This is a genomic window from Acidaminobacter sp. JC074, assembly GCF_022496765.1.
Classification (GTDB): Bacteria; Bacillota; Clostridia; order Peptostreptococcales; family Acidaminobacteraceae; genus JABXKX01.
This window is the reverse complement of the sequence record NZ_VANV01000001.1, coordinates 173,015-230,685: the sequence shown is the minus strand read 5'-3', so window position 1 is coordinate 230,685 and position 57,671 is coordinate 173,015. Positions and strand designations below refer to the sequence as shown.

The 57,671-nt window shown below is 35.6% G+C and carries 51 protein-coding genes (2 of these 51 running past the window's edge); 43 read left to right on the top strand and 8 right to left on the bottom strand.

From position 1 onward, the window contains the following. The 3 genes from EZV73_RS01110 to EZV73_RS01100 form a co-directional block, all read left to right on the top strand. On the top strand, positions 1–155 hold the 3' portion of the coding sequence (locus tag EZV73_RS01110; protein WP_240837485.1) for a (2Fe-2S)-binding protein. It extends 307 nt beyond the left edge of the window; 155 of the gene's 462 nt are visible here — the last part of the coding sequence; its start codon lies beyond the left edge, outside the window; its stop codon occupies positions 153–155. A 9-nt stretch (positions 156–164) separates the two neighbouring features. Further along, the gene (locus EZV73_RS01105; protein ID WP_240837483.1) at positions 165–1,013 is read left to right on the top strand and encodes a xanthine dehydrogenase family protein subunit M; all 849 of its coding nucleotides are present in this window, start codon (positions 165–167) and stop codon (positions 1,011–1,013) included. Positions 1,014–1,105: 92 nt separating this feature from the next. Beyond that, entirely contained in the window at positions 1,106–1,504 is a 399-nt protein-coding gene (locus EZV73_RS01100) for a hypothetical protein (protein WP_240837481.1), read from the top strand. Between the two features lie 37 nt (positions 1,505–1,541). Here EZV73_RS01100 and EZV73_RS01095 read toward each other — a convergent pair whose 3' ends face one another. Next, positions 1,542–2,111, bottom strand: a complete 570-nt coding sequence (locus tag EZV73_RS01095) for a TetR/AcrR family transcriptional regulator (protein ID WP_240837479.1) — start codon at positions 2,109–2,111, stop codon at positions 1,542–1,544. A gap of 210 nt (positions 2,112–2,321) precedes the next feature. On the opposite strand from EZV73_RS01095, the gene EZV73_RS01090 reads away from it, so the two are divergent. The 7 genes from EZV73_RS01090 (at position 2,322) to EZV73_RS01060 (ending at position 11,422) form a co-directional block, all read left to right on the top strand. Further along, on the top strand, positions 2,322–3,143 hold the full coding sequence (locus EZV73_RS01090) for an SDR family oxidoreductase (RefSeq protein ID WP_240837477.1): 822 nt from the start codon (positions 2,322–2,324) through the stop codon (positions 3,141–3,143). 22 nt (positions 3,144–3,165) lie between these two features. Continuing rightward, positions 3,166–4,047, top strand: a complete 882-nt coding sequence (locus EZV73_RS01085; RefSeq protein ID WP_240837475.1) for an SDR family NAD(P)-dependent oxidoreductase — start codon at positions 3,166–3,168, stop codon at positions 4,045–4,047. A gap of 194 nt (positions 4,048–4,241) precedes the next feature. Then, positions 4,242–4,598 (top strand): winged helix-turn-helix domain-containing protein, encoded by a 357-nt coding sequence (locus tag EZV73_RS01080; protein WP_240837473.1) that lies wholly within the window; start codon positions 4,242–4,244, stop codon positions 4,596–4,598. Continuing rightward, on the top strand, positions 4,595–7,606 hold the full coding sequence (locus tag EZV73_RS01075) for an AAA family ATPase (RefSeq protein ID WP_240837471.1): 3,012 nt from the start codon (positions 4,595–4,597) through the stop codon (positions 7,604–7,606). The genes EZV73_RS01080 and EZV73_RS01075 overlap by 4 nt, the downstream gene beginning before the upstream one ends. Positions 7,607–7,698: 92 nt before the next feature. Then, positions 7,699–9,300 (top strand): BCCT family transporter, encoded by a 1,602-nt coding sequence (locus EZV73_RS01070; RefSeq protein WP_240837469.1) that lies wholly within the window; start codon positions 7,699–7,701, stop codon positions 9,298–9,300. A gap of 47 nt (positions 9,301–9,347) precedes the next feature. After that, positions 9,348–10,841: a histidine ammonia-lyase gene (gene hutH / locus EZV73_RS01065; RefSeq protein WP_240837467.1), complete on the top strand. Its 1,494-nt coding sequence runs from the start codon at positions 9,348–9,350 to the stop codon at positions 10,839–10,841. Next, positions 10,841–11,422, top strand: a complete 582-nt coding sequence (locus EZV73_RS01060) for an NTP transferase domain-containing protein (RefSeq protein WP_240837465.1) — start codon at positions 10,841–10,843, stop codon at positions 11,420–11,422. The genes hutH and EZV73_RS01060 overlap by 1 nt, the downstream gene beginning before the upstream one ends. A 46-nt stretch (positions 11,423–11,468) precedes the next feature. Here the strand turns inward: EZV73_RS01060 and EZV73_RS01055 are convergent, their stop codons facing one another. Next, a complete protein-coding gene (locus EZV73_RS01055; RefSeq protein WP_240837463.1) occupies positions 11,469–11,987 on the bottom strand; it encodes a hypothetical protein in 519 nt (172 codons plus the stop codon). A 145-nt stretch (positions 11,988–12,132) separates the two neighbouring features. Here EZV73_RS01055 and EZV73_RS01050 point away from each other — a divergent pair, with 145 nt between their 5' ends. The 8 genes from EZV73_RS01050 (at position 12,133) to EZV73_RS01015 (ending at position 21,027) form a co-directional block, all read left to right on the top strand. Beyond that, on the top strand, positions 12,133–12,423 hold the full coding sequence (locus tag EZV73_RS01050) for a hypothetical protein (RefSeq protein ID WP_240837460.1): 291 nt from the start codon (positions 12,133–12,135) through the stop codon (positions 12,421–12,423). A 1-nt stretch (position 12,424) separates the two neighbouring features. Further along, positions 12,425–12,967 carry a metalloregulator ArsR/SmtB family transcription factor gene (locus EZV73_RS01045; protein WP_240837459.1) on the top strand — a complete coding sequence of 181 codons (543 nt, stop codon included), beginning with the start codon at positions 12,425–12,427 and terminating at the stop codon, positions 12,965–12,967. Continuing rightward, positions 12,954–13,646, top strand: a complete 693-nt coding sequence (locus EZV73_RS01040) for a nucleotidyltransferase family protein (protein WP_240837458.1) — start codon at positions 12,954–12,956, stop codon at positions 13,644–13,646. Before EZV73_RS01045 ends, EZV73_RS01040 begins: the two co-directional genes overlap by 14 nt. After that, a complete protein-coding gene (locus tag EZV73_RS01035; RefSeq protein WP_240837457.1) occupies positions 13,643–14,119 on the top strand; it encodes a GNAT family N-acetyltransferase in 477 nt (158 codons plus the stop codon). Before EZV73_RS01040 ends, EZV73_RS01035 begins: the two co-directional genes overlap by 4 nt. A gap of 70 nt (positions 14,120–14,189) precedes the next feature. Continuing rightward, on the top strand, positions 14,190–15,209 hold the full coding sequence (locus tag EZV73_RS01030; RefSeq protein WP_240837456.1) for a DUF362 domain-containing protein: 1,020 nt from the start codon (positions 14,190–14,192) through the stop codon (positions 15,207–15,209). Further along, positions 15,206–15,718: a GNAT family N-acetyltransferase gene (locus EZV73_RS01025; RefSeq protein WP_240837455.1), complete on the top strand. Its 513-nt coding sequence runs from the start codon at positions 15,206–15,208 to the stop codon at positions 15,716–15,718. The genes EZV73_RS01030 and EZV73_RS01025 overlap by 4 nt, the downstream gene beginning before the upstream one ends. Positions 15,719–15,792: 74 nt before the next feature. Next, on the top strand, positions 15,793–17,862 hold the full coding sequence (locus tag EZV73_RS01020) for a transporter substrate-binding domain-containing protein (RefSeq protein ID WP_240837454.1): 2,070 nt from the start codon (positions 15,793–15,795) through the stop codon (positions 17,860–17,862). 9 nt (positions 17,863–17,871) lie between these two features. Beyond that, positions 17,872–21,027, top strand: a complete 3,156-nt coding sequence (locus EZV73_RS01015; RefSeq protein WP_240837453.1) for an S-layer homology domain-containing protein — start codon at positions 17,872–17,874, stop codon at positions 21,025–21,027. A 39-nt stretch (positions 21,028–21,066) separates the two neighbouring features. Here the strand turns inward: EZV73_RS01015 and EZV73_RS01010 are convergent, their stop codons facing one another. Next, complete coding sequence (locus EZV73_RS01010) at positions 21,067–21,717, bottom strand: TetR/AcrR family transcriptional regulator (RefSeq protein ID WP_240837452.1); 651 nt, start codon at positions 21,715–21,717, stop codon at positions 21,067–21,069. Between the two features lie 185 nt (positions 21,718–21,902). Between EZV73_RS01010 and EZV73_RS01005 the strand changes: the two genes are divergently transcribed. The 14 genes from EZV73_RS01005 (at position 21,903) to EZV73_RS00940 (ending at position 39,351) form a co-directional block, all read left to right on the top strand. Next, on the top strand, positions 21,903–23,228 hold the full coding sequence (locus EZV73_RS01005) for a glycine/sarcosine/betaine reductase component B subunit (protein ID WP_240837450.1): 1,326 nt from the start codon (positions 21,903–21,905) through the stop codon (positions 23,226–23,228). Between the two features lie 9 nt (positions 23,229–23,237). Beyond that, on the top strand, positions 23,238–24,545 hold the full coding sequence (gene grdH, locus EZV73_RS01000) for a betaine reductase selenoprotein B (protein WP_240837449.1): 1,308 nt from the start codon (positions 23,238–23,240) through the stop codon (positions 24,543–24,545). Positions 24,546–24,634: 89 nt separating this feature from the next. Further along, positions 24,635–25,105 (top strand): glycine/sarcosine/betaine reductase complex selenoprotein A, encoded by a 471-nt coding sequence (grdA, locus tag EZV73_RS00995; protein WP_240837447.1) that lies wholly within the window; start codon positions 24,635–24,637, stop codon positions 25,103–25,105. A 17-nt stretch (positions 25,106–25,122) separates the two neighbouring features. Further along, positions 25,123–26,613: a BCCT family transporter gene (locus EZV73_RS00990; RefSeq protein WP_240837445.1), complete on the top strand. Its 1,491-nt coding sequence runs from the start codon at positions 25,123–25,125 to the stop codon at positions 26,611–26,613. A 107-nt stretch (positions 26,614–26,720) separates the two neighbouring features. Continuing rightward, positions 26,721–27,209 (top strand): NUDIX domain-containing protein, encoded by a 489-nt coding sequence (locus tag EZV73_RS00985; RefSeq protein WP_240837443.1) that lies wholly within the window; start codon positions 26,721–26,723, stop codon positions 27,207–27,209. A 97-nt stretch (positions 27,210–27,306) separates the two neighbouring features. Then, positions 27,307–27,639, top strand: coding sequence for a PadR family transcriptional regulator (locus tag EZV73_RS00980; RefSeq protein WP_240837441.1), 333 nt, complete (start codon positions 27,307–27,309; stop codon positions 27,637–27,639). After that, complete coding sequence (locus EZV73_RS00975) at positions 27,632–28,474, top strand: DUF1048 domain-containing protein (protein ID WP_240837439.1); 843 nt, start codon at positions 27,632–27,634, stop codon at positions 28,472–28,474. Before EZV73_RS00980 ends, EZV73_RS00975 begins: the two co-directional genes overlap by 8 nt. 244 nt (positions 28,475–28,718) lie before the next feature. Then, the gene (locus EZV73_RS00970) at positions 28,719–29,765 is read left to right on the top strand and encodes a helix-turn-helix transcriptional regulator (RefSeq protein ID WP_240837437.1); all 1,047 of its coding nucleotides are present in this window, start codon (positions 28,719–28,721) and stop codon (positions 29,763–29,765) included. A 10-nt stretch (positions 29,766–29,775) separates the two neighbouring features. Next, a complete protein-coding gene (locus EZV73_RS00965; RefSeq protein WP_240837436.1) occupies positions 29,776–31,074 on the top strand; it encodes an MFS transporter in 1,299 nt (432 codons plus the stop codon). Positions 31,075–31,447: 373 nt separating this feature from the next. Beyond that, the gene (locus EZV73_RS00960; protein WP_240837435.1) at positions 31,448–32,722 is read left to right on the top strand and encodes an ATP-binding protein; all 1,275 of its coding nucleotides are present in this window, start codon (positions 31,448–31,450) and stop codon (positions 32,720–32,722) included. A gap of 404 nt (positions 32,723–33,126) precedes the next feature. Further along, positions 33,127–35,469 carry an ABC transporter permease subunit gene (locus EZV73_RS00955; protein ID WP_240837434.1) on the top strand — a complete coding sequence of 781 codons (2,343 nt, stop codon included), beginning with the start codon at positions 33,127–33,129 and terminating at the stop codon, positions 35,467–35,469. Next, positions 35,456–37,633: an ABC transporter permease gene (locus EZV73_RS00950; RefSeq protein ID WP_240837433.1), complete on the top strand. Its 2,178-nt coding sequence runs from the start codon at positions 35,456–35,458 to the stop codon at positions 37,631–37,633. The genes EZV73_RS00955 and EZV73_RS00950 overlap by 14 nt, the downstream gene beginning before the upstream one ends. Beyond that, the gene (locus EZV73_RS00945; protein WP_240837432.1) at positions 37,633–38,562 is read left to right on the top strand and encodes an ABC transporter ATP-binding protein; all 930 of its coding nucleotides are present in this window, start codon (positions 37,633–37,635) and stop codon (positions 38,560–38,562) included. The genes EZV73_RS00950 and EZV73_RS00945 overlap by 1 nt, the downstream gene beginning before the upstream one ends. 9 nt (positions 38,563–38,571) lie before the next feature. Continuing rightward, entirely contained in the window at positions 38,572–39,351 is a 780-nt protein-coding gene (locus EZV73_RS00940) for an ABC transporter ATP-binding protein (protein WP_240837431.1), read from the top strand. On the opposite strand, the gene EZV73_RS00935 is transcribed toward EZV73_RS00940, so the two are convergent. Further along, the gene (locus EZV73_RS00935; RefSeq protein ID WP_240837429.1) at positions 39,342–40,361 is read right to left on the bottom strand and encodes a tetratricopeptide repeat protein; all 1,020 of its coding nucleotides are present in this window, start codon (positions 40,359–40,361) and stop codon (positions 39,342–39,344) included. The genes EZV73_RS00940 and EZV73_RS00935 overlap by 10 nt on opposite strands. A 181-nt stretch (positions 40,362–40,542) precedes the next feature. Here EZV73_RS00935 and EZV73_RS00930 point away from each other — a divergent pair, with 181 nt between their 5' ends. After that, entirely contained in the window at positions 40,543–40,926 is a 384-nt protein-coding gene (locus tag EZV73_RS00930) for a hypothetical protein (RefSeq protein ID WP_240837427.1), read from the top strand. 8 nt (positions 40,927–40,934) lie between these two features. On the opposite strand, the gene EZV73_RS00925 is transcribed toward EZV73_RS00930, so the two are convergent. After that, positions 40,935–41,675, bottom strand: coding sequence for an inositol monophosphatase (locus tag EZV73_RS00925; RefSeq protein WP_240837425.1), 741 nt, complete (start codon positions 41,673–41,675; stop codon positions 40,935–40,937). Between the two features lie 78 nt (positions 41,676–41,753). Between EZV73_RS00925 and EZV73_RS00920 the strand changes: the two genes are divergently transcribed. The 4 genes from EZV73_RS00920 to EZV73_RS00905 all read left to right on the top strand — a co-directional run bounded on the left by EZV73_RS00920 (position 41,754) and on the right by EZV73_RS00905 (position 45,071). Further along, positions 41,754–42,251: a cupin domain-containing protein gene (locus EZV73_RS00920; protein ID WP_240837423.1), complete on the top strand. Its 498-nt coding sequence runs from the start codon at positions 41,754–41,756 to the stop codon at positions 42,249–42,251. 4 nt (positions 42,252–42,255) lie between these two features. Further along, complete coding sequence (locus EZV73_RS00915) at positions 42,256–43,383, top strand: GGDEF domain-containing protein (RefSeq protein WP_240837421.1); 1,128 nt, start codon at positions 42,256–42,258, stop codon at positions 43,381–43,383. 75 nt (positions 43,384–43,458) lie between these two features. Next, positions 43,459–44,727: a DUF1576 domain-containing protein gene (locus tag EZV73_RS00910; RefSeq protein ID WP_240837418.1), complete on the top strand. Its 1,269-nt coding sequence runs from the start codon at positions 43,459–43,461 to the stop codon at positions 44,725–44,727. Positions 44,728–44,729: 2 nt separating this feature from the next. Continuing rightward, complete coding sequence (locus EZV73_RS00905; protein WP_240837417.1) at positions 44,730–45,071, top strand: hypothetical protein; 342 nt, start codon at positions 44,730–44,732, stop codon at positions 45,069–45,071. A gap of 60 nt (positions 45,072–45,131) precedes the next feature. Here the strand turns inward: EZV73_RS00905 and EZV73_RS00900 are convergent, their stop codons facing one another. Continuing rightward, positions 45,132–45,737, bottom strand: a complete 606-nt coding sequence (locus tag EZV73_RS00900) for a TetR/AcrR family transcriptional regulator (protein WP_240837415.1) — start codon at positions 45,735–45,737, stop codon at positions 45,132–45,134. A 127-nt stretch (positions 45,738–45,864) separates the two neighbouring features. On the opposite strand from EZV73_RS00900, the gene EZV73_RS00895 reads away from it, so the two are divergent. The 5 genes from EZV73_RS00895 to EZV73_RS00875 all read left to right on the top strand — a co-directional run bounded on the left by EZV73_RS00895 (position 45,865) and on the right by EZV73_RS00875 (position 55,182). Further along, positions 45,865–47,343, top strand: coding sequence for a sulfatase-like hydrolase/transferase (locus EZV73_RS00895; RefSeq protein WP_240837412.1), 1,479 nt, complete (start codon positions 45,865–45,867; stop codon positions 47,341–47,343). Beyond that, positions 47,344–48,450, top strand: coding sequence for an anaerobic sulfatase maturase (locus EZV73_RS00890; RefSeq protein WP_240837410.1), 1,107 nt, complete (start codon positions 47,344–47,346; stop codon positions 48,448–48,450). It abuts the gene before it with no gap. Positions 48,451–48,598: 148 nt separating this feature from the next. Beyond that, positions 48,599–51,169, top strand: coding sequence for an ATP-dependent chaperone ClpB (clpB, locus tag EZV73_RS00885; RefSeq protein WP_240837408.1), 2,571 nt, complete (start codon positions 48,599–48,601; stop codon positions 51,167–51,169). A gap of 111 nt (positions 51,170–51,280) precedes the next feature. Further along, positions 51,281–52,996 (top strand): transporter substrate-binding domain-containing protein, encoded by a 1,716-nt coding sequence (locus EZV73_RS00880; protein WP_240837406.1) that lies wholly within the window; start codon positions 51,281–51,283, stop codon positions 52,994–52,996. A gap of 128 nt (positions 52,997–53,124) precedes the next feature. Continuing rightward, positions 53,125–55,182: a methyl-accepting chemotaxis protein gene (locus EZV73_RS00875; RefSeq protein ID WP_240837405.1), complete on the top strand. Its 2,058-nt coding sequence runs from the start codon at positions 53,125–53,127 to the stop codon at positions 55,180–55,182. Positions 55,183–55,222: 40 nt separating this feature from the next. Here EZV73_RS00875 and EZV73_RS00870 read toward each other — a convergent pair whose 3' ends face one another. Together EZV73_RS00870 and EZV73_RS00865 are read right to left on the bottom strand one after the other, a co-directional pair. Further along, complete coding sequence (locus EZV73_RS00870; protein ID WP_240837402.1) at positions 55,223–56,551, bottom strand: MATE family efflux transporter; 1,329 nt, start codon at positions 56,549–56,551, stop codon at positions 55,223–55,225. Further along, positions 56,544–56,981 (bottom strand): MarR family winged helix-turn-helix transcriptional regulator, encoded by a 438-nt coding sequence (locus tag EZV73_RS00865; protein ID WP_240837400.1) that lies wholly within the window; start codon positions 56,979–56,981, stop codon positions 56,544–56,546. The genes EZV73_RS00870 and EZV73_RS00865 overlap by 8 nt, the downstream gene beginning before the upstream one ends. Positions 56,982–57,113: 132 nt before the next feature. Between EZV73_RS00865 and EZV73_RS00860 the strand changes: the two genes are divergently transcribed. Next, a protein-coding gene (locus tag EZV73_RS00860; RefSeq protein WP_240837398.1) for an AraC family transcriptional regulator crosses the window boundary here: on the top strand, positions 57,114–57,671 show its 5' portion. The gene runs 279 nt beyond the window's last position; the window shows 558 of its 837 coding nt (coding positions 1–558); it begins with the start codon at positions 57,114–57,116; its stop codon lies off the right edge, out of view.

The following is a 57,671-nucleotide window of genomic DNA, read 5'->3' as shown; positions in this document are numbered from 1 at the left end:
CGGGGATGGTTATGTCTACAAAGGCCATTCTTATGCAGAATAAAACTCCTGACCTTTTAGCTATAAAAAAAGGACTTGAAGGCAACTTATGTCGTTGCACTGGCTACAATAAAATAGAAGATGCAGTCTTAAAGATTGCAGAAAAATTATCTTAAGGAGGGCATATGAGTATAAAAATGTATGCGCCTAAAAACTATGACAGTCTGCTTGAGACATTAAGACTAAAGACTGAAAATACAATGTTTATTGCAGGTGGAACAGATATCATTGTTGGTATCAATGAAGGCAAATATAAGCCAGATGCCATCATTGATGTTTCTCACTTAAGTGATTATAAGTACATCAGGTTACTTGAAGATAAAATTGAGATTGGTGCTTTAACAACTTTTTCAGATTTACAGTATAGTCAAGTTATATTAGATCATGTAAGAGCTCTATCAGTTGCTGCGTCCATGGTTGGATCACCTCAAATCAGAAATGCGGGCACCTTAGGTGGTAACATTGCCAATGCATCTGCTGCAGCAGATACATCAACGGTAATGATTGGCTTGGATGCTGATGTGAAGGTGTTAAACTCTAAGGGGCAGGTAAGAAGCTTAAAGGTAGATGATCTGGTTATCAGACCCAATACAACCAGCTTAGAAGTGGATGAAATGATCATTGGTTTTGTCATTGATATCCCTAAACATATGCATTCAGGTTTTGCAAAGGTAGGTTCTAGAACAGGCGTAACCATATCTAAAATGAATGCATGTATCTTTGTCCAAGAAGAAAATGAATGTGTTAAAGACATTAGGATTGCTTTAGGAGCAGTTGGTTTAAAACCTTTTAGACATAAGGATGAAAAATCTTTAGTTGGTACACCGATTAAAGACTTACAAGATGCTCTACAAGAAAAGTTTACTCAAGCTGTAGATGATTCTATTAGAACAAGGAAGTCTTGGTCATATAAGAGAGTTGCCATAACTGGACTGGCTGTGGATGTTTATGAGAACTATATAAGAAATAAGTAAGGCCTTGATTTTATCAAGGTTTTCTTTTGTTTTAGCAAGCGGTATTTCTGGTATAAATGTATTAGGATGTAATAAATATAAAAGGAGATGCTATGTTTTTACACGAACTATCAAATGATGCTAAACAATCTTTTTACAAGCTGGCTTATACAGTTATGAACTCAGACAACAAAGCAACCAAAGAGGAGTTAAAAATCTTAAAGCTCTATGAAAAAGAAATGGCTTTGACCATTGACTTTGATTTAGACAACACCATTGAAGAAGAGCTGAAGGTTATCAATACTTTAGAATCATCAGATAAGAAGAAAATTTATTTTGAACTGATGACACTGGCTTATTCAGATCATGATTATGCTAAAGAAGAAAAAGACCTTCTAACTATGATTGGTAATCATATCAATGTAGGGCCTGGTGATCAGGAGACCTTAAGACAGTGTGCTGAGAATCTTACAAAGACATATAAGACACTGAGTGTTACCTTTAACAAATAGAATCCCTAAGTAGGGATTCTATTTTAAGTTACATAAGTTATAGTGATAGGTTCAGTAAAGAACGCCAGTATTTTCTATAAGCAAAATCTAAGAAGCCTTCTAAATCATCTATGTCTGTGTTCTTTATATAATCTAAAACACCATCAATGTTACTGTTACAATCATAAATTAAATAATCAGGGTCCATTCTGATTATTATGCTTTCATCCATGGCTTTGACAATTTGCTTTTTAAATGGTCGATATTGTGATGCTAAATGTTCATAGTTTTCACTGGATATAACATAAGGTGAATTGGTGAACATTTCGACAAAACTTACTTCGTTTGGATGTTCCAAGGCATCATTTAGTTTAGAGCTCCAGTATTGAGAAACAACGGTTCTGATGTCTTTGTCATAATCGATTTCTGAGAAATAGTTTTCAGTCATCTTATTTTTAATTTTGTAGTATAGCTCTAGAACAATTTGCTCTTTTGATGAAAAATGATGATAAACACCACCATTAGACACACCTGATTCATCTACAATATTTTTAATGGATGTACCATGAAATCCATATTCAACAAATAACTTTAAAGCTGCTTTTAAAATCTTATCTTTATTCTTCATATTTGCCTCCTAGAAGAGTATCTGCTCTTATAATTTAACATTTATATAGTATGCAGTCAATTTTAAACCCCAAAAAAAGAGTTGACAATCTGTTTTGAGGCGTGTTATTATCAAAATACAGAGCGGAAAATCTGTTTTATGGCAGCAAATGGGTTGTTTTAACATGTGAATAATAGAAAAAAAGAGTGAACCGTCAGTTTGGAGGAGAAGATGAAAAAAACTATATTTGTTACAGGAGCATCAAGTGGATTAGGAAAAGCAGTTGTAGAGCATTTTTCTAGCATAGGTTGGCAAGTTGTTGCTGCTATGAGGAATACTCAAAAAGGCATGGCTTATGATAAAAACAGGGATATTTTGGTTGTTGAACTAGATGTAACTAAGTCTACTCAAGCAAAAGAGGCAGTCGCTAGGGCAATCGAACATTTCAATCAAATAGATGTCTTGTTCAATTCAGCTGGTTATGGTGGTGTTTTTATGTTTGAAGATAAAGATGAGGAGTATTTCAAGAGACAAATGGATACCAATTTCTATGGCACTGTTAATACAACACGAGCTGTAATGCCTTATATGAGAAAACAACGATCTGGTCATATCATTAATGTTACTTCTATAGCTGGAAAAGCAGGGATACCTTTTCAAAGTGCTTATGTAGCAAGCAAACATGCCGTTAGTGGATTTACTGATGCTTTAGCTTTTGAAGCCAAGCATTTTGGTATTGATATGACTGTGTTCGAGGTAGGAGGCATGAATACAGGCTTTGTAAATTCTATGGATAATGCCAGCTCTGTAATAATACCTGATTACAAAGCATATTTTGAACAAGTTAATACAAAGTTGGTTACTGCTACAAAGAATGCTTATAAGAATGCACCTACACCAGATGTTGTAGCCAAAAAAGTTGAAGCTTTAGTAGAAATGAATAAACCACCAGCATTTTTCAGGCCTACTAGAGATAGTAAAATGATGGAGATTTTAAGACGGTTACTTCCAAGAGATCGTTTTAGAAAAATCATGACAATGGGATTAGAGTAAGAACTAAAATTGGAGGCATAAAATGATTAAATATGTTTTATTGACTGGTGGTTCAGGCGGAATTGGAAGTAGTATTTTAAATAAACTTTTAAAAGAACCGATGTATCATATTATTGTGACATATAGAAAAGATGAACAACTTAGTTTATTTGAATCTATGGGATATAACAGAATAACCCCATTGAGAGCAGATCTTACAGAAGCTGATGACATCAAAACGACAAGTGAAGCAGTAAAAAGAATTGTTGGAAAAAAAGGCTTGTATGCCCTTATTAATTGTGCTGGTCTTGCTGATGCAACACCACTTGCATATGCTAGTGAAAAAAAAGCTAGAGATCTGATGGAAGTTAATTACTTTACACCAATGATGTTAACTAAATACTTATTAAATGAATTGAAAGTTTATAGTCATAAAAATGACGTAGGTGCGAGAGTTTTAAATGTAACTTCTTGGGCTGGTGTTGTTGCCCAACCTTTCATACCTTTTTACAATGCATCAAAGTTTGCCATAATGGGTTTTTCAGAATCAATATATTATGACTTGAAATTAGATGGTATACATGTTGTTTCGGTTATTCCTGGTATAACTATTACACCACTGCTATCAAAGACAACATCTTCCGCTTTTGAAGCCATCTCAACAGCAAGTAACAGTGAAAAAGAAAAATATGAAAAGAATTTTAGCATGTTTGCAAATGATCCATCTCAGGGACCAATGGCTAGATTTCTGTCAACTTCAGACCAAGCGGCTAACCGAATCATAAAAATTCTAGATAAAAAAAGACCGAAGGCAAGATACAGTATTGCAAATGATGCAAAGGTGATGGATGTGTTTGTAGCAAAGTTATTACCGACAAGACTTAGACTTGGTATGATGAAAAGAATGTATGGGCTGAAGACTTAATTAGATATATTAGTCATCTTGATGATGAAAGAAGTAGTTATAATGTGAGTAATATTAAATGAAACAGGTCTGTACACTGTGCAGATCTCTTTTTAGTCAAAACACTTCCAAAAAAAGTAAAAGATTAGACGGGGTTTTGACTTTAGCGTCTATAATTGAGATAATAGGATACTGGCTAAACAAATGGAGATCATATGGATTTAAACTACAGATTTTGGATTGCGTCGGATGAAAATGAAAGAATTTTTGGATATGGGCTTTATCAACTCCTTCGATATGTCAAATTATTAGGGTCACTTAACAAGGCATGTCATGCAATGAACATTCCCTATCATAAAGCTTCCTTCATTATATCTAGGTGTGAAAAACACTTTAATAAGCCTATCATCATCAGGGCGGCAGGTGGCGTCGGTGGTGGCGGCAGTGTTGTATCTGATTTTGCTCTCGGATTAATGAAGCGTTATGAAGATTTCTTAGAAGATGCAGACCTTCAACTTAGACAGTTGTATTTGGAGTACTTTAATGATTTAGATCAAGGAGAGATTCAATGAAGTTTATGCTCTTAGGCAATGGCATGGTATTTGATGAGACAGAGAAAAAACTATCTTTTAAAAAAGCATATGCACTTTTGTTTTATTTGGTGATAGAAAAAACAGCCCTTAGAGAAAATATGATTAACTTACTTTGGGGCAATCTGTCTGAAGATGCTGCTAAAAGAAATCTTAGGAATGCTGTATATGTCATTCGTAAGAACTTAGGGAAAGATATTGTCTTATCACCTAAAAGAGATATTCTTAAAATCAATGACGATGAAATAGACTATTGTGATGTTTTTTCAATAGACCAGATGTCTGCTAAGGAGATTTTAGATTTAAGAGATTATCTTTTTTTAAATGGCTTTCATTTAGGTGATACACCTTACTTTGACGAATGGCTTATGTCTCAAAGATACCATTTTATTGAGCTTCTTATAAGAAGACTGAATATACTGGCTAATGAAGCCATTAAAAATAATGAAATGAATACTGCTGAACAGTTATGTAAGAAGATGATTCTTTTAGATGAGTTTGATGAAAATGCATACAGACTTCTTTTTACGTGTTTAGAAAAACAGGGTAAACATGCCATGATTACCACGGTTTATAATCAGCTGTGCGATTTACTCAATAAAGAAATGACCTTAAAACCAGATGACGCTACACAGCTTGCTTATGAAACTGCCATGATGGCCAAGTCTAAAAACTTTAATCAGACCAAGAAAATATTTGGCAGGGTAGAAGAGCTAAATTATCTAAAAGCTTCTTTATTCAGGTCAAGAAAAACTGGTAATAATGAGACCGTTATTTTACATGGTTCTTATGGTATTGGTAAAACGACTGTTATGAACATGTTTTATGACTCGGTAAATAAAGATTATTTGGTGTTTGAAGGCCGGTGCTACAAGGCGGAAATGGCATTTCCTCTCAGCCCTTGGTTGGTTGTTTTAGAAGAAATCAAAGACCATCTTTTAAAGCTGCCTTCAGAGGAAAGACCGGATAACCTGGACTTGATTGATACACTCTTAAATGGTGATCAACTTACCATGAATCTGGGCAGTGAAGCTGGTACCATCAATTCATATGTTATGGAAAAAATCATTATGAACTGGATGGAGATTCTGACTAAAAGATCACCTGTCATCATCTTGTTCGAAGACTTGCAGTGGATGGATAAGATGAGTTTGGTTATTCTAATTAAACTTATGTCATTAAACCTATTTATAGTGGGTTCTTTAAATACAGACTATACATCATTTGATGGTTTAATGGACATCATAGGAACCAGTGCAAGGGTCAACTCCATGCCTTTAAAGCCTTTTAACAAAATAGAATCCTTTGAATTTGTTCAAAGTCTTTTACCTAATAAAGAGTTTGATTTAGAAACCCTTGAAGAAGTTTATTTAAAAAGTGAAGGGAATCCTCTTTTCTTAAACGAGTTGATACCTGTATTTAACTCTTTAGAGAAAAACATTCCTCAAAAAATTGCAGATATCATGCAAAAAAGATTTAGACTCTTATCGTCTAATGAACAGAAACTTTTAAAAATTGCTTCAAACTTTTACGATTCATTTTCTTATCAGGTCCTTAACCATATCTCGGGTATGGATGAGTGGAACCTACTAGAAACACTTGGAAGTTTGATTAAAAAACATATACTAATCGAAGTAAAAAGAAATGATGATACTTTCTTTAAGTTTTCTCATCAACTCTTTAGAGAAAGTGTTTATACAGAACTGCCAATTACCCTTAGACGTGTTTACCATGGAAAGATTGGACAGGAACTTGAAAAGCGCTATAAAAAACCAAACTTAATGATTGTTTATAGACTGCTTCATAATTTTTCTCTGGCCAAGGAGTCTATCAAGGAGCTTAAGTACCGTATTCAGTTTGTGACAGATTACTTTAACGTGGTTCATGAAATGTTCCCTGTAAATTCAAATCACGTGAACTACGAGACTGACTATTCTGAGATTGTTGATTTAGATGAACTGGTTCATCAGTTGAATCAAATAGAAAGCTTATTTGAGAAGGTTCAAACTGAAATAGAGTTTGACCATAAGTACGCAGAGTTACAGTTTTCATACCATAAGTTGATTGGTAGATTTAGAAATATCAAGGGTCGTTATGAAGAAGCTTATGAATGTATAGAGAAAATGCTTTATATAGCCAATGAGCATTTAGGACCACACGAGATCTTAAGTGGTTATTTACAAATGATTTACTATGCTTTTAACACCAGAAATTTAAATCTGCTAAATGAGTATTTGAAAAAGGGATTTGACCTAGTAGAAAAAGAAAACCTGCCTGGCATGAGGGCTGTCCTTCTTAGACTGAAGGGTTATGGTTTGATACTTTCAAATGAGCTAGATGAGGGGATTGTCACTTTAAAAGAATCTCTACACCTTTTTAAATCCTTGGACAATGATGGTGAGTATGTTCTTAACATCATAGGGGCCTATTATTATTTAGGTGAAGCTTATCGATTTAAAAGTGATCATGAATCGTCTATCAAGTATTTAGATACTGCAATTGGCATCTGTAAGAAGTATGGTTATAAAAATAAGGTAGCCTTCCTATATGGAGCCAAGGGCCAGATCTACTATGAACTTGGTCAGTTTAAAGAGGCTAAAAAACATCTAACAAAGGCCAATAAAATCTATGCCAAACATGATGCCTTATGGGGCAAGGTCATTAACTTAGGTTATTACGCAATGGTATTGATGCGTGAGAAGAAATTCGATGAAGTATCAGAGATACTTAAGATTATAGAAAACAGCGATTCCACAACACATAATGATTATCAAAAGGCTATGATTCTTAGAATCAAGGCTGAAATCTGCTATTTTGTGACCAAACATCAGTTAAGTGGACCACTTGCTCTTCAGGTTAACTGTAAAGAAGAGAAGTACTGCGTAATTGGTATGCAGCATTTAAGTCATGTAAATTCAACTTATGAAGCAGAGTTATTAAAGAAAATGAACGCGCTATGTGGATATTGTAAGACGCAACAAATTTCTTAGACTTTTTCTTAGACTTTAGATAGATAGTTTTTCATATCATTTAATTGTCAGAAAGTTCGGACTGTACTTATAATATTATGTAGGGGGTTAAAATGAAGAAAGTTAACAAAGCTCAGTTAAGATTAGGTATCTTTATACCAATGGCATTAATCTTCTTAACAGCAATTGTTTTGGGGTTGGTAGCTCCAAAAGCGTTCTACGATGCTGAGAACGTTATCGTTCAATATGCATTTGATAGCTGGGGATGGTTATTCCAGTTATGTGGCGTTGTATTTTTAGCTATCTGTATTTGGGCTGGTTTTTCAAAAATCGGTAACATCAGATTAGGTGGTGAAAATGCAAAACCTTCACTTAGCAAATGGAATTGGTTTGCTATTTCATTAACAGCTGGTATTGCGACAGGTATTTTGTTCTGGGGGATTGCAGAACCAATTACTCACTTTATGTCACCACCAGATATGTTAGGTTTAGAACCAGGGTCAGAGGCAGCAGCTATGTTCTCTATGTCTCAATCGTACATTCACTGGACATTCATTCCTTATGCAATGTACTCACTTGCAGGTATTGCAATTGGTTATGCAACTTATAACATGAAAAAATCATACCATATTTCTTCTACTTTATATCCAATCTTTGGTGAAAAGACAAAGGGCTGGGTAGGTACTGTAGTAGACAATCTTTGCTTATTCGCTATGGCGGGTGGTGTTGCAGCTGTACTAGGTGTAGCAACGATGCAAATTGGTGCTGGTTTAAATTATGTATTCGGTATTCAAGCAACTAAAACTGTATGGATAGCAATCATCGCTGTTATTGTAGGCGCTTATGTTATTTCATCATATACAGGCTTAAATAAAGGTATCAAATTCTTAGCAGATAAGAACTCAAAGTTATTCTTATTGATGCTTGCCTTTATCTTTATCTTTGGACCTACTAAGTTTATCTTATCATTAGGTACACAATCTACAGGTCATTTCTTAGATAACTTCTTTAGTCAAACACTTTATCTAAGTCCACTTGACGGATCTCCATGGCCAAGATGGTGGCCAATCTACTACTGGGCAATCTGGTTAGCGTACGCACCTTTAACAGGTATGTTCTTAGCTAAGATTTCTAAGGGTAGAACAATCAGAGAATTTATCACTGTAAACTTAATTTTACCAGCTGTATTTGGTATGTTCTGGTTCATGGTATACGGTGGTGCTGCACTTGATCTTCAGTTAAATGGTGCAGGTATTTGGGAAGCGATTCAGTCAAATGGTTTAGAAGTATCTGTATTTGAGTTCTTAAAGAACTATCCATTGTCAACACTTATGAGTATTACATTTATTGTTGCAATATTTGTATCAGTCGTAACACTTGCAGATTCAATGACATCTACAGTATCGTCATTATCTACAACTGCACATGATGATCCAGAAGCTGAGCCTCCTGGACAAGTTAAGCTATTCTGGGGATTTGTAATGTCTTCAATTGCTATCATCAACTTACTTGCTGGTAAGGCTGGTGAGATTTCAGGTATTGATGCGACTAAGCAGATTGCAACGGTTGCAGGTTTCCCAATCTTATTCTTGATGCTTTTAATGGGTTATTCAACAATTAAGATGTTAAGAAACCACAAGAAGAACGATGTATCTTACTATCCAGAACTTGAGAAAGACGAAAATACTGTTGTAAAGACAGAGAAAGCTATATAAGAAAGTAAGGGCTTTGGCCCTTATTTTCTGATTTAAGGAGAACAATCATGAATGAGAATATTGTACTAACTGGTTCAGACATGACCATAGACCAATTTGTAGATATCGTTAGAAAGAACAAAAAAATAGAAGTCTCTGATGAAAAATGGGAAGAGTTAAAACAAGCACGTCAGTTGGTATTTGATTTAGCCGATCAAGGCGTACCTATCTATGGCTTTACAGTAGGCGTTGGTTGGAATAAAGACAAGAGAGTTTTCTCTAAGTATTTTGCTGAGTATAACAGAAATCTTATTTATGCACACTGTGTAGCAAGTGGTGAGCCCATGGCTCAAGAACATGTTAGGGCTGCAATGCTTGCGAGACTGGCAACTTTTTTAGTTGGTAAGACAGGGGTTCAGCCAGAGTTAATAGACTACTACAAGGAATTTTTAAATAGAGGCATTCATCCAGTGGTACCATGGGATGGATCTGTGGGTCAAGCAGATATCGCAACTATGTCACACATTGGCCTTGCTATCATTGGTGAGGGAGACGTTTTTTACAAAGGAAAACGTATGCCTGCAGAAGAAGCTCTTAAACTTGAGAATATGGAACCATTAGAGCTTGGTCCTAAAGATGGCCTAGCCATTGTTTCGACAAATGGTCAAGCAGCAGGCCTAGGTTGTATGCTTTTGGCAGACATTAAAAAGCTTATCACTAAGGCCAATATCCTTTATGCACTGTCTCTTGAAGGCTTAGATGGCAATGTAACGCCTTTAAATGAAAAGGTGAACCTTGTTAAAAACCTTAAGGGTCAGATCAAATGTTCAAATGATATTAGAAAACATTTAGAAAACTCTTATTTAAATAAAAAGGAAATTACCAAGAAACTTCAAGATCCACTAAGCTACAGGGATGTTGTTGCTGTTCATGGTGCTGTACTGGATTCCGTTGATTACGTGCAGGGCATGATGGAAAATCATTTGAATACAACAGAAGACAATCCATGTATTTTATTAGATGAAAGAAAAATCATTTCATGTGCAAACTTTGAAGCAACAAACTGGGCTTTAGGTTTTGAGATGTTAGGACTTGCCCTGGGCCACGTATCAAGAATGTGTGCACATAGAACCATAAAGCTTGCCAATCCTGAGTTTACAGGTTTATCAAGATTCTTATCCCCAAATGAAGGTGAAGTCCAGGCTTATCAAACCATTCAAAAGCATTTTACTGCTTTAGATTCTGAAAATAGACATCTGGCAAATCCTTCTACACTTGACTTCTATGCAGTAGCAGGTGATATAGAAGACCATGCCAATAATACGGTTCAAATCATGAAGAGATTAACTAAGATGATGGACAACATCTACAACATGATGGGTGTAGAAATGTTACATGCGGCTCAAGCTGTAGACTTAAGAGAAGAGATTACTTTAGGTAATGATTCTAAGAAGCTTTATGACGCCTTAAGAAAACAAGTACGGTTTTTAGATAAAGACAGACCATTGACTTTCGACATAGAAAAGGCAAAAGCTGTATTTATGTCTGATGAGTGGCTTTAATGATCTGTGGCCTTGTTCTGGCATCGGGCTTTTCTAGAAGGATGCAAGCCAACAAACTGATTCAAGAGGTAGAGGGTTTATCACTGATTGAATATGTTGTTAAAGCAGCGTGTCTTCTAGATCCGGTGTATGTCATAACCCAGTATCAAGCTGTTGAGGACTTAATTTCAGGCTATCCCTGTAAAGTCATTTACAACGACCATCCTGAAAGAGGGATGAGTGAGTCTATTAAGCTCGGTATTAAAGCGGCCAAGGACTGTTCAGGCTACATGATCTTTTTAGGCGACCAGCCTACGCTTTCTAGAAAAGTGGTGGAAGAGATTAAAAAAGAGGCTGAAAGGTATCCTGATAAGATTGTTATCCCTTATTATAGAAATATTAAGGGCCATCCAATTTATATACCGTGTGCCTTCAAAGAGGACTTAATTCATCTAGAGGGAGATATTGGTGCTCGAGATATCATTAAAAAAAATAGCCATTTGGTCATTAGGCTCGATTTAGATGATGAAACCAGTGATATAGATACAATAGAAAATTTAGAAGAGTTTCGACATAACAAAACGCCTTGTTTACATAAGTAGACAAGGCGTTTGCTTTGGGGATTTGTAAGTGAATGGGGTCCCCTAATTATTTTGCAAGACCAAATGATTTAAATCTTGTAACTAGGATACTGGTTACAAGACCGCTAAGGGCACCACTGATGCCTGCAATTAAGATGCCTATGGTTAGGACACCTTGACCAGCATTAAATAATAAAAAATACATGCAGATGGTACCGACTATGTTGGCACAGCCACCTGCTAGCATATTAACTAAAGTTTTGTTGCCTCTAAAGGTCATAAAGACAAAATCAGCTGCTAGGCCTGATGGTATAAAGATCAAAGCTTTTGTTATATCTATGCCTAGGATGGCCATGGCTAGAAAGCCTTGTAGGATACTGAGTAAAATGACACTGTATCTTTTGCCTGTTACTCTATAAACCAGCGACAGCCACATCATATAGAAGATGCCCCCTATGATACCTCCTGGCAAACCATACATGGAGGTCAAAGAAAAGGACAGGGTTTTTATAAGTGGTTTGGTAACAATGGATAAGGCAGCAATCATACTGATCAGTACGTAATCTCTCGTCGAATAGTCTTTCATTTGAACCTCCTTGTTTATCTTATTTTATTTACTTTTATCTAAGAAAAATCTAATTAATTAATTTGATACATATCGAAATGGATTGACAAATAGTCTATCTGTGGTAAGATTTAATTAGATATATATCGAAACAAAAGGAGGTTGTATGTTTGAAAAAGAGATCAAACAGCTTGAAGAGTCTATAATAAATTTGAAGCTTGAATGTCGTTATGATGATGCAAAGCTTGACCAGATCAGACTAAATGTTTATAAACACATCAGTGAAATAAAAGTCTATACGGACACTGTATCCATAGACTTAAAAGATCAACTTCAGGCTGTTAAAGTATCATGGCAAGAATCATTAGACCTTGCGGTTATACATGATGATGAAGACAAGGCAATGGCTGAAAGAGTCAAGTTAGAAACTCTTGAAGACGTATTAGAAAGGATATAAGATGTTTGAAGATAATATACTAGTCTTTAAGGCTCTATCAGATGACAGTAGACTGAAAATAATCAACAACTTAATGGAAGCAGATTCTTACGTAGAGCTTTTAGCAGAGAGACTTGATTTGGCGGCTTCTACCGTATCTTTTCATCTGAAGAAGTTAGAGAAGGCGGGTCTTGTTCATTCAAGAAAGGACCAGTACTATACCATGTATGCCCTTGATAAGTCATTCTTTGAAAAGTCCCTTAAAGACCTTATAGGCACAAAAAAGGTTGTTTCTGCCGAAGAGGAAAGACAAAAGCTCTACAGGGAAAAGGTGATTAAGAACTTTATGGTATATGGCAAGTTAAAGTCCATACCGGTTCAAAGAAAGAAAAGACGTATCATTTTAGAAGAAATACTCAAAGACTTTGAAGCTGGTAAGACGTATACAGAAAAAGAAGTAAATGACATCATAAAGACCTACCATGAGGACTTCTGTACCTTAAGAAGAGAGTTTATTATGGAAAAACTACTGAAAAGGGATAAGGGGATTTATGAAAAAATCTAGTGAAAAAGCATCCGAAGTTTTACTAAAAAACTATGACCAAGTTAAAGCGGTGTTTAAAAGCTACCAGGTAAATGAGGTAAGGATTTTTGGCTCTGTTGCTTCCCTAAAGGACAATGAAAATAGTGATGTAGATTTTTTAGTAGATTTAGACAAATCCTCAAGTTTACTGGATTTTGGCATGCTTAAAACAGACATTGAAGATGTGCTTAAAAGAAAAGTAGATATGTTGACATACGCAGGACTCGATCAACCGGTTTTGGAGTTTTTTAAGAAAGACAGTATCTCGTTTGATAAGCTAAAAAAGCTTACTGAAGAAAATGCGGTCAAGTCTCATGTCACTTCATCAGAAAAGCAAAGGTTAAACTTAAACTCCATGAAGTGGGTGATTGATAGGCTATTAGTTCAAGTGACAGATGTTTCCTTTGAGACCTACATGACTGATGAAGTACTTAAGGATGCCACTACTAGAAATCTTCAATTATTAGGTCAGGTTTCTTATCAGCTTCTACAAGTCGATCAGCCTTTTAGCCATTTAGACCTAAGCTTAATCAAGGGACTTGTGACGCTTAAAGAATCCTTGTTTTTAAACGTCGATCATCAGCTTGTATGGTTCATGGTCACTAGGGAGCTAGAAAAACTAAAATCAGATATTGTATTAGAATTAGAGGTAGCCAAATGAGATGTTTAGAAGCTGGTCTAGAATTAGCCGATGACTTACAAAAGATATATGAATCGTGGACAGATAAAGAAGCCATCACAGGACATGCTTGTGAAGAGGGCTATATGTCTAAAGCCATTCATCATGAAGACTTGCCACCTATAGAAGGTGCCAGTAAAGACAATCACCATGTTTATGTTTATTATAAAGACGATAAGCTCATTGGCTTTACAGATGTTTATATCGGTTATCCAGACTCAAGTTGTCTTTGGATTGGCCTAATGATAGTTGATAAAAATTACAGAAAGCTTGGCTATGGTAGGGAGATGATTGAAACACTTATCAAGAAGTATCCATCCTATCATCTTGGTATAGGTGTGGATACAAAGAACCTGTCTGGCTTAAAATTCTGGCACAAACAAGGTTTTAATGATTTATTTGCTGTTCATGTTAATGAAGGCTTTGGTGTTTTAGGTTTAAGAAGAAATGTGTAATGAGATTGAAATAATATGTTTGTTGATTAAGCCTCTTAATTTGGGTATTATATAAAGATAGGGAGGTCGTATGTCAAAAGTTTATTTTAAAAGATATGAAGGTCATGATAACAGTGTTTTATCTGCAATTGCAAAAGAAATGTTAGAACAACTTGTAGAAAAAGATGGCCACGAGTTAATGAAAAACGTTCCGATAAAAGTTCATTTTGGGGAAAAAGGAAACAAGACATTTGTACCGGCAGCATGTTATGACGGTATTATAGATTACTTAGAAGAAAATCAGAGAGAAACTTCATTTATTGAAACCAATGTTTTATACAGAGGTCAAAGAACAACAAAAGAGAACCACATCAACGTAGCTAAAGACCACGGTTTTACTAGAGTACCAATCATCATCGCTGATGGTGAAATGGGTGAAGCCGTACACGAAGTAGAAATTAATAAGGAGTACTTTGATAAGGTTAAAATTGGTGCTGCTTTTAAGGACTACGAGCAAATCATTGTTATGAGTCACTTTAAAGGGCATGGCCTAGCAGGTTTTGGTGGTGCACTCAAGCAACTTGCCATGGGTTTTGCATCAAGAAGTGGTAAAATGGCACAGCATTCTAGAATGGTACCAACTGTTAACAGCAAGAAGTGTATATCTTGTGGTGTCTGTGTAAACAAGTGTGATGTGGACGCCATTACAATTGACGAGTTTGCAGAAATCTCAGCAGACAAGTGTATCGGTTGCGCAGGTTGTATTGCTGTCTGTCCAGTAGGGGCAATCAAAAACGACTGGGGTGCGTCTAACTTTAGAGAAAAGATTACTGAGTATGCTTATGGTGCTCAACTGAATAAGAAACACCTATACATTACTTTTATGATTAACATCACAAAAGACTGTGACTGTGTTGGTGAAGAAATGCATCCAATCGCTAAAAACTTCGGTGTACTTGCATCTGTTGACCCAGTGGCACTTGATACAGCTTGTATCAACTTGTTGCAAGAAGAAGAGCACGTAGACCTATTTAATACAGGTAGAGAATCGCTTGTTCATGCTGGACACATTCATTTCGGTAGTGACAAGTATGAATTAATAGAGCTATGATTAGAAGACCTGTTATAGATGATTTAAATGACTTGGAGACCTTCTTTTTATTGGTGATTAAAGACACCTATGAAAAAGAAGGTTTAGGACACCTTGAAGAAGATATCTCAAATGAAGTGAATGAGAAGATGAATTTCATTAAAGAAGATATAGAGGGTAAGGCTGATAATAGGTATTTCTTATTATCAATTAAGGATGACAAGATTGTCGGAAGCGCAGCTTATGGACCCAGTGGTCATTTGATTTATGACCATATGCCTGAACTAAAAGATGTCTTAGAGCTTGGCTCTGTCCTAGTAGATCCAAATTATCAAGGTCAAGGTATCGGCTCTGATTTAGTAAGTGCCATTCTAACACAGTTAAAGACTTTTAAGTCAGACTTCTGTCTAGACAGTGGCTATACTATCGCTAAAAAAATATGGACCAAGAGATTTGGTCAACCAAGTAAAGTATTAAAGGACTTCTGGGGTCCTGGATACGATCATTATATTTGGCACAGAAACCTCTAGTACAGAGGTTTTCTTTTTGTGAAAAGAGAAAATAGTCTTTACATACCATGATATAATATAGTGATGGAGGCATTATGAAAAAGTTATTATTAATCCTATTATTTTGCATGATTCCCTTTGTTTATGCAGAGGATATCGACCTAAGTGAAGAGGAGATAGACTTCTTAGAATCACAAGATCAAATCTTACTTGGACTTGATCCTTATACAGGTATGGACTTCTTTGAGTTTGAAGGTAAGAACTATGGTTATCTTATAGATCTGGTTGACTTGATCAACTCTGAACTCCAAACCGATATAGTCATTGTTTCAGACCAGACCTGGAGTCAAGCCTACAGTGGTTTGCAAAATGGCGACATAGATATACTATTTGGTGCTAATGAAACAGAAGAAAGACTCAAATTCATGTCTTTTACAAAGGCTATTTATGAGTATCCTTATGCTGTTTTCATAAGAAAAAACGATGTTGTAAAAACTATGGGTGATTTAGATCATAGAAGGATTGGCTTTTTAGAAGATGATATCGTCATCGATTTGTTCCAAGATGCTTATTCAGGCATCGATTATACAACTTTTGAATATGCTGATCAATTTGCCGGGTTACAAGCACTGGAAAGTGGTTTTATAGATGGTTTTGTTACATCTGGTGGCGGCATAAAATATGATTTTATCTATAAACATCCTGACATAAAGGTCATGACTGAAATTGAAGATATGACCTCACAGATGACCTTATCCACCCATAAGGATAATGACATTCTAGCAGGCATACTTGAAAAGGTTATAGTCGCAAAATCAGATCAAGTGGATGGATTCATCCATGAGGCAGTGATTCTTTATAACAGAAATATTTTGCAACTGTCACAAGAAGAACTCGATTGGTTTGATCAAGATGGTGTGGCAGTTGTAGGTGTCGTAGAAGATTATCTGCCATTTGATCATTACGAGGATGGACACTATCTGGGGATTGCAGGTGCTATCATTGATGAACTTTCTAATCTTGTTGGTATAGAATTTGAATATAGGTTTGGCACATTTGATGAAATTTATGAACTGACACTAAATGGTGAAGTTGATATTTTAAATATGGCAAAAACATCTGATCGTCTCGAATACTTTAACTTTCCAAGGTCTTTTAGAGAAGAAAGGGATATCATTTATGGGACACATGCATCTTCTGTGAATGACATTTACGGCTTAGAAGGCATGAAAGTGGCAGTCATTGAAGGTTTTTGGCATGAAGAGATGTTGGTGAAGTCTTTACGTAATCCTGTCATAGTAAAGACCGAAAGTATTCAAGAAACCTTGGAACTTTTACGAACAGGTAGAGTAGATTATTTTATTGAAAATCCAACGGTTGCTGATTATTATATCAGGGGTCTTGGTTACAATGACATCATTAAAAAGGGTGAAACGTCATCTGATTCTTTCTTGTATTTTGGTGTGACCAAGTCACAGACTGAACTAGCAGGCATCATTGATAAGGCACTGCTACTTGTTGATTATGAAAAGCAAAAAGAAAAAGGTCTTAATTCAGTACCTGTTTTGGTTTCTAAAAAAGAACAGTCTATGATCTATATCATTGGTGTTTTAGTGGTGATTGTTATCATTGGTGGTTACTTCTTAAGAAGGGCCTTTAAGTCATTGATATCAGAAAAGGAAACAACAGCCCGACTCATTGAAAGAGAAAAACTCATGTATTTAGATCCCTTAACCGGTCTAAAAAATAGACTCTATTTCAATGCTCAGGAAGAAAAACTTTTAAAGACTGGCTTTCCACAAGGTATTATTATGTCTGACCTGAACAGACTTAAACATATCAACGATACCATGGGACACCATATGGGAGATGCATATATTCAGAAGTATGGACAAGTCTTAAATGATGTCTTTAAAGATGACTTGGTTTGCCGAATGGGTGGCGACGAGTTTTTAATCGTTATGTTTAACACGACAGAAGCTGAAATCAAAGAACGATTGGTCAAACTCAGTCACGTGTGTAAAAGTGTAGACTTTGAACAGATGCCAATTGATGCAGCGGTTGGTTATGAAATCAGATATGACAATCAAAGCTTTGAAGAGGTTATGATTGTAGCTGATAATAAGATGTATCATCACAAGAGAATAAACCGAAAAGAAAGATAAGGTAAACAGATGAAGCGAGTCTTAATTTTAATCATCATTATAATGATGTTTAGTCTACAAGTATATGGCGAAGAACCAAGTGGTTGGGCAGAAGAGAGTATTGAAAATCTACAAGACTTAGATATGTTAGAAGAAGATTTTTTTAAGAACTATCAAGAACTCATTACGAGAGAGGAGTTTGCCTACTTAGCTGTAAGGTTGTTTGAGGTACTTGATGAAAAAGAAATTACAGTAGATGAGACAATTAGTTTTAAAGATACAGATGATATTTATGCCCTAAAGGCTGCAAGTGTCGATATATCTTCAGGTGTCGGTAATCAAATGTTTGCCCCAGACGCATTTATAACAAGAGAACAGCTTGCAGTCATGATGATAAAAACACTTAACTTAGGAAAGTTGGATTTATCAGTTTCATTAAAAGAAGCTTTTGAGGATTTTGATAGCTTTAGTTCATGGTCAAAAGATGCTATTCAAATTGCTTACGCCAATGATGTGATATCAGGTACAGGTGGTGGAAACTTTTCACCTGCTGGTTATGCAACGAAAGAACAAGCCTTAGTAATTGTTCAGAATATACTTAAGAACTATCAAGGTCAAGCTTTCAATTATAAGAAGAAGAGCAGTAATCCTTTACTTTTAACATTGGAAGATAGAAATGACAGTTCCAATAAAGCTGCTTTTGTGAAAGTTTATCATGACAACAAGTACTTGGGTTATACAGATAGCAAAGGTCAAATCACAGTGTATAATTTATCACCTGGTTTAAATGATTTTACCATGGTTTTCAGACATGGAAAGATTGTGACTTCTGGTGCATATGCAAGATTATCACCGGCTAACTCTGCCATGTGGTTTGATTCAAGCATCGTCAATAGTAACAATAATGTATCTATAAAGACTGTAGTGGAAGATAAGATAAAGCTTGATACAATTCAGGTTTCAGATGATAAACAAGTAAAGATACTTTATGATGATTCTGTTCCTAGTGACGTTCAAAATTATGTAGATGAACTTCTAGAAGATGTAAGACCGATTATCAACAATCTCTTGGGTGCGCCATATAAGAATCATACCTACACCCTTAAATACGATCCTGATAAACACTTGGGTTACAACAATGGAAAAACTATTTCGACTTTTTCTAAGTTACCTAATTTGCTGGGAAAAACAGATCCTGAGTTTGATAAATGGATTGTCAATGAGTATGTACACCAATACTTAAAAGATCATGGGATTCCTATCAGCGGTTCTAGATCAAACGAAAGTAGGGCTCAGGCCATTAGTGACATAGTGATGACTATAGCTTCTGAGCAAGGTCTCAGAGCGAGTGAGCAACATAATTTAGACTATTACTTAAATTTGTATGACATATTATGGCCACTTGGGCCTGAGTTTATCTTAAATAATGGGCCATCTGATTACAGTGGCAGCTTCCAAAGTAACAATTTTAATTGGAAGGCGACCAGTTACAACAAGGTCAACGCTTTAGGACTGGAACATCATAAGGCACTTTGGATAACACTCTTTAATAGGAGGTATGAAGAAAGTGGGAAGTATGATTTCTTTGTAGAGTTTTTAAAAGTTATGAATACCGGTGAAGTTGACTCATTAAAAAAGTTTTATGACTTAATGGATACTTTGATTAAAGAGGTTGATGGTCAAAAAACATCAGAGTGGTTAAAACTGGCGCCAGAGTTTGCTGGAAAAATTAACCAAGATTACAGTGTTAAACTGCTGATTATAAAAGGCATGCACATGAACATTGAAGGGATTGATAACCCTGATTATATCTATCCTTTATTGATTAAAAGGTCACCAGGTGAACTCGTAGAAGATGACTGCAGGATTGTCATCACTAAAAATGGCAAGTCTATCTATGATAAGGAGTTTCGTACATTAGTAGGGTATGGCGACTTATCAGGTAGTCTAAAAGTAAGTTCTTTAGACTTAGATGATGGCCTCTATGAAGTGATTGTCTCATGGGATGTTAATGGTAAAACTTATAGTGAATCAGGTATGTTCCAGGTAGGAGATCTTGTTTTATCAAGTGATCTACTTAAAAATATTGATTTTGACAATCCTATTAGAGTGACATACACCGATTCAGTACCAACCAATGTAAGAGATTACATAGATGAACTTGTAGAAATAATTGATCCGATTTACAGACTTTATGTTGGAAAACCAAATGAGGAGGGCACTTTGCTAATTGGTTATGACCCTGATGGTTTTGCAGGTATGGTTGGAAAATATGAAATGCTTAATATTAAGAGGTTACCTGATACGAAAGGTGTAGACGGCAACTTTGATTCGTTTTTCTTTATCGAGTATTTCCATATGTTCCATAAAGGTAGAGACTTGCCATTTGAAGAAGGTCGTTATTCAGAAAATATCAGCCAGCTGATGAAAATACTGGTCAGCGATTATTTGTCAAGTAATCAATTGAGAGTGACTTCATCCAAAGATTATGAACAAACAGTCAACTTTCATAGATATGTAGAAGATTTGGGGCCTAATATTTTAATCAATCAAGGTGTTAATGCTAATGGCGGAACGCCTAGTCGAGAAAACTGGGAAATGGGCTCTAAGTACGGTCAGTTTATCAATGTCTTTACTTTAGACTATGCTTTGTCTATTTGGGCAGAACTTGAACACACGAGATATGGTTTAAGTGGGCAACATGATTTTGTAAAGCTTTTAATGGAAGCATTAAGAGATGATCAGATTAGAACTAAAAACGATTTTTATGATTTTCTTGATGAAAAGGTTGGGATGATTGATGGGATGAAAGCCAGCCAATGGCTTAAGACGACCAGTCTTTTCATACCGTTAAAAGATGATATATATACTCTAAAGCTACTTCCAGCAAAGGGCAGGATTATGTCTATTGAGGGTAATGATAATCCAGATATGATTTATCCATTCCTAGTAGAACGTGACGGTCCTGCGAGTCTTGTAGATGGTAGCGTAGAAATAGGTATATACAAAGATGATACACTAGTGCATCAAGGTCATGTAACCATTAATATCGGTTCTGAATATGAGTCTTATGCGGGTCTAAATGTAAGGGCTTTGGAGCTTACTAAGGGGACTTATGTAGCTAAGGGTCAAGTTACAATTGATGGCAAAACATATAAAACTGAATCAGAATTCATTGTAAAATAAGTTTTATACCAATAAGAAAAGATCCGTTCATTCGGATCTTTATTTTTTATAAGATAAAAATAATCTATGTAAGTATTTTTTTGACTGATTAACAAATTCGTCTTCATTGATCATATCAGGAGCAGCCATGAGTTTGTTTAACATACCCTGATAGATAAAGAATAAGAGTTCATAAATATCTTCTAAATCTTCTTCGTTAAAATAGCCTTCATCTGCACATGCCTTTAAAAGGAACATGGTCCTGTCAAATAAGTTCTCTCCAGTAAGCATGCCTTTAACGCTTTCTGATTGTGTTGTTAAATGATCTGGAAACAACTCATAAAATTCATTGATGTAGGAATTATGTTTCTTGTTGACCGAATTTCCGAATATCGAATGAAAAACTTCTGGCTTTAAAAAGCTATGCTTATAGAAGCAAAGCCATACAGCTTCATTGACTTCATAAGCGGTCTCACATCCCACAATACACTGGTCTAGTTCATCGGTATAATCCTTCATAAATATCAGTGCCGAAAGTGATCTTAAATGCTCTAAGTTATCAAAATAATTGTACAGTGTTGCACTGTTATAAGCTGCCAAATCAGCCACTTTTCTGATGGTTAAGGCTTCAAAGCCTTCCTTCTCTATAATCTCTGCTGCAGATTCTATAAAGATACGTTTTGTTCTTTGTCGTTGTCTAGCTTTTTTCATAACTTTTCCCCTTTAGAAATCATTATAACATAAATTTTTTTTTAGGGGTCAAATGTTTGGAAAAACTTAATATCTTGTGAAAAATTTATCTATCTTCGAGAAAAATACTTCTCAAATAACTAAGGTTATGATATAATCATGATTAGAGTTGTCAAACAATTTGAACTATTGAGGAGGATGGAGAATTGAAACTAGAATTAGGACATTTTTTCGTTGAAGAAATTCAGTTTGGTGCGAAGACAGCATTTAAAGACGGATTATTAACGATTAACAAGGAAGAAGCTTTAAAAGTTGTCTTCGAAGATGAGCACATCACTAAAGCAGAATTGCATATTGTTAAACCAGGTGATGATGTAAGACTTGTACCTGTAAAAGAAGCAATTGAGCCAAGAATTAAGTTAAATGGTGATGCTTTATTCCCAGGTGTAACTGGTGATTTAACACAAGCAGGTAATGGTACAACACATGCCTTAAAAGGATGTAGTGTATTGGTTGTAGGTCAACATTATGGTGGTTTCCAAGATGGTTTGATTGATATGGGTGGTGAAGGTGCCAAGTACACATACTATTCTCAATTAAAAAATATCGTTTTAGTTGCACACACTGATGAAGAATTTGAACATCATGAGCAACAAAAGAAAAATAGAGCATTAAGATGGGCAGGAATGAGACTCGCTGAATACGTAGGTTCATGTGTAAAAGAATTAGAGCCACAAGAAAAAGAAGTATTTGAGTTAAAGCCTGTTTCTAAAAGACCTTCTGAGGAAAACGTTTTACCTTCAGTTGTTCTAGTATTACAACCTCAATCTCAAATGGAAGAAGCGGGTTACAATGACTTATGTTACGGGTGGGACTGTAACAGAATGGTACCAACATTCATGAATCCAAATGAAATTCTAGATGGCGCTATGATCTCTGGTTCATTTATGCCATGTTCATCAAAGTGGTCAACTTATGACTTCCAAAACTTCCCGATGATTAAGAGATTATACGGTGAGCACGGTAAGACAGTTAACTTCTTAGGTGTTATCATGTCAAACCTAAACGTTGCATTAGAGCAAAAAGAGCGTTCGGCTTTATTTGTAGCTCAAATGGCTAAGTCATTAGGTGCTGATGCAGCAGTTGTTGCTGAAGAAGGTTACGGTAATCCTGATACAGACTTCACAGCTTGTTTAGTAGCACTTGAAGAAGTAGGTATTAAAACAGTTGGTTTAACAAATGAATGTACAGGTCGTGATGGTGCGTCACAATCACTTGTTTCTATGAACGAAAAAGCTACTGCAATCGTATCTTGTGGTAATGTATCTGAATTAATCGAGTTACCACCAGCTGGTTTGGTACTTGGTGAGTTAGAAGCACTTGCTAGAGATGGTCTGTCTGGTGGATGGGCAGATGATGAGTTATTAGGACCTTCAGTAAGACCAGATGGTTCAATTATTATGGAGAACAATGCAATGTTCTGTGGTGATCAGGTAGTAGGTTGGTCTACAAAGACTATGAAAGAATTCTAGGAGTGGATGATGAAAAAAGCAATTGTATATTTAAACCAATTCTTTGGACAAATTGGTGGTGAAGATAAAGCTGACTTTGCACCTGAAATTAGAGAGGGTCAAGTTGGAGCTGCAATGGCCTTTAATGCAGCATTAAAAAATGCAGAAGTTACACATACACTAATCTGTGGTGATAACTTTATGGGTTCAAATGAAGAAGAAGCTGTTGAAAAGTTATTAGGCTTCTTAGAAGATAAAGAATTTGATATTTTCTTAGCTGGTCCTGCTTTCCAAGCTGGTAGATACGGTAATGCATGTGGTGTTATCTCTTTAGCAGTAAAAGAAAAGTTCGGCGTACCTGTACTTTCTTCAATGCATATTGAGAATCCTGGTGTTGAAATGTTTAAAAAAGACATGGTAATTTTCCCAGGTGGTAAGTCTGCAGCAGCTATGAGAAAAGATATCAAAAAAGTAGCAGCTTACGCTGATAAGATTTTAGCTGGTGAAAACTTAGGTCCTGCTGAAGAAGAAGGTTACTACACAAGAGGTATCCGTCATCAAGTATGGAGAGAAGATAAGATAAACGCAACTGATAGAGTTATTGATATGCTTCTTAAGAAGATTTCTGGTGAAGACTATGTTACTGAGTTACCTATTCCTAAGATGGATAGAGTACCAATTGCAACACCAATTGCTGACTTATCAGGCGCTAAAATTGCAGTCTTAACTTCTGGTGGTATTGTGCCTATTGACAACCCAGACAGAATCCAATCGGCTTCAGCAACGCGTTGGGGTAAGTATGATGTTACTGGTATGGATAGACTAGAAGGCGGCATTTTCAAGACAATTCATGCAGGTTATGACCCAGCTGCAGCAGATGCTGATCCAAATGTTTGTGTACCGATTGATGCACTAAGAGCATATGAATCAGAAGGTAAAATTAAAGAGTTATACAAGTATTTCTACTCAACAGTAGGTACAGGTACAACTCAAGGTGAAGCAGCTAGAATGGGTAAAGAAATCGTTGAAGAATTATTAGCAGCAGGCGTAGACGGCGTAATCATGACTTCTACGTGAGGCACTTGTACTCGTTGCGGTGCAACGATTGTTAAAGAAGTTGAAAGAGCTGGTTTACCAGTTGTTCAAATGGCTAACTTGGTACCAGTTGCTAAGACTGCTGGTGCAAACAAGATTGTACCAACTATCTCAATTCCATATCCACTAGGCGATCCATCGACTAGTAGAGAAGAACAATGGAAATTAAGATATCACAGAGTGGGTGTTGCTTTAGAAGCATTAACTCAAGATGTTCAAGAACAGACTGTATTTAGAGTATAGTTTTGATAAACTCCTAGGCGTCACTTAGCATATCCAGGCGCCTAGGTGTTATATATGATGGAATTATGTTAATATTTAAGGAGGAGAAGATGGCTTTACTTGATGGTAAGAAGGTAATCATTATCGGTGATCGAGATGGTATACCTGCTCAAGCCGTTGAAGCATGTTTAGAAAATCTGAACACAGAGGTTCTTTACGCTTCAACAGAATGTTTTGTCTGAACGGCTGCAGGTGCTATGGATCTAGAGAACCAAAAGAGAGTTAAAGAGTATCACGACCAATACGGCGGAGAAAATCTTGTTGTGTTGTTAGGTGCTGCAGAGGCAGAAGCTGCTGGCTTAGCTGCTGAAACAGTAACAGGTGGTGATCCAACTTTCGCAGGTCCATTAGCGGGAGTCCAGTTAGGACTTCAGGTATATCATGTAGTAGAAGAAGCATTTAAGAGTGAAATTGATTTTGAGATTTATGACGAGCAGATTGGCATGATGGAAATGGTACTTGAAGTGGAAGAGATTGCAAATGAAATGCAATCAATTAGGAGTGAGTTTAGTAAGTACTAGTCCATTAGGGGGATTTCATGAATAAATCAAAAGTTAATAAAGTATTTGTCATTTCATTGGTCGTAGTTTTCGCGATCGTATTATGGGGCTTGATTGCTGCAGATAATTTTGCAAATGTAGCGAATCTAGCATTTAATTTCTTAGTAAGCAAGTTTGGTTGGTTTTATCTGTTAGCCATGACTTCTTTTGTTGTGTTTGCTATTTGGATTGCATTTAGTAAGTACGGTAAAATTAAACTTGGTCCAGACGATTCTAAACCAGATTATAGCTTTATATCCTGGTTTGCTATGCTCTTCTCAGCAGGCATGGGCATTGGTCTCGTGTTCTGGGGTGTAGCCGAACCTCTAAACCACTTTATTAATCCGATGGGTATGGATGGCGGAACAGAAGCAGCTGCAAAGTTTGCCATGATGAAGTCATTCATGCACTGGGGATTACATCCTTGGGCTAATTACTCTGTATTAGCATTAGCATTAGCTTACATGCAGTTCAGAAAAAATAAGCCAGGTTTAATTAGTTCTGTGTTTATACCTTTAATTGGTGAGGAAAGAGTTAAAGGTTGGATTGGTAAAACAATCGATATTCTTGCGATTTTCGCAACAGTAGCAGGTGTTGCTACATCACTTGGTTTAGGTACACTTCAAATCAACAGTGGTCTAAATTACTTATTTGGAGTTCCTGAAAACTCATTAGTACAAATCATGATCGTTGTCATTGTAACTGTCTTATTTATGATTTCAGCTATCACAGGTTTAGACAAAGGTATTAAGTTCTTATCAAACCTAAATGTTTCTATTGCAGGTGTTTTAGTTGTCTTATCAATTATCATAGGACCAACACTTTTAATTTTCACAAATTTAGGTCAAGGTATTTTACTATATGCTAAAGATTTAGTAATGGACGTCAACCCATTCGGAAAAGGTGAATGGTATGGTTGGTGGACAATATTCTACTGGGCATGGTGGATTGCATGGGCACCATTTGTTGGTACATTTATTGCAAGAATCTCACGTGGTAGAACAATCAAAGAATTTATTTTCGGTGTATTAGCTGCACCAACAATTGCATCTTTTGTATGGTTTGCAACATTTGGCACTATGGGTATTAACGCAGGTGTTGAAGTTGCTACAGAAGCGATTGCAAAAACAGAAACAGCATTTTTCGTTGTGATGAATCAATATCCATTAGGTTCAATCATATCATTTGTAGCAGTTCTATTGTTATGTACATTCTTTGTTACATCAGCAGACTCTGCGACTTTCGTACTAGGTATGATGTCATCAGATGGTGATTTAAATCCAACGGTAAATAGAAAGGTAACTTGGGGCGTTATTCAATCTCTGTTAGCTTTAGCCCTTATGCTATCAGGTGGTTTGAAAATGTTACAAACAGCTTCAATCGTAGCGGCATTCCCGTTTGCTTTTGTCATGATATTCGGAATGGTGTCTATTGTTAAAGCGCTGAGACAGGACCCTATAATTGCCAAAAAGAATGAAAGAGCATCGTAATAAGCATTTAAATTAAGCCTGAAAAGGCTTAATTTATTTTTTTGCTATAAATTGATGGCCTACAGTTTGTTTTGGGTATAAAATGAAGTAAGAACAAGGAGGGATTTATGATTTCATTCAGACACATGGCAGTAGCATTTATAGAAAACAATGGCAGAATACTCATGCAAAAAAGAGAGCGTCATCGATTAGTTGCTGGTGGTGTCTATGCACCCGTTGGCGGACACTTAAAAGATGGTGAATATCAAAATCCTGTCGATGGCTGTATCAGAGAAATTGAAGAGGAAACGGGTCTAAAAGCAGACCAGCTGGATAAGATAAAACTTAAGTACATGATTATGAGACAGAAAGACCAGGAAATCCGAGTTCAATATGTCTACTTCATGTCTTCAAAATCTGATACTGTGGTCGCTAATGACGAAGGAACTTTACACTGGATTTGTCAGTCTAAACTCTTAGACCTTCAGATGTCTTTTACCAGTCATGAAATCATCAAACATTATTTGACCAAGTCCACATTTGAAGATCCGATTTATGTTGGTACTGTTGATGGTCAACCAACCATGCATTTTGTTAAAATAAATGATTTTGAGTAAAGCGCTTAGGCGCTTTTTTTACGCTACTTGACTATATAGAGTAGCGGGTGTATAATGAAAATATACTACTTGACTATATAGAGTAGTGGAGGTGTACATGATTGACAAAGCTCAAATTTTAAAAGGTTTATTGGAAGGCTGTATCTTGGAAGTCATCAGCAGAGGTGAAAGCTATGGTTATCAGATAACAGAGGACTTAAATAATATGGGACTACCAGATCTTAATGAAGGTAGTGTTTATCCAGTTTTGATTAGATTGCAAAAAAAAGGACTTTTGAGAAGTGAAAGTAAGAAATCACCTTTAGGACCAAAAAGAAAGTACTTTAACTTAACAGATAGTGGTCATGATTATCTAAAGGATTTTAAGGAAGCCTGGTTTGATATTTCAAATAGTGTCACTTCTATTATGGAGGGAGGAAGTCATGAATAGAACCGGAAAAAGTAGAGTGGTTATGACGATTTTACTAAGCGTTTTATTGATTGTTCAAATGCTTGTATTTATGGTAAATAAGAAAGAATCTAATATGGCCATATTCCTGATGTTTGGCTTGATCGTTTTACTGGCTCTTATAAGTGTATTTATGAGCATCTATAAGTTAAAAGAACTCAAAGACAGGATATCATCTTTACCAGAATCCTATAAAGCAGTCTATGTGGATGCACAGGAATCCATTGATTTGTCTAATCTTTCAAGTGGCATGAAACAAGACATCAAAACAGCTGTTTTAGAAATCTTTGAACATGCTTCTATGGACCAAAGAGATGTAGAAAGTGTTATTGATGGTGATCTTAATAAGTTCTTAGAGCCATTTATATCAGCTGGTGGTGGTAACTTTTCTATTCTTTATTTAATGGCCTACAGTCTATCATTGTTTGTTGGTTATATCATTTTAATGAAAGTCTATAAGATGACTAAGATTGGTTTTTCTTTAGAAGCCATTGAGTCTTCAACCTTAGACTTTGGCATTGTCATTTCCTATGCCATTATTGCCTTTGTCTTCTTTCCTTGGCTCATGTATTTGATGAGAAAGGCATCCGTGGAAAGATGGTCCAATGTAAAAAGACTGTGGATCATATGTCCGGTCCTATTACCAATAGGCATTCTATTTGTATTAATAGGTGTTGAAAATGATGCATTAAGAGCATTTCTTGATAAAGAACTTAGCTTACTAGACAGTCCTTTAAAATTACTTTCAGCTATTGTGATTTTTCTGCTTTCTCTATACCTGGTTAAACTTTCAAGAAAAAAACAAATAACTAATTAATCAAAACCGCATAAGCGGTTATTCTTTTGCAAAAGTTTAGACACTAGACCTAAAAGTATCTTACGATATGTAACATGGTCTGAATCGTTTTAAGAATAAGTGAATTTATCTGACTAGAAAAGTTGTTAAATATTTTTTTGACAAGAAGTTTTGATTTAATTTGACAAAAATTGTGCTATATTCTAAGATGTAATTAGATATGTTCGAACAAGTAGTTAAAATATATTTTGACGAGGTGAAGGTTATGGCTATTAAATTTGAAGCAAGTAGGTGGTTATTAAGAGATGTCATACATAGTGTCTACATTATGTGTGTAGAAGATTATGAAGCTTTAATGTATAAGCATCAAGGCTTTTATCCTAACAAACAAGTCATAAAACTTGTTGATAAGTTAAAGAAAAAATTTCCTTTTGATGAGATGAATATAGCCTATATGATCGATGAAGATTTTGGTACAGTGATTGTTAACGCCATTTCAATTGAGACCATAAGAGCAAAATCCTTTGATGAGATTACTGATATCATTTCAAACATGGTAGATGATACAGTTATGGACGCGATTGTTAGAAGGTTAGGAAAATCTGCTACTGAAGATTTTGATACAGACTATGCACTTGATCGGTCTAATTATGATCAGGTAATGGATTTTGTTAATAAACTCAGTATCAATAAAAACATCAAATGGGACGTATATAAGTTTTTATTAGATCCATCAATACTATTTTCAAAATTAGTAGATGGCTTAAAGAGAATATATCCCACATATCAAAAGGAGATAAAAAAGTACGAAAAAGACATGACATCAATAAACACTTATTTGCAAACTGAACTGGATGTAAAAGGTGAAGCGATATTCTCAGATGTCTTAGAAGGTGTTATAGATGTAAGTAGCTTTGATAACATTCTTATTAGGTCATCTTTCATTAACTCTAAAGCCCTTGTATGTGAAGACGTAGATGGTGTTTTATATTTAGAAGTTGGTTTTGAGTTCAGAGAAGCCATTGCATTAATTAGAGGGAAAAATGATGAAGAAAACATGCTTAACACAATTGGCATGATTGCTGATCCTATGAAGTTTAAGCTGATAACCTTGATGAAAGAAGAAGCCATGTATGGTAAAGAGCTGTGTGAGGCTACTGGACTGAGTAAAGCTGCTTTGTCCTATCATATACATCAGCTTAGAAATATTGGCATCATAAATGATGTAAAAGAAGGAAACAAGACTTATTATTCCTTGAAGAGAGAAAAGCTAACAAATATGGTTGAATCATTTTTAGAGAATATTAGATAGGAGAAAGATTATGGAAGCAGTAATAGAACAAGAAAAACTTTTGAGCTCATACGAGTGTAGTAAACTGGCAAATAGAAATATCATACTTTTTTTACTTGGCAAATTGGTTTCTCTTTTTGGTAGTTCGATCTATAGTTTTGCAATTGGTTTATACGTCTTAAAAACAACTGGTTCAGGAACAAGTTTTGCATTGACCATTGTTTTGGCAACAATACCAAGAGCTATTTTAGGTCCGGTATCAGGTGTGTTGGCAGATAAACTGGATAAAAAGAAGTTGGTTGTCATTCTAGATATGCTCAGTGGTATTATTGTACTTGCCTTAGTCGTAGCAAGTAGTATTGATGGATTGAGAATTGGCTATATTTATGCGGCTACATTACTTCTTAATATCACAAATGTATTTTTTGACACAACAATCTCTGCTTCGATTCCTTTGTTGGTGGATAAAGAGAGACTAACACGCATAAACTCATTTTCAGGTTCCATTTCAAATCTAGCATATATCATAGGACCTGCTTTAGGTGGTTTTGTATTTGGTGTGATTGATATGAAGGTATTTTTAATCTTAAATGGCTTGTCTTTTATTTTTTCTGGCATATCAGAGATGTTTTTAGATTTTAAAGTAAAAGAAAAAATATATGGCGTTGAGGCATCATCAATTGATAATGCTGAAAGTAGTTTTGTAAATGATTTAGTTGACGGTTTTAAATATATGTTTAAAACCAAGTGGCTATTAGCACTTGCCATCTCAGCTACCTTCATTAACATGTTCATGACTTTAGGTATGAATATTCCCATCCCATATATTATGAAACAGTACTGGACATTAACAGACCTTCAATATGGTATTACCATGGCTTCATTCCCCTTTGGAGTGATAATTGCATCTCTTGTTGTTGGTATTATTCCACCAGCTAAAAAGAACTATAATAGGATTATTGGTGGTATGATAGTCTTTGCAATTGTGATGATTTGTTTTGGTTTGTTGACAAGATTCTTACCAATTACTATGAATAACTGGGGAAAAGTATCGGTAATGGTTGTATTGTTCATTACAATCGCTTCAGGCTCTGCATTTATGAATATACCTCTGATGGTAACCATTCAGTCACAAACACCTAGTGACATGCTAGGAAGGGTTATGGGGGTACTTGTAACGATTGCGAGTGTCATGACACCGATAGGTGCTCTATTAGGTGGCATATTGATTGACAGACTACCACCATGGTTATTGCCATTAGGATGTGGCTTAGTTCTAGTCTTACTTACAATCATAGTAAGTGGTAATAAGGACTTACAGAAAGTATAGAATGAAGACGAAAATATTATTCTGTTTGGGGTTAGTTGTAATTAGCTTGAGCCCAGTGACGTGAAAATGTCACGCTGGGTTATTATGGGAGGAAGAGGAGGAGACTCCTCTTACTTACCAGACTAGGCAGACTGTGACTAGGAATGTTAGGTCATCAGCAAATTGATACAGCAATGAGGTATGCTATGTAAATCAAAATAATGTTAAGAATTCTCTTAGAAAGTATATGGGGGGTAGCCTTTAAGGTATAAACGGGTTGCTTCTGCAGTTTATTATCTTTTTTGCGTTTCAAAATGAAACGCAAAATGGAACGCAAAATTTTGCGTTGCACTTTTGTATGGTTCTGGTAAAATATATATAGGGAGGTGTTTATATGGGCATTAATGAAAGAGTAGACTTAGAGTACAAACAAGAAGTTAATAATACATTCTTAAAAACAGTAAGTGCTTACGCAAATTATGGTGACGGGGTTATTGTATTTGGTATTACGGATCGAGGAAAAGTCATTGGGATTAATGAGTTAGATCAAACTTGTTTGACGATTGAAAATAAGATTAATGATAGTATAACACCTGTGCCTGGTTATGAAATTGCTATAGACGTTGATAAAAGGATTATTAAGTTAATTGTAAATGAGGGAGTTCATAAACCATATGTGTATAAGAATAAAGCTTTCAAAAGAGCTGACACAGCAACAGTTGAAATTGATCGAGTTGAATTTAGTCGTTTGATTTTAGAAGGTCAAAACTTAAGTTTTGAAGAGTTATCGTCGAATAAAAGAGAGTTATCATTCAAGTACTTGGAGAAACAACTAGTTGATCATTTAGGTATCAAAGCATTAAGTTCAGATATTCTAAAGACGCTAGATTTATATTCAGGAGATGGAAATTTTAATAAAGCTGCTGAAATATTATCTGATGACAATAGCTTGCCAGGAATTGATATTGTTCAGTTTGGGAATAGTATTAATGAAATTTTGGATCGTGAGATTTATAAAAAAGTATCTGTTTTAGAGCAATTTGATAAAGCGATTAACTTATTTGAAAAAAAATATTGTTATGAGGAAATTGTTGGTGTAGAGAGAGTATCGGTTGAAAAAATTCCATTAAGAGCATTTAGGGAAGCTATCGCTAATGCTGTAGTGCATAGGCAATGGGATATAAACGCATTGATTAGAATTTCAATGTTTGATGATAGGATTGAAATTGTATCACCTGGTGGTTTACCTTTTGGTCTAACAGAAGAAGAATATATAGACGGTCAGGTTTCAATTTTGAGAAATCCAATTTTGGGTAATCTATTTTTTCGATTGAGGTACATTGAGCGATTTGGAACAGGAATTCGACGGATTTTGCAATCATATGAAATGGCAATAATTCAACCAGATTTCAAAGTGTATACTAACTCAATAAAAATTATATTGCCTATTCTCAAGGAATACTCAGAGATTATGGATGTTTTAACGATGGAGGAAAGATCCGTTTATATTTCGATTAGAGAAAATGAAGCGTTAAGTAGAAAAGAGATAGAAGAACATACAGGATTAAACAAAACAAAAGTTATTCGTTTATTAAATCAATTACTCAAGAAGAACATAATAATTAAAGTTGGGAGTAACAGGAATACAAGGTATGGATATAGAATTTGATGACGAGTTTCTACTAGTCTAGTTATTGTTAATTCAGTTCTATAAATTGAAATTTGCTGATTAATGTTAAAAAGAGCAATTTAAGTATTAATCACTGACCTATGGTCAGTGGCAAGCTACCTGATTAATTAACTTTCTATCGAAAGTTTCATCAGTTCCTTGTTTCACAAGTTGTTTGTCTCAATAAACACTCGACTCATGTGGAGTGTGAGAGCATAATTGTCGTCCTTAAATACTTGAAATATTTAAGCCTGATTATCGATAGTGATGATCAGGTTTTTTTAGTAAGGTGATTATCTTAAATTGTTAGAAAAGTGTGAAAATTCTTAATAAAATTTCAAATTTAGAAAAATCCATCGACATTAAAATTTTTTTATCGTATATTGATTTTAGAGGGGTGGGTTATGAAAAGGTATATATTTTGGTTGATTTCTATTATCTTTATTGTATTTGTGCCTATGACATTTTTTCATGTGATGGGCTTTCATTATGACCTAAATTCAATAGATTCACAGGCGATTATAGATAAGTCTAATGAACTACTAGAGATGGGTGTGCCTTCTTCCGGTTCAAAGGCGCATGAAGATTATAGAATCGGATTAATGGATGAATTAGAAGCATTGGGCTTTGAGATTGAAATACAGGAGTATCAACAACTAGGTCCTGTTTATGGTGAAGACCAATATCTGAGAGTGGATGATCATGAAATTAGACTACATTCTGCAAATGGCGGTAGAAGTGCAGGTATTGATTTTACCGGAGATATGGTTATACAAAACCTATCATCATCTTATGAAAAAGAATATGTAAATAATCGATTTGTTATATCGACTGGTTTTGGTAATTTGAGTGATGTGAATCTACTTAAGCTTTATGATGCTGGATGCAAGGGCGTTATTATTGCAAATGGTTATTATGAAGATGGTTCTATTAAGTTAGATTATAAGAAGCTTGACGGCAAGGTCATGCCAATTGTTTACATATCTGAAGAAGACCGTGATATCTTATTTGATCTTGCAAAATCAAGTAGTGAAGAAAAAATCCAAGTTTCCTTTGGCACATCTTATACAGGTGTAGAATTCTTTGATGCAGGTCTAATAGAGAATGTACATATTGTCGTTGACAAGAAAATTGAAGTGATGACAGGTTACAATATTGTTGCTACTATGGGGGAGGGAGAAACTTATTACTTTGCCACACATTATGATGGTAATGATTCTTCAAGCCCTTATATGAGATACCAAAATGTCATGAGTGTATCTACCATGTTAGAACTTGCTAAAAGAATTGCTCTTGATGAAAAACATCTAAAGAAACAAGCACAGTTTGTCTTTCTAGATGGTGGTTTACTCGACCAATCTGGTTCAAAGCATTTTGCTGGGACTATAAAAGAAGATATGCATGGCATTTATCTTGACCGCTTAGGTATGATGAATGAGATGATTGTTGGTTCAGATGGCGACAGCTTGTTTTTTAGAGAGTCTCTTCAGCAATACGACTTTGATCATATACTAAAAGTAGGCTCAGAAAACGTCATTGATACAGCTAGATGGGATGCACCAGGTCTTGAGGCGATAAGACAAGAAGAGCATGCTATTTTGATTACAGCGGACTTTCAAGCCAATTTAATGCCTTATTATATGGGGCAAAATGGGACCTTGTCTGAAAATTTAGAAGGTATTTTAGACCTCTTTGACAGATACATAAAAGTTGTTTATTTTGAAGATAATTATCCAGACTATATGAGACCTCTAGAATGGGCTGTTATCTTCGTCTTAATCCTAGTACTAGTAATCATAAATACACTCTTTCATCTAAAACACATTGAATCTGTAAAGTTGTTTTACTACTCAGTGCCTTACAGTGTCTTTAAGCTACTTGTGAATGCAGTATTTGTTGTATTGATTACACTGGGCATCATACTGTGTATCACCATTCTGCCAGGTTACTTCAATATTTCTGGTGGCAGTTTTAACTATGGTTCTTATGCCTTATGGCATGAAATCATCTCTATTATCAGAGGCTTTATTGAAAATGGTCTTGGGACATCGAGTGCCGGCATACCTTATATCGAAATACTTATACAGCATAGCAGTAATACTTTTAGATTAATCACTTTAGGTTTGATTATCTCTGTGATTCTTGGACTTACAATCGGTATGATTTCTAGTTACTTAAGAAAGGGTGTTAACAAGCAACAGTCTATATTGATTATATTTGGACTTTCTATTCCGGAAACAGTCTTGATCATATTTATGCTCTTTTCAATGAAGTATATTATGGATATTCCCTTTATAGCAGGGACAATAGAAGCCAGTGACTTAAGAACTCTCATCATGCCTCTGATTGTTTTGACCTTGGTACCAACTATTTATATATCAAGAACGGTTTATATGACCCTGGTTGAAGAAAGTCAAAAGAAATACATCATCAGTCTTAAGGCTAAAGGGGTTAAGAAGATGCGGATATATAGTCATCATCTCTTGAAGGTTGCTTTTAACAAGGTGTTGAGTCATATGCCGATTATCATAGCGATTAATATTGCAACCATGATTATTTGTGAAAAGTTATTTTCTTTGACAGGTATTTTTAACACCCTGATTGCAACAATTTCTAGTGGGGAGTACTTATTCTATCTGGCAATTGTTCTTAGTATTATGTTGTACTATTACTTAGTGACCTTGACCAGTAAAATTGTGTCACGCTTTATTATGCCAAGAACAGGAGGTGCTTATGAAGTTGAATAGACCTTTAGTAATTGGTGGCATCATACTGGTCTTACTCTTAGTAGTCGTAATGATGCCTGGATTTTTAGCTGATAAGAATCCTTATAGCATCATGACGCTTAAGTACTCTTTTGAAACGGTTGATGGTGAGACGACTTTTGATCAGGCGCCATTTGAGCCGTCAGACAACTTCAGATGGGGGACAGATGAACTTGGCAGGGATATTTTTTCTTTTGTGATTTATGGTACACGCCTTACTTTAAAAATTGCCTTATTGGTTACTTTATTTAGGTTTATACTGGCATTGCCACTGGGCCTTTTGGCTGGCTTTAACTACTCACTACCAAAATCGATCATACGCCAAGTCAACATCCTGTTTTCAGGTTTGCCACCGCTCTTATTTGCCATATTTGTACTTTATTTAAATATATTTTCTAGACTCGATAAAACGTGGTCTACTATTGCTTTTATCACGGTACTGACAGTTGTCGGCTTTGGTAAGCTAGCCATTGCCTTTGAAGATTCTACTAAGTTAATACTGTCAAAGCCTTATATTAGAAGTGAGTACCTACTTGGCAAGTCCAAGTATGAAGTTGCCATAGAAAATGTTATTCCACATTTGATGCCAGAAGTCGTTATCTTGTTTTTTATGGAAATTGCAAGAGTTCTAACACTCCAGATACAGCTTGGTCTATTTGCCATCTTTATTGGTAACCTAAAGATTCTATTATCTGATGACTTTGGTGTTATTAGATACTGGGATGTAAGTTTTGAACCGGAGTGGGCGAGTTTGTTAGGTTATGCTGCTGATGCTCTTAGAGTGGCACCTTGGATGGTTATTTATCCGACACTTGCATTTTTCGTATCAGTTTTAGGCTTCAACATGTTTGGTGAAGGTTTAAGAATCATCTTACAGGATCCAAAGAGTGATTTTATACCAAAAGTCAGAAAGGCCATATCAAAAGTTTTTATAAGAAAACATAGACATGAAAGTTTTAATTATAGACGTTTACTTTTTTATGTTATGGCCCTAGTTTTAATTGTTTTTGTCTTTAACTTAAACTCTAGTACACATGAACTAGAAGAAATCGTCTACATAGATAGACAAGACTTACCTAAAAGGTTATATGTAGGAATGGAAGAAATAGATCAAGTTACCACTTATCTATCTGAAAAGATGGCAAGCATTGGCATGGAACCGCTTTATGAGGACTATAAACAGACCTATGAAACCGATCAAACCTATTATGTTGATCAGAGCTATTTAAGTATAGATGATAAAGTTTATGAACAAGACATCGATTATGTGGTTCATGGTTTTGATAGCTATCAGGTGGAGGCAAATATCATAGATGCCAGAAATTATTCACTCTACAATGAGGCATATTATCCTATGTTTGCAGAAAAAGTCATTTGGATAGATGGGTCTTATTATACACCTGAGGCCATAGAAATCTTTTCAAGTAAACTGGCTGATACGGGCTGTAAGGGCCTAATCGTCTCAAATCATTCATGGAAAACCAGTAAGGGGAGCTTTAAGGGCTCTATCCCTATTGTAGGTGTTTCAGATAAGGTAGATGTGGGTGGTCAGCTTTCATATGAATCTTCAGCTTTTATGATGTCGAGTAAGGGTGTCAATGTAATAGGCATGGTAAAGGGTCACGATATCAATACCTCTCAAGAAGTGTTGGTTATTGGACTGCCACTCAATTATAGAGATGTTGAAGATGGCTATTTTACTTATAATTATGGTTTAGAACTGATTGACAAGTTAAAGGATGAAACCAATAGGACCATGGTCCTTGCCTTCTTTGATGGCAACTATGACCAACATGCCCATGGTGTTTTACCATTCTCTACAGGGATGAAGTTCGACCCATTTATGCATACCATGTACTTTAATATTAGAGATGTCCATTATGGTGGTGACAAGGTTTATATCAACAGGGATATGTCACCTCTTACACGTTATTTTGGCATCAGCTTTTTCCAATCGATTGAGCAGACTGAAATGCAATTTGAAGTTATGACAGAGAAAGAACCAGATGATTTAAATACATTGATCAAACATCCTGATTATGTCATGCATCACAAAAAAGGTATCGATACTTTGATACTTGATGTATACACTGATCCAGAGGTCTTTTTCGAATCATTCTATTATGCCCTAAAGGAGAATAACTGATGAAAGATATATTAGAACTCAAGAATTTAAGCGTATCTTTTGACGGTTTAAAAGTTGTAAGAGGCGTTGATTTTCAGATAAAAAAAGGCGAAATACATGGCATACTGGGTGAATCAGGTTCGGGTAAGTCTGTGACAGCTTTTTCTATATGCAAGCTTCATGACCAAGCCGTCTATGATGGCAGTGTTCTGTTTGATGGAGAATCAGTCCTTGATATGACTGAGAGCAAATTATCTACTATTAGAGGCTATGATATTGCTTACATCTTTCAGAATCCTCATGAGAGCTTTAATCCCAATAGGAAGCTTTACAAGCAGTTAAGAGAAGCCGTTTCTATTCATGGTATCCAGCCATCAGATGAAAAAATCATAGAGGTTTTGGCTTCGGTAGGTTTAAAGGACCCTGAAATAATTCTAAAGAAGTATCCAGATCAGTTGTCTGGTGGTGAATGTCAAAGAGTCATGATAGGTATGAGTCTCTTATGTGAACCCAAGGTCATCATAGCGGATGAACCGACTTCTGCCATAGATGCATCTATCAAGCTTCAGATTATCAAGCTTTTAAAAGATATTAATAAGACACATGGCACAACCATTGTTTTGATCAGCCATGACATAGATTTGGTAGAAAATATTTGTGATTCCATGACTGTTATGTATGGAGGTCTCGTGATGGAACAAGGCATGACCTCTAAAATTCTTTCAGAACCCAAACACCCATATACAAAAGCACTTATTGATTGTACGGAATCGCTTAACAAATCGCATGAGCGTTTGGTCACCCTTGAAGGCTTGCCGCTTTCTCCTAAGTATTACAAGGATCACTGTCCATTTTATGACCGCTGCAAGGATAGGGTAGCTATATGTGGTAGTGAAATGCCAGCGTTAAAAGAAATCAACCATAGAGCTTTTAGATGTTCTCAAATTTAAGGAGTTGTTATGTTAAGATTAGAAAATGTAAAAAAACATTATATTGTTAAAACATCTCCGCTTTCAAAGAGTCAGATTGTCAAAGCTGTCAATGGTGTGTCATTTGAAGTAGCTGAAAAGGAGTCTTTTGGTTTGATCGGTGAGTCTGGCAGTGGTAAATCAACCTTAGGTCATTTAATTACCAGATTGATACCATTAACAGAAGGTTCTATCTATTATAAAGAACATGATATATCTAATAGTAAGGGAAAAGACCTTCAATCTTTAAGAAAAGACATTCAAGTTATTTTACAGTCCGGTAAGGAAGTACTTGATCCTAAAATGACTGTAAGAGAACATTTAGAAGCTCCTTTAAGGGTTCATAACATATGTGATTATAAAGATTATGACAAACGTTTAAACGATCTCTTAAGTGATGTTGGATTGACTGCAGATGTTTTGGATAAGTTTCCACCTGCCTTATCGGGTGGTATGCTCCAGAGGGTGACCATAGCAAGGGTACTGGCCATTGAACCCAAATTGATTATATTAGATGAACCGGTGTCGGCACTTGATGTATCGATTCAAGGATTGATTATTAATCTATTAATGGATTTGAAGGACAAATATGGTTTTACCTATATCTTTATCACCCATAATCTCAAGGTTATTAAACATATCTGTTCAAGAATAGCTGTTATAAAAGATGGTGAGATTGTTGAAATTGGAAAGACTGAAGCCATTTTAAATGCGCCTCAGTCTGATTATGCAAAACTATTGGTTGCTTCTATTTTAAATCATCAAAAATGACGTGAAAGGATATTTTCGATTCTTTCTTTGGATGATACATACATACGAAGGTATTTCTGATAAAGGGCAACTTGCCCTTTTTTTGAGTAAAACTTTGACATGGATAAATAAAGCTTTGGTAGTGAAAGCATGACTCTATTGTCTTCTAAGTATTTTCTTGTTCTTTCATAGATTGCTTCAGCTTCTGTATACATATTCTTGTATTCAAATGCATGGGATAAATCTAGACAAGATTCAAGTAAATAAGAGGCTAGGTGATCTTCTTCAAGAATTTCAAAACCCATATCATAATTGATTTCAGCCACATCATAGGCATCGTTTAAGATATAATAAACCGCCCACAAGATTTTTAATGGACCTATAAACCACATGTCTCCAGTTCTTTCTACATGGGACTCAATGGATAAGAGGTCTTTTTCTACATCTGTAGAATACAACTTCATCTTATTAGATGCAGCATACATATGAAAGAAGGTATGTAAACTTGAGAAGCTGTAGGTATTAGAAATATTAAGTGCCTCTTGATAATACTGCATGGCAATATCATATTCCTCAAGATTGTGATGAATTCTAGCTATGTTGTTATAGATAGAGCAGATTTCTTCGTAAAGATGATTTTCTGTTGCAATATTTAAGGCGCGATTGCTGTACTCTAAAGCTTTCTCGAACTCGTGTGTAAATGAATAAATATAACCAAGTGACATATTGAGACGGGTCAGTGTAAGAACGTTTTCCTTTGAACACAAAGAAAAAGCCTTCTGGTAAGATTCTGCACATGACTTAAAATCATTGTTGTACAGATGGAAGACACCAATGTTGTAATAGGCTGTTGCCTGTTCATCTGAATGATCTAAGTCAATTGCAAGATGAAGTGCTTTCTCAGCCAAACTATTTGTTTTTTCAATATCTTTGAACATGTAGGCCCGTGCCAATTGGTTAAGTGTTCCCAAATGGTCAAAGACACTGGTATTGTTCAATTGCTTTTCTAGTATCTTTATCTTTCCTATCATAAGCCCTCTCTGAAATAATTATATCACTCTTCTCTCTTTCTTCAATAGAATCCAGAAAATAAGCCTGTATATTTAATCATGATCGTGCATTTTGATAGAAAATTCTGAAAATTTCATGTTTTGTGTAAAGTTTTACCACGAAACACACGATATATAAGTAAAGAGATGGTAAGAAGGTGATATGATGAAGATGAAGTTAAAAGATCCGGAAAAACTAAAAAGAGCTAGAAACCTAATTAATTTATTACTAGAAGGTATTAATCCACTAACGTTTGAACCAATTGAAGATGAGAGTTTTATTAATGATCCTAAAATGATTAGAATATTCTCTTACATTTCTTTAGTCTTAAATCAAGACTTAACGGAAGCACTTTTAGAGGATGAGGAGAAGGATGTTTTGAATAGTGACATTTTCACACAAAGAGTAGGTGATCAAAACAATCCAGACTATAAGAAGATTAACGAAAAGATTAAATCGTCTAAAATATCTTTGTTCAGTAAGCTATCTTCTGGAGATGAATTAAAGAAACTGGCAGAAGTACTTGAAAAAGAAACTTCAGGATAGAGCATGCTCTATCCTCTTTTTATGTATTCTAATAGGTTATCAATGGTATCTGGATGGCCAAGTATATAGCCATCGCAAGTATCAAACTCTATGTGATGGGCTTTTAAGCCTGCTTCATCAATGATTAGTAAGCCAGCTGCTAGTTCCCAAATTCTTTTGGTAAAAATGATATGGGCTTGAGATTTTCCTATGGCTACATATGAAAAATCAGAACTAGAAGCCCCGTATATTCTAATCTTCATCACATGGTCCATCAAGTCTGACATCATTTTTAACTGGATGGGTCTTGAGGATGGTTGAGATTTAGAGAAATCTCCAAAGGTGATGATAGATTTTGATAAAGGCATAGGACTTATATTTATCCTTTCATGGTTTAAAAAAGTACCATGTCCTTTTTTTGCATAAAGGATTTGATCTGATTCAGGAAAGTACATCATGCTCAGCTTAGCTTCCTTATTTTCATAAAGGGCTATCTGGATACCGTATTGAGGGATGCTCCTTGTAAAGTTAAGAGTACCATCTATGGGGTCAATAATCCATGTTGGTTCATGGGTCAAGTCCTCTTGGTTTTCTTCTTCAGATATAAATAGGTCATGAGGTCTTAACTTCTTGATTTCTTGAATGATCCATCTTTCTGCTTCTAAGTCTAAATTAGTTACGATGTCCTTATCTTTATAGGTTTCAGTAAAATCATTTTGAAGTATGTTTTTACCCACATGCTTAAGTATATTTTCTAGTTCTTTTATCATTTGAATTCCTTTCTCTTATCCTATTATAACACCTTGTTATTCTCCTGGAAATCTTATATGATAGTTTGGGAGGGAAGAATGAAGAAAGCGGATTATTGGATTAAAAATTTAGACATGGTATCACATCCAGAGGGTGGCTATTACCATGTAACATATGCATCACCTCATAGAATAGAGGCGGATGCCATCAATTCAGATTTTAAGGGCAGTCGTGCCTTGGCATCAAGCATTTACTTTTTAATAGAAGAAGGTAATGTTTCTAATTTCCATAGATTAAAGTCAGATGAAATATGGTACTTTCACGAGGGTGAACCATTAACGATTGCTATGATTCATAAAGATGGCACTTATGAAAGTGTAAGACTTGGCCTTGATATTGAAGAGGACGAAAGACCTCAGATCATCGTACCAGCTGGCACTATTTTTGGTTCCTATCCTGAAAAAGGTTATGCCCTGGTTTCGTGTATGGTTTCTTATGCATTTGAGTTTGAGGATTTTGAACTGTTTAGAAGACAAGACCTACTAGACCAGTATCCTCAACATGAAGATATCATCAAGCGCTTAACAAGAGGTTGACCTTATGATCAAACAGTTGATATATGGAAAGAGATATGAAAATTATTCTACAGAAAAACTGGTAGAAGAAAACTTAAAGAGGGCCCGTTATTTTGCGATTATAATATTTGCCTTAGAAGCATGTTTTTTACTGGCAAGTTTTGTACTTAAAGACCTATTTTCTCTTGAGAATTTGACATATTATAGGTTGCACTATTTTGTTCTTTTAAGTGGATCAGGACTTTTTTACCTGGTTTTCTATTACCTTTATAAAAAGAAAGCCTATGGTCTTAAAGGACAGATACTCTTGTATGTAGCACTCTTTTTTGCAATCGCATGGGGAGCATCCCTGTCTTTATTAGATGTTAAAGGACAATTTGGTATTACCGTTTATTTAACCTTTGTCTTTATATCATCTTTTGCCATTTTGAGTAGGCCGGATATTTCAGCACTTATTATGATTACTATACAGATTGTGTTTTGCTTCTTAATGCCAGATACAGCTCAAAAGTTCTCTTATCAGATAAACTCATCTGTCTTTGTTTTATTTGCTTGGTTTGCAGGCAGGTATCAGTATGAGCTTATTAATGAACGTTTCTTAAGAGATGATTTAATAGAAGAAAAAAATCGTGTCCTTGAAAATCAAAATAATGAACTGGCTAGATTGATGATGACCGATCATTTAACGGACATCTACAACCGTTACTCTTTAGATGACATTCTGGCAAAAAAGTGGATGGAGTCTTACATACACCAAACGCCGATCACTTGTTTCATGATCGATATAGATGACTTTAAGAAGTTAAACGATATGTATGGTCATGTTCAGGGGGATAGGTGTTTAAAAGAAGTGAGTAAAATCTTAAAAGATGTCTGTGATAGGGAAGAGGGGTATGCCTTTAGATATGGTGGCGATGAGTTTTGTTTACTCTTTTCTAATGCTGAATATCCAGAGCAAATAACCAATGAGATTTACTACTTAGTGGACCGCCTTACATTTAAAATTGATAAAAAGGATATTGGACTGAAACTGAGTATTGGTATGTTCCATGAAATACCAAAATCATCCGATGGACAGTGGATGTGTATTGAAGGGGCGGACAAGAGTCTGTATCAAAAAAAATCAAGTAGAAAAAGAAGAGCGACTGATTAACTTGCCGAGGCAAGTTTTTCTTTTTTTTCACTACAATTATGGTATAATAAACGGGATATAAAAAAAGGAGTTTATATGTTTTTAAAACAAAAAGTTGAAGAAAGGCCTGTTAACAAGGAACTGATTCTGGGAATTTTGTCAGTTATTCCAATATCGTTTCTGATATTTGGTATTATCATGAGTTTTTTCGAAACAGAAGTTTTAGCAGGTTATGTAAGGATTGCCAAGTCACCAACGATTCTTATTACAGATTTTCTAGAACTTGGTGGCCTGAGTGCGGCTTTCATAAATGCAGCCTTGATTGGTTTCTTTAATCTTTATTTACTGAAGAAATATAAGATGAAAATCAACGGCTTATTGATTGCAGCATTTCTAACATTACTGGGATTCTCATTCTTTGGTAAAAATATAGTTAATATCGTTCCGTTATACATCGGTGGCTTATTATACGCTAAGTTCCAAAAAATTCACATGAGAGACATCATTGTTGTGATTATGTTCTCAACTGGATTGTCACCCATCATCAGTGAGCTTATGTTCTCTGATATTATCTTAGCACCTTATAATATGTTTTTCGGATTTACAGTTGGTCTTTTGATCGGTTTTGTTATTGTACCTCTATCATCACATATGCTTAAGTTCCATGATGGTTATAACCTTTACAATATTGGTTTTACAGCAGGTATTGTTGGTACAGTCTTTACCAGTATCATCCGTGTTTTAGACAAGGAAGTAGAACCGGTTCGTATATTGTATGAATCGTTTGACAGTCATATAAAGGGCTTGTTGATACTTTTATTCTTGTTCTTTATTGGAGCGGGCTTATATATCAACAAACAAGGTCTAAAGCAATTGAAATCAACATTTAAGTACGCCGGTAGAACCGTAACAGACTTTACTTATTTGCTGGGCTATGGTGTAACTTTTGTAAATATGGGTATGATGGGAATATTCACAGTTATATTGGTTTCTGTCTTAGGTGGTATCGTTAACGGTCCTGTACTTGCAGCAATATTTACTGTTGTTGGATTTGCAGCCTTTGGTAAGCACTTTAAGAATTCCATACCAGTTATGCTGGGTGTTATTATCGCTGCTCTTTATTTGAAGATGGATTTATCTTCAACAGGTATTATTATTTCCATTTTGTTCTCGACTACAATAGCCCCTATAGCTGGTTCATATGGGCCATTTATCGGTATTTTAGCAGGTATTCTGCATTTGGCAGTCGTCACCAATATTGGTGTTATACATGGTGGTATAAACCTATACAACAATGGTTTTTCTGGTGGATTGGTAGCAGGTTTTCTTGTACCAATACTAGATGCGTTTAAGCGAGGAGATTGATTATGAGACACGAGATAAAAAAGATTTGCAAAATTGTCGACGAGCTGACAACATTGCTATTAAGAGATGATACTGATGAAGTTGATTTCAAAATAAAGAGATCAGGCAAACAAACAAAGATTTTCATTACAGATTATAATACAAGATACACACAAGAGGCTATTGAAGACTTAAGAATGTGTTTTAATGTTCAAAGACAACACGAAGTAGAAGAATATTATTGGCAACTAGTAGGAGAGTGTGATTGTGACTCTGAACTGACAGTTATAGGTGCCATGATAGATTCTGCAACAGTTGAAATTAAAGATGGCAATATGTATATTGTTTTAACAAGAGAAGCTTAAGAAAGGTCCCTAGTGGACCTTTTTATAATGAAAACCACCACTATGTTTAGTGGTGGTTTTTTAGGCTTTAAAGTATGAGAGAATCATATCTAAATGCAATCTAAGATCTTCTAGCTCAATTTGGTAAATATCCTTATATACTTCTTCCCTATGGTAATACTTCTGAAGGGTGCTGACAATAGGTATAAAAATCAGTCCCAATATCTTGTGGACTTGTAAATTGTGGCTCTTGATGCTGCCATCCTTAATGCCTTTAGAAACAATATTATAGAGCTGGCTTTCTTCTAGCTCTTTAATATTTGTTGCACTTAAAAATAAGGGTTGATATTTGAAGTTTGCATCAAACTCATAAGAGAATATGATGTGGTCTTTTTCGTTTTGTGCGAATACCCAAAATGAGTTCAGAAGGCTTTCTAGTTGATCAAAACCTGATAACTGGTCATCGTAAGCCATGTAAGTGCTTAAATCGCTGAACTTATATAGGATAATCTCAGTAGCAATCGCTTCAAGGTTTTTAAAGTGGTTGTAGATTGTCTTTCTATCTATCTGAGCTTCCTTAGCTATTAGGCTGATATTTATGTTTTTAATGCCTTTCTGAATGATTAATTGATGGGTTGTATTGATAATATGTTTTCTTTGTTTTTCTACTGTTGATGAACTTTTCATTTTTTTACTCCTCATATACATTATAACAGGTAATGGTGCATTATGATATTTTTTTCTACGCTGTGTAGAAAATTGTTGACATTTTTTCTACAGTGTGTAGAATTTTATTGAAGGGGGAATTACGAAAATGAAAAAATTCTTTTATAAGTCATACAAAAAAGATTCAAAAAAGCTACGAAAAGGTAGGATTATAGTAACGGTCATCTTAATAGTGGCTGTTATTAAACTGCTTATTACGGGCATTATCAACAGGCAAGGAAGGGATATAAGGTTGGAAACATCACAAGCCTACCTGGATAAGATTTCAAATGAGCAGATTGAACATCCTAAGAACATCATTTTGATTCTTGCAGATGATATGGGTTACGAAGACATTTCAGCTTTTGGCTCAGAATTGATTGATACACCCAATCTGGATCGACTGGCATCAGAAGGGACTGTCTTAAGTAACTATTATGCACCAGCTCCTAACTGTACACCATCAAGAGCGGGACTTTTGACAGGTAGATATCCTGTAAGGACGCATGCTGTGATTCCATTCGTAGATTCGAAGGATCCCATGTTTAAAGCTGCACATGCGATGATGAAAGTAACCAATACCTTATCTTATGGTATGGAAGAAATATCACCAGATGAGATTTTAATTAATGAAGCCCTTAATGCCTACAATTATAAAACTGCCTTGATTGGCAAGTGGCATCTTGGCTTTAAGGAAGGTATGAGACCTAATGATCATGGGTTTGACTACTTCTATGGTGCCTTATACAGTAACGATATTACACCTTATGAAATATACCGAAATGAGACGCTGGTCGTAGAAGCACCAGCAGATCAAGAAGTTTTAACAAGAGAACTTACAAAAGAAGCAGTCAATTTTATTAAAAATAGAGATGAAGAAAGTTTTTTCTTATATTATGCCTCACCATTTCCACATGATCCTGCACATGCTAGTGATGCTTTTAAAGGCACATCTGAAGCTGGTGTCTATGGTGATTGTGTTCAGGAGCTCGACTGGTCCATTGGAGAAATCATGAAAACCTTAGAGGATGAAGGTATATCAGATGACACTTTGGTTATTTTCACCAGTGACAATGGTCCATGGTTTGAAGGGGCTACAGGTGACAATAGGGGAAGAAAAAGCACTGGATTCAATGGTGGCTACAAGGTGCCTTTTATTGCATGGATGCCAGGAACAATATCAAGTGGTCAGTCTTTAGATGGTTTGGCATCTGGCATTGATGTTTATCCTACAATCATGGATTTACTTGATATTCCACTACCTGAGGATAGGCTTATTGATGGTATCAGCATGTTGGGCTATTTGAATGGATCTCAGTCAGAACATAGAGAGGAACTCTTTTTATTTAATGGTAAAAAACTGATGTCTCTAGTAACGAATGACTACAAGTACTGGCCAATAGGGAAGGACTTGACAGGTATGACAGCAGCGCCAGCAGCCAAAGGGGACTTCCTATTCGATATGAATCTTGATTCTAAAGAATCTTATAACATTGTTATGTATAATAGGGACTTGGCAGATGAGTTGAGATTAAAAATTGATGAAATGAACAAGTCATTGAAACTGAACTTGAGAGGATGGAGATAAGTGTCTGAGATTAGCCTATTAATTAAACCGTCATCTGATAAATGCAACATTTCATGTGATTACTGTTTCTACCATGATGTGTCTAAACACAGGCTTGACTGTCATGACTTTATGTCATTAGATGTCTTAGAAAAGACAATTCAAAGAACATTTGAGTATGCAGATCAGACTGTCAGCATAGCCTTTCAGGGAGGTGAACCGACGCTTGTCGGTTTAGATTTTTACAAGGAATTTATTGGCTATTTAGACAGCTACAATGCGAAGAACCTACCTGTCAACTTGTCTATTCAAACAAATGGTATTCTACTGGATGATGAATGGTGTGAATTTCTACATGAGGAGAACTTCCTTGTAGGTATTTCTCTTGACGGGATAAAAGAACTTCATAATTTGCATAGAAAAGATTGTCTAGGAAAAGACACTCACCATAAGGTTATGGAGGCAATCCGGACCTTAAAACGGCACCAGGTTGAATTTAATGTGCTAAAAGTTATCACCAAAGACACACTGCCTTTTGTAAAAGAAAATTATCAATTTCTTAAAGAGAATCAAATTAAGTATCTTCAGTTGATACCAGTACTTGATCAGATTTATCAAAGCTTTGGTCAAAATGATTATTCGTTGTCTGAAGATGACTATGGAAAGTATTTGTGTGATCTTTTTGATCTCTGGTATGTCGATTTTATAAAGGGAAGAGCAGTATCGGTCATTTACTTTGAAAATCTTATTAACAAAATTATGGGTAATCAAAATATTTCGTGTGGCATGAACGGTAGGTGTACCATTCAAATGGTCGTTGAGGCCAGTGGTCATATTTACCCATGTGATTTTTATGTAACTGATAGGTGGCAACTTGGCAATGTGTTTAATGATAGCATGCTTGATATTTTAAAGAGTAAACCATCACATGAATTTGTAAAGGAATCCTTTAACCATGCAAGCTGTTGTCAATCATGCAAGTGGCAAGCAATTTGTGAGGGGGGCTGTAAAAGGCACAGGCAGTTTGGTGAGTATCATTTAACGCGTAATTACTTCTGTGAGTCTTACAAGACCTTCTATTCATATGTTTATCCTAGGATGCTGGATATAGCCATAAAATTAAGTTAATCAGATCTATGTCACCCCACACTTTAAGTGTGGGTATTTTTTTTAGAATAAAAGTTTTCTAAAACTATTGAAATTATTATAAGATGGGTGTATATTTAAGATGAATTAGCACTCGACTAGTTAGAGTGCTAACAAAAGGAGTGATAGAATGAATACAAATAAAATGACTAAGAATACAATAGAAGCTTTAAATAGAGCTCAGTTTATTGCTTCAGAATATGGTAATGCGACAATTGATACCGATCATCTTTTATTAAGTACTTTAGAACCGGGCAGTCTTATAGTAGAACTACTCAATAAGATTAAGGTAGATGTGAACCTTTTTAAAGATCGATTGATAAATCAGATAGAAAGAAAATCAAAGGTACATGGTCAGGACCAAGTTTACTTATCAAGTGAAAGTCAGAAGGTCATGATGAAAGCAGAAAAGATAGCAGATAAGATGAAAGATGACTATGTCAGTTTAGAGCATGTCCTTTTAAGCATGTTGTCACATGGACCTTCACTAAAAAATATTTTTTCAGAATTTAATGTCACTGAGTCTAAGCTGATGGCTGCACTTAAAGAAATAAGAGGTCATCAGAGGGTAACATCAGATAATCCAGAACAGAATTACAATGTGCTCGAAAAATATGGTGATGATTTGGTTGAGCTCGCCAGACAAAACAAGCTAGACCCTGTCATCGGTAGAGATGATGAAATCAGACGTGTTGTAAGAATCTTATCTAGAAAAACTAAAAACAATCCAGTCTTGATTGGTGAACCTGGTGTTGGTAAAACAGCTATTGCAGAAGGTCTTGCCCATAGAATTATTAAAGGTGAAGTACCTGAAAGTCTTAAGCAAAAGAAAATATTTGCCTTAGACATGGGAGCTCTGGTTGCTGGTGCTAAGTTTAGAGGAGAATTCGAGGAACGCCTTAAGGCTGTCTTAGATGAAGTAAAGAAAAGTGATGGCAATATCATCATGTTTATAGATGAACTTCATACCATTGTAGGTGCAGGCAAAACAGATGGTGCCTTAGATGCAGGCAACATGCTTAAGCCCCTACTCGCTAGAGGAGAACTCTCTTGTATCGGCGCAACAACTTTAGGTGAATATAAAAAATATATAGAAAAGGATTCTGCCTTAGAACGTCGTTTTCAACCAGTTATGGTCTTAGAGCCAACAGTAGAAAACACCATCACCATCTTACGTGGCCTGAAAGAGCGCTACGAAGTTTTTCATGGTGTAAGAATCCATGACGATGCCATCGTCAACGCAGCAGTTTTATCAGACAGATATATATCAGATCGATTTTTACCTGACAAAGCCATAGACTTAATAGATGAAGCCTGTGCTCAGATTAAGACTGAGATTGAATCCATGCCAGAAGAGCTTGATGAAATTTCAAGAAAGATGATGACACTTGAAATTGAGATTGCAGCCTTAAAAAAGGAAAAGGACAAGCAATCTAAACAAAGAAGAGAAAATCTGACCAAAGACCTTTCTGATTTAAAGAATGACTTTGATGCCAAGATGGCAACCTACTTAAATGAAAAAGAAAGTGTTGATGAAATCAACCGACTTAAAGAAAAGCTTGAGAACCTCCAATATGAAATTGAGAAGGCAGAAAGAAATTATGATCTAAACAAGGCGGCTGAGCTTAAATATGGTCAATTACCAGTCTTGGAAAAAAGCTTGGAAGACTTACAGAATGCACCTAAGAACAATCAGCTTATTAGAGAAGCTGTTACTGTTGATGAAATAGCCGGTATTATTTCTAGGTGGACAGGCATTCCACTAAAAAAACTGATGGAAGGTGAAAGACAAAAGCTTTTAAATTTAGAAGCATCACTTCATAAAAGGGTTATTGGTCAAGAAGAAGCCGTATCCAAGGTGTCTGAAGCTATTTTGAGATCCCGTGCAGGGATTAAAGATCCTTCTAAGCCAATTGGTTCATTTCTTTTCTTAGGGCCTACTGGTGTTGGTAAAACTGAACTTGCTAAAACATTATCAGAAGAGCTCTTTGATTCAGAAGATAACATGATACGTATAGATATGTCAGAGTATATGGAAAGGCATGCTGTTGCAAGACTTATTGGTGCTCCTCCGGGGTATGTAGGCTTTGAAGAAGGTGGACAACTGACAGAAGCTGTTAGAAGAAAGCCTTATGCAGTTCTCTTGTTTGATGAAGTTGAAAAAGCCCATCCAGATGTCTTTAACGTCCTCTTGCAAGTTTTAGATGATGGTAGAATTACAGATGCACAAGGTCGAACAGTGGATTTTAAAAACACCATTATCATCATGACATCAAACATTGGATCAGATTTATTATTAGATAGAATTGATGAATCTGGCCTTATTGATGAGTCTTTAAGAAATGATATCCACCAAAGACTATTTTCATTCTTTAGACCAGAGTTTTTAAACAGATTGGATGAAATTGTACTTTATAAACCTCTGTTAGAAGAGGAAATGCTTGCAATTGTTGATCTTCTGATCAAAGATTTAGAGAAACGTTTATCTGATCAAAACATCAGCTTAGAACTCTCTTTAGATGCTAAGAAGACCATTGTTAAAGAGTCTTATGATGTGCATTTTGGTGCTAGACCATTAAAAAGATATCTTCAAAAACATGTAGAGAATCTTCTTGCAAGAGCCATTATTTCAGGTCAACTGCTTGAAAATGACCATGTTTTCATCGAAAGCGATGGACAGTCATTGTATATAAACCACTAATCAGGTCCTAGATTCATTCTAGGGCTTTTTTTTATGTTCCTTTTCAATGTATAATAGTATTGCACGTTTAGAATTGTTAAATATAGGTATATATTTATTGAGGTAGATTATATGAAGAAAATACTATTTATTATATTATTGAGCCTACTCCTACCATGTATGGTTTATGGTGATGTAGAACTAAGTGAAGAAGAGATAGAATGGTTAGAATCACATCCTGTCATAAGATTTGCAGGTGATCCTGCATGGCCTCCTATAGATTTCTTTGAGAGAGGTCAAAAAGGACTTGGCGTTGACTATCTAAAAGTCATACAAGATGCAGTTGATATAAAAATCGAATATGTTTATCTTGATACATGGGATCAAATTGTTGAAGCCATGAAGAAAAAGGAAGTAGATGTGATCTTGGGGTCTTACCATGCTTCTAGAGAAGAACATATGATATTCAGTCAGGAAATTTTAAGTTTACCTTATATATTTGTGACAAGGTCAGATTATGATGAAGACTTTGGCCTAAATGAGTTAAAAAACATGCGGGTTGCAACTGTAGAAGGCTGGCTTTTAAACGATGTCTTAAGAGAAAACCATCCAGGTATTGAGTTGGTACCATATCCATCAGTTGCTGATGCCTTAAGAGCGATATCATTTGGTGAAGAAGATGTATTAATTCAAGAGTTGGCTTCAGTGAGTTACGAAATTGAGACCAATAAGATTACTAATTTAAAATATAAACAAGAGTATCCACGCTCAGTAGATGTTAGATTTATCATAAGAGAAGATTATGAACCCCTTTTGTCGATTGTCGACAAGGTCATTGATGACATGTCATCAGATGAGAAAAAGACCATCTACAATAAATGGATCAGTCTTTCTATAACACCTTTTTATAAGAATCCAGTTTACTTAATGGTAATTCTGATGCTGGTATTTCTCATCATACTTTCGATTGTTTGGTTTAAACTGCTAAAAAGACAGATTGCCCTTAAAACACAGGAACTAAAGGTTGAGCTAGAACATAAAAACGTCATTCAAAAGCAGCTTGAAGAGGCCATTGAGCAGCAAAATGAAATGCAGCATGAAATGATTCGTCAAGAAAGAATGGCATCTTTGGGATCTATGGTTGCTGGCATATCTCATGAGGTTTCAAATCCTTTAGGGGTTTGTTTGACCACTAACTCAGCTTTCATGAGCAGACTCAACAAACTGAAGTATGCTTATGAAAAGGACAATCTTAAAAAGAATCAGTTCATTGAGTTTATTAGAGTTGCAGAAGATGCGGGCAAACTGACAGAAGTGAATCTTGAAAGGGCCATTCAGACAATCTCGAGTTTTAAGAATATGGCCATCCAGCAGATGCAGGACAATAAAGAACTTATAAACGTTCAATATTTCTTAGATGATATTGTTGAAACATTAAAGTATGAGCTTAAGAAGAACCACGTTGACATCAACATACTCTGTAGTGATAGTTTGATCATATTAGGTGATGTGGGTGCTTTTACACAGATATTCACCAACTTGATTTTAAACTCCATTATACATGGCTTTGTAGAAGACACTGACCATAAGATTGATATTAAGGCATCAATCATTGATCAGGTTATGATTATTGAGTATAGAGACAATGGTGTTGGCATACCTGAAGAAAATATTGACCAGGTTTTTAAGCTATTCTTTACAACTAAAAAAGACCAAGGCGGTAGCGGTATAGGCCTTCATATCGTTAGAAACCTCTTAAAAGAAAAGTTTGAAGGTGATATTACATGTTCTTACACAGAAGAACCTGGTGTCTTATTTACACTTCAAATTCCTATAAAAAATCATTAAGGTTCCCACATTGTGGGAATTTTCTTTTGTCTGAATTTTCTGAAATTACTTTCGGATTATCTTGTTTATTGTCGATAAAAAAAGGTATATATAATATATGTATACTGATATAGTACAGGGAGGCAGATATGAACTTAATCAGAAAATCGATAACATTGAAAATGACTTTGCTACTGGTTTTGGCTATCGTAGTAATATTTGGTGCTAGTGGATGGTGGATATTCTATTCTTCAAGCGAGGAGTTAACAGATAATATCCATACAAATATTATGGCAGATACAGAACTGAGTGTCTCAGCCATAACAAGGACTTTTGCACTTGCCGAACAAGTTGCAAAACAGGCAGCTCAGGATAGAAACATCAGAACCTACTTGGCTGAAGTTGATAGGTATGACCAGATTACGTCACATAGACTTTATGATGTAGTAGATGAAACCCTTGAATCATACAATGATTCTTATGAAAATTTACTATTTGTATGGATTGCCAATGACAGAGCCAATTTCTTCATTGACAACACACACTTTGTTTCCAATCCAGACTATCAGGCATCTTCTAGACCTTGGTATAGTCTTGCACTTAACGCTGATGGTGTAGCATTTACATCACCTTATGAGGATGTTGGTACAGGTGCAACTGTCGTATCAGCTATTACAGCTTTAAGAGATTCAGGCGGAAATGCTTTTGGTTTTCTGGCAGCTGACGTGGCTTTAGATGATATACCAAGAATTATGGAGCAGTTTAAGATTGGTGAAAAAGGCACCAACTTCCTAATCGGTAGAGATGGAGCACTTATTTATGCTGAAAATCTAACAGACCTTAAAGAAGATGGGATTAGCAATATCTCAGATTTAGGTTCTTTAGGAGCTATAGGGAATAAGGTCCTTAATGGCGAAACCAATATGGAAGAGATTGATTATAATGGTGAAGACTATTATGTAGCTTACGAGCCACTAACCATTAATGGTTGGGGTGTTATTCAGCTTGTTAACAAACATGAAGCGACAGAAGGCTTAAGATCCTTTACAAGTGTTGTTTTACTTCTATTCTTAATCGGCTCAGCAGCACTGATCACTTATATCATCATCAGTATCAGACAGTTGATGAAACCAGTTAAAGTTGCAACTGCATATGCTAAGCAACTGGGTTCTGGTGACCTTACAGGCGATATAGATTCTAAGTACTTAACCAGAATAGATGAGATTGGTGATCTTGCAAAAGCCTTTAGAGAACTTAATCAAAACTTCTCGGCTCTTGTATCAGAAATCATTGATTCTTCTAATCATGTTGCAAGTTCAAGTGAGCAGTTAAATGTCACAGCAGACCAAGTGGCGATTTCATCTGAGGATATGGCTAAGACCATTGAAGAGATTGCAAGAGGTGCTACTGACCAGGCAACCTCTACTGAAAAGGGTGCTGCTAAGGCCTTTGAACTTGGTGAGGTTATTGAAGACAATAAGAACCATATGCAAAATTTAAATGAGGCGTCTTCTAATATCGTTACAATGATTGGTGAAGGTTTAACCATTGTGAATGACCTTACTGATAAGACGCAAGAAACCAATAGAGCGGCTCAAGAAATCTTTGGTGTTATCACTAAGACGGATGAATCGACTTCTAAGATTGGTGAAGCATCTAATGTTATTGCATCTATTGCTGAACAGACCAACTTACTAGCTTTAAATGCAGCTATTGAGGCAGCAAGAGCAGGTGAAGCTGGTAAAGGCTTTGCAGTTGTTGCTGATGAAATCAGAAAACTTGCAGAGCAGTCTACAGCATCAACTAAGGACATTGATATCATTGTTCAAGAGTTAACTGAATCTTCAAAAATGGCCGTAGGTACTATCAACAAGGTCAATGAAATTGTTGCTGACCAAGTTAAAGCTGTTAGTGAAACAGAAGGCAAGTTTGTAGAGATTTCAAAAGCTGTTGATATTACAGTTGATGCCATTGATAATCTAAATGAATCTGAAAAGAGTATGGAAGTTCAGAAATCAGAAATCGTCGATACACTTCAGGGCTTATCTGCAATTGCTGAAGAAAATGCAGCATCTACAGAAGAAGCATCAGCTTCTGTAACAGAGCAGTCTGCTTCAATGAGACAAATTGTAGAAGCTTCAGGTGGCCTTGCTAAGCTTTCAGAAGAATTATCTAACAGTGTATCAAGATTCAAGGTTAGAAAGTAAGATATTTTCGTTCATAGAATGCAAACCGTTAAGAAAGATCCTAGTCAACTAGGATCTTTTTGAATGCCTTATTGCCCATTATTGCAACGACTAAATAAGAAAAGGCGAGTGATGCAAAAATAGCTGTTACTCCAAAGTACCTGTTTAAAATCACTGCCATAGGGACATAGATGACAAGCATCTGAATCAAGTTGAGTGATGCTGCCACGACTGGTTTATGTAAGGCATTTAGTGCCCCATTTAAGACCAGTATTATTCCTTGGAAACCATATGCCAAAGGTACAATTCTTAGGTAGAGAACAGCAATTTTAATAACTTGAGTATTGACTGTAAATAAACCAATCAGCCAAGGTCCTGCTATGAACAAGATCAGATAGAGACCAGCGTTAAAGCTTAACATAAACTTTCTAGAGATCCGGATGCCTTCTTTGATTCTATCAAAATCGCCTGCGCCAAAGTTTTGTCCTACAAATACCGGTATGACAGAAGCCAGTGCCTGGCTAATGGCCAAAGCAAAATATTCGACTCTTGTTGCTATACCATAGCCGGCTATGGCATCTAAGCCATAAGTGGAGATTAAGCCAGTGATGATACCAAGTCCAATTGGTAGAATCATTCTAGAGGCGGCATTGGGTAAAGCGATATAAAGTATCTTCTTCCAAATTGGAATAATGCTCTTGATTTTTATGATTTTAAAAGAAACCACTTTCTCACGATGTATAAGTATGTATAAGGCAGTTGAAAAAGTGATAGACCTTGAAAGAACAGTAGCAATTGCTGCACCTTTTACACCAAATGCAGGCACTGGACCTAGTCCAAAAATAAATATAGGATCCAAGATGATATTTGTAACCGCAGCAAGCATCATAACCATGCTGGGGACTTTTGTATCGCCAAGTGCTCTGATGATGCTGTTACCAATCATGGGGATGACCACAAAAGGGACCCCTAGATACCATATACTCATATAGTCTTTGATGTATGGAAAAACGCTTTGGTCTGCTCCAAGTAGACTAAAGACTGGCTTTATGGTAATAAGGCCTATAAAGGATGCTATAAGAGCAAAAGTGAAGCCTAATAATATACTGTAGCTAGAAAGCTCCTTAACAGCTTGGTGATCTTTTTGACCAAAAGCCTTTGAAATAATGGCTGAAGCACCTATACCCAAACCCAGATTCAAACTGTTTAAGAGTAGAACCACGGGAAAGGTAAATGTGAGCGCAGCCATTTGAGTTGTTCCAAGCTTACCAACAAAGTAGGTATCTGCCAAGTTAAATGCTACCAAACCTAAGATGCCCAAAATCATAGGGATGGTCAGTGAGACAAAATGCTCAGTGATATGTCCTTGTGTTAAATCTCTTCTAGCCATTTTCCTCCTTAACTGCAGATATAATGTTATCCTCCATTTGCTGGACGACCTTTAAAAATATCTGCATTTCTTCATCAGTAGTGCCTTGTCTAAAAAGCTTACTGAGTGTGTCGAGTCTTTTTCTTAATTCCTTGACAATCGCGGTACCCTTATCTGTTAAATAATTTCTTTTGACTCTTAAGTCATTTTCATCTGATTTCATGATTACCAAACCAAGTTCATTTAACTTTTTTAAAGCCCTATTGGTGTTGGCCTTATCGATAAGAACCAGATTAGAAAGGTCCTTTTGAGTGATACCTGGAAATTCTTCTATCTTTAATAAATAGATATATTGGCTAGAACCAAAACCCAGGTCTTTGCATAAGTGATTGATATATACGCATTGTGTTCTATAAATACTAGAAAAATACTTGCCTATAGATGGATTCATTATACCTCCTTTAGTTGTGCTCGCAACTATTATACTATTAGTTGCGAGCGCAATCAATATAAATATTAAAATTTAAAAAAGTCTATTATTTAGTTATAAACTAAATGTTATAGTGTAGGGGTGAGGAGTAATATGGAAAATAAAAAAGGTATATCATTAAATTACATAAGTATAGAGGAAAAGACCCTGTTTTTAGAAACAGACTTGATTTTTATCAAGGTGTTAGAAGGATCTGTTATTATTAGAAAAGATGCAGAACCCATGTGCATGCAGGTAGGGGATATTGTTGCCATACATGCAGGAACTGCCTTTCTATTAGAAAAGACTGAAGGCCATAATCTTGTGACTTTCCTAAGGCTTGATAGATACTTGATCAGACCCTTTGACAGGCATATTGGACCAAGACTTTATGTTGCAAACTCTCAAAAATATGAATCCGAATTTCCTGTTTTATACAAGAAGTTGCGATTAATATTAGAGAGTATTACACGTATTGGGGTATTTGAAAACGAAAGAAATCTCTATATACATTTAAAACAACTATTTAACTTACTAAACAATCATTTTAACTATGTTACCTGTGGCAGGCAACATGAAATGTTTACACCTAAGATGATTGCAAGGTACAGAAATATATATAAGTGTTATTTCAAGTCTACCAATCAGAGAAGTTTAAAGGAAATTAGCGAA

What these genes read in the sequence shown, in the direction of transcription:
- EZV73_RS01105 (WP_240837483.1), top strand. Translation starts at nt 165, where the DNA reads ATGAGTATAAAAATGTATGCGCCTAAAAACTATGACAGTCTGCTTGAG.
- EZV73_RS01100 (WP_240837481.1), top strand. Translation starts at nt 1,106, where the DNA reads ATGTTTTTACACGAACTATCAAATGATGCTAAACAATCTTTTTACAAG.
- EZV73_RS01095 (WP_240837479.1), bottom strand. Translation starts at nt 2,111, where the DNA reads ATGAAGAATAAAGATAAGATTTTAAAAGCAGCTTTAAAGTTATTTGTT.
- EZV73_RS01090 (WP_240837477.1), top strand. Translation starts at nt 2,322, where the DNA reads ATGAAAAAAACTATATTTGTTACAGGAGCATCAAGTGGATTAGGAAAA.
- EZV73_RS01085 (WP_240837475.1), top strand. Translation starts at nt 3,166, where the DNA reads ATGATTAAATATGTTTTATTGACTGGTGGTTCAGGCGGAATTGGAAGT.
- EZV73_RS01080 (WP_240837473.1), top strand. Translation starts at nt 4,242, where the DNA reads ATGGATTTAAACTACAGATTTTGGATTGCGTCGGATGAAAATGAAAGA.
- EZV73_RS01075 (WP_240837471.1), top strand. Translation starts at nt 4,595, where the DNA reads ATGAAGTTTATGCTCTTAGGCAATGGCATGGTATTTGATGAGACAGAG.
- EZV73_RS01070 (WP_240837469.1), top strand. Translation starts at nt 7,699, where the DNA reads ATGAAGAAAGTTAACAAAGCTCAGTTAAGATTAGGTATCTTTATACCA.
- hutH (WP_240837467.1), top strand. Translation starts at nt 9,348, where the DNA reads ATGAATGAGAATATTGTACTAACTGGTTCAGACATGACCATAGACCAA.
- EZV73_RS01060 (WP_240837465.1), top strand. Translation starts at nt 10,841, where the DNA reads ATGATCTGTGGCCTTGTTCTGGCATCGGGCTTTTCTAGAAGGATGCAA.
- EZV73_RS01055 (WP_240837463.1), bottom strand. Translation starts at nt 11,987, where the DNA reads ATGAAAGACTATTCGACGAGAGATTACGTACTGATCAGTATGATTGCT.
- EZV73_RS01050 (WP_240837460.1), top strand. Translation starts at nt 12,133, where the DNA reads ATGTTTGAAAAAGAGATCAAACAGCTTGAAGAGTCTATAATAAATTTG.
- EZV73_RS01045 (WP_240837459.1), top strand. Translation starts at nt 12,425, where the DNA reads ATGTTTGAAGATAATATACTAGTCTTTAAGGCTCTATCAGATGACAGT.
- EZV73_RS01040 (WP_240837458.1), top strand. Translation starts at nt 12,954, where the DNA reads ATGAAAAAATCTAGTGAAAAAGCATCCGAAGTTTTACTAAAAAACTAT.
- EZV73_RS01035 (WP_240837457.1), top strand. Translation starts at nt 13,643, where the DNA reads ATGAGATGTTTAGAAGCTGGTCTAGAATTAGCCGATGACTTACAAAAG.
- EZV73_RS01030 (WP_240837456.1), top strand. Translation starts at nt 14,190, where the DNA reads ATGTCAAAAGTTTATTTTAAAAGATATGAAGGTCATGATAACAGTGTT.
- EZV73_RS01025 (WP_240837455.1), top strand. Translation starts at nt 15,206, where the DNA reads ATGATTAGAAGACCTGTTATAGATGATTTAAATGACTTGGAGACCTTC.
- EZV73_RS01020 (WP_240837454.1), top strand. Translation starts at nt 15,793, where the DNA reads ATGAAAAAGTTATTATTAATCCTATTATTTTGCATGATTCCCTTTGTT.
- EZV73_RS01015 (WP_240837453.1), top strand. Translation starts at nt 17,872, where the DNA reads ATGAAGCGAGTCTTAATTTTAATCATCATTATAATGATGTTTAGTCTA.
- EZV73_RS01010 (WP_240837452.1), bottom strand. Translation starts at nt 21,717, where the DNA reads ATGAAAAAAGCTAGACAACGACAAAGAACAAAACGTATCTTTATAGAA.
- EZV73_RS00990 (WP_240837445.1), top strand. Translation starts at nt 25,123, where the DNA reads ATGAATAAATCAAAAGTTAATAAAGTATTTGTCATTTCATTGGTCGTA.
- EZV73_RS00985 (WP_240837443.1), top strand. Translation starts at nt 26,721, where the DNA reads ATGATTTCATTCAGACACATGGCAGTAGCATTTATAGAAAACAATGGC.
- EZV73_RS00980 (WP_240837441.1), top strand. Translation starts at nt 27,307, where the DNA reads ATGATTGACAAAGCTCAAATTTTAAAAGGTTTATTGGAAGGCTGTATC.
- EZV73_RS00975 (WP_240837439.1), top strand. Translation starts at nt 27,632, where the DNA reads ATGAATAGAACCGGAAAAAGTAGAGTGGTTATGACGATTTTACTAAGC.
- EZV73_RS00970 (WP_240837437.1), top strand. Translation starts at nt 28,719, where the DNA reads ATGGCTATTAAATTTGAAGCAAGTAGGTGGTTATTAAGAGATGTCATA.
- EZV73_RS00965 (WP_240837436.1), top strand. Translation starts at nt 29,776, where the DNA reads ATGGAAGCAGTAATAGAACAAGAAAAACTTTTGAGCTCATACGAGTGT.
- EZV73_RS00960 (WP_240837435.1), top strand. Translation starts at nt 31,448, where the DNA reads ATGGGCATTAATGAAAGAGTAGACTTAGAGTACAAACAAGAAGTTAAT.
- EZV73_RS00955 (WP_240837434.1), top strand. Translation starts at nt 33,127, where the DNA reads ATGAAAAGGTATATATTTTGGTTGATTTCTATTATCTTTATTGTATTT.
- EZV73_RS00950 (WP_240837433.1), top strand. Translation starts at nt 35,456, where the DNA reads ATGAAGTTGAATAGACCTTTAGTAATTGGTGGCATCATACTGGTCTTA.
- EZV73_RS00945 (WP_240837432.1), top strand. Translation starts at nt 37,633, where the DNA reads ATGAAAGATATATTAGAACTCAAGAATTTAAGCGTATCTTTTGACGGT.
- EZV73_RS00940 (WP_240837431.1), top strand. Translation starts at nt 38,572, where the DNA reads ATGTTAAGATTAGAAAATGTAAAAAAACATTATATTGTTAAAACATCT.
- EZV73_RS00935 (WP_240837429.1), bottom strand. Translation starts at nt 40,361, where the DNA reads ATGATAGGAAAGATAAAGATACTAGAAAAGCAATTGAACAATACCAGT.
- EZV73_RS00930 (WP_240837427.1), top strand. Translation starts at nt 40,543, where the DNA reads ATGATGAAGATGAAGTTAAAAGATCCGGAAAAACTAAAAAGAGCTAGA.
- EZV73_RS00925 (WP_240837425.1), bottom strand. Translation starts at nt 41,675, where the DNA reads ATGATAAAAGAACTAGAAAATATACTTAAGCATGTGGGTAAAAACATA.
- EZV73_RS00920 (WP_240837423.1), top strand. Translation starts at nt 41,754, where the DNA reads ATGAAGAAAGCGGATTATTGGATTAAAAATTTAGACATGGTATCACAT.
- EZV73_RS00915 (WP_240837421.1), top strand. Translation starts at nt 42,256, where the DNA reads ATGATCAAACAGTTGATATATGGAAAGAGATATGAAAATTATTCTACA.
- EZV73_RS00910 (WP_240837418.1), top strand. Translation starts at nt 43,459, where the DNA reads ATGTTTTTAAAACAAAAAGTTGAAGAAAGGCCTGTTAACAAGGAACTG.
- EZV73_RS00905 (WP_240837417.1), top strand. Translation starts at nt 44,730, where the DNA reads ATGAGACACGAGATAAAAAAGATTTGCAAAATTGTCGACGAGCTGACA.
- EZV73_RS00900 (WP_240837415.1), bottom strand. Translation starts at nt 45,737, where the DNA reads ATGAAAAGTTCATCAACAGTAGAAAAACAAAGAAAACATATTATCAAT.
- EZV73_RS00895 (WP_240837412.1), top strand. Translation starts at nt 45,865, where the DNA reads ATGAAAAAATTCTTTTATAAGTCATACAAAAAAGATTCAAAAAAGCTA.
- clpB (WP_240837408.1), top strand. Translation starts at nt 48,599, where the DNA reads ATGAATACAAATAAAATGACTAAGAATACAATAGAAGCTTTAAATAGA.
- EZV73_RS00880 (WP_240837406.1), top strand. Translation starts at nt 51,281, where the DNA reads ATGAAGAAAATACTATTTATTATATTATTGAGCCTACTCCTACCATGT.
- EZV73_RS00875 (WP_240837405.1), top strand. Translation starts at nt 53,125, where the DNA reads ATGAACTTAATCAGAAAATCGATAACATTGAAAATGACTTTGCTACTG.
- EZV73_RS00870 (WP_240837402.1), bottom strand. Translation starts at nt 56,551, where the DNA reads ATGGCTAGAAGAGATTTAACACAAGGACATATCACTGAGCATTTTGTC.
- EZV73_RS00865 (WP_240837400.1), bottom strand. Translation starts at nt 56,981, where the DNA reads ATGAATCCATCTATAGGCAAGTATTTTTCTAGTATTTATAGAACACAA.